Here is a 57,671-nt window from a genome sequence, read left to right as displayed (position 1 = left end):
CCGGATATCGGTGGAGACATTGCGGATCAGCACCTCACCCAGATCAAGATGATGCTCGATCCCCTCTCCGAACGGCCCCCACCCCGGCAACACATGCGGGATCGCCGGATCCGGGTGCGCGGTCCAATGGGTGTCATGGGCATGGTTCATCGTCACCACATCCGGGATCATCGGGGCCGATCCGGTAAACCCGGTGAAATCCGTCACCATGTTCAGCCCGCCATGGCTGCGGATCAGAAAACTTGCGTGGGCAATATAATGAATGCGCACCGTCTCTTCGGCCACCGCACCCAGGCTCGCGGGCACCACATACTCCAGACCCGGCGCTTCGGCCAAGGCGACGCAATGGCTCGGCGTACGCTCCTGCGCCACCGCCACCTGCGCCAAAAAAACAAAAACTGCAAAAAGCCGAATGAGCATGACCACCTCCCACACAGATAGCCTATCGCGATCTGCCGATTCACCGAAGGGTTTTCAGGCGCGCCGCCGATACGACAGGCCGTTCGCCCAAAATTGCGCCCCAACACCTTCTTCTGGCCAAAAATATCCCCGCCGGAGGCACGCGGCTTTTTCAAAAAGCCGCAAATGGGAATCCTACCCCGCTTGCGTCTTGCCGCGCCGGTCGCTGCGCAGGGCGGCATAGAGCACATGGGTGCGCCAGCGCCCGTCAATCTGCAGATAGCTCTGCGCCACACCTTCGTATTTGAACCCCGAGGTTTCCAACAATCCGCGCGAGGCGGCGTTCTCCGGCAGGCAGGCCGCCTCGATCCGGCTGAGATCCAACTGCGTAAAGGCATGGTGCACCAATGCGGTGATCGCCTCGCGCATATACCCCTGCCGCGCAAAGGGCTCCCCTGTCCAATAGCCCAGGGTGCCCGCCTGTGCGGGACCGCGCCGAATATTATCGAGCGTGATGGCCCCCAGCAGCGCATCATCCTGCCGCCGGATCAGGAAAAGCGGCAATGCCGTGCCCCCCGACACCGACCGTTGTGCCCAGTAGACCCGGTTGGTAAAGGCCTTGCGCGTCAGATGGTCCTTGGCCCAGCTGGGCTCCCAAGAGGTCAGGTAGTCCTTGCTCTGCGCCCGCAGCGCGGTCCAGGCCCGGAAATCCGAATGGATCGGCGGGCGCAGGGTCATCCGTTCCGTTTCAATGCGGAGTTTCCGAAACCCGCGCAGCATCACGCCGCCCGACGCTCCTGCAAGGCCGCGAGGCTCGGGGCATCTTCAACCGGTCCGTAAAGCGCCAGCGCCGCCGGGGCCGCAGAAGCCATGTCTTGCGCAAACTCGCGCACATCGCCCGTGGTCACCGCGTCGATCATCGCCACGGTCTCTTCCAGCGGCGGCACGCGGTCCCAGATCTGCACCAGCCGCGCCAGCCGCTCTGCCCGGTTCGACGGGCTCTCCAAGCCCATCAGCAGCCCCGCTTTCATCTGTGCCCGCGCCCGTGCGACTTCGGCCGGGGACATGTCAGAGGCCGCGCGTTTCATCTCATCAATGGTGATCTCGGCCAGCTGCGGCAGCTGCGCCGCGCTGGTGCCCGCATAGATCGTGGTCATGCCGGTATCGGCATAGGCCCCCGCCTGCGCAAAGATCGAATAACACAGCCCGCGATTTTCGCGAATTTCCTGAAACAGGCGGCTCGACATGCCGCCGCCCAGGGCGGAGGCGTAGATCTGCGCCGTATAGATGCTGTCATCCCGGTAGCCGGGGCTCTCGAAGGCCAGCGCAAAATGCGCCTGCTCCAGCGCCTTCGGCTGGCGCCGCTCGCCGCCCAAGAACCGTGCTGCGTCCGCGTCAAAGACGGGCCGCGCCTCCATGCCGCCAAAAAGCTCTTCGGCCAGCTTCACGATGGCTTCATGATCCACCGCACCCGCTGCAGAGAGGATCATCTGCTCTGGTCCATAGTGCTGCTTGATGAACCCCTGAAGGTCCGCGCGGGTGAAATTGGCGACCCGCTCTGCCGGGCCGAGGATGGTGCGGCCCATCGGATGATCCGGATAGGCCTGCTCCTGCAGCCAGTCGAAGATCACATCGTCAGGCGTATCCAGCGCCTGCCCGATCTCCTGCAGGATCACGCCGCGCTCCACCTCGATCTCTGCCTCTTCCAGCGTCGGGTTCAGCAGGATATCGGCGATCACGTCGAGCGCCAGCGGCACGTCATTCTGCAGCACCCGCGCGTAATAGGCCGTGACCTCGCGGCTGGTATAGGCGTTGATATACCCGCCCACGTCTTCGATGCTCTCGGCGATCTGCAGCGCCGTGCGCCGCTTGGTGCCCTTGAACGCCATATGCTCCAGAAAATGCGCAATGCCGTTCTGGGCGGGCGTTTCATGCCGCGCACCTGCGGTCACCCAGACGCCAATGGAGGCCGAGGCGAGGCCGGGCATTTCTTCGGTTACGATGCGGAAGCCGTTTGGCAGGCGGTGTTGGTTCAGTGTCACGCAGCTCTGTGCCCTTTGATGTGCGCGGTGAGCGCGGCCAGATCGTTCGGCACCCGGCTCACCCGTTCCGCGCGTTCATACAGGTCTGCCATACGCGGGGGCAAGGGGGGCCGTTGCGTCGATGCCTCTTCGACCGCATCGGGAAACTTCGCCGGATGCGCCGTGGCCAGCGTGATCATCGGCGTCCCGGTCACGCGCTGCTCCTCCGCTACCTTCACACCCACGGCAGAATGCGGGCAGAGCAGCTCGCCGGTTGCCTGCAGCACGGATGCGATTGTGGCCGATGTCTCGTCCTCGGAGGCGCGGCCCGAGAGGTAGTGCGATTGCAGCACCTGCATCGCGCCCTGGCTGACCTCGAAACCGCCCGCCTTCAGCTCTTCCATCAGCTGCACAATGGCTGGACCCTCACGGTCATAGGCATCGAACAGCGCGCGCTCGAAGTTGGAGGAGACCTGAATATCCATCGACGGGCTGATCGAGGGCACGGTTTCACCCTTGTGGTACCCCTGCCCCTTGAGGCAGCGGTCGAGAATGTCGTTCTGGTTGGTCGCGACCACCAGCTTGTCGATGGGCAGCCCCATGCGCTTGGCGATGTAGCCCGCGAAGATGTCGCCGAAATTGCCCGTGGGCACGGTGAAGCTGACCGGGCGGTGCGGCGCGCCGACCGAAACAGCAGAGGAGAAGTAGTACACAACCTGCGCCAGCACCCGGCCCCAGTTGATCGAATTCACACCCGCCAGTTTGACCTCATCGCGGAAGGCGAAATCGTTGAACATGTCCTTCAGCCGTGCCTGGCAGTCGTCGAAATCACCGTCCATCGCCAGCGCATGCACGTTCGATTCCGTTGGCGTGGTCATCTGCCGCCGCTGCACCTCGGAGATGCGCCCATGCGGGTAGAGGATGAAGACATCCACGTTGTCGAGACCCCGGAACGCCTCAATGGCCGCCGAGCCGGTATCGCCGGAGGTGGCGCCCACGATGGTCACCCGCTCCCCCTTGCGGCCCAGTGCGGTCTGGAACATCTGCCCAATCAGCTGCATGGCGAAGTCCTTGAAGGCCAGCGTCGGCCCGTGGAACAGCTCCAGCAGGAAATGCCCCTGATCAAGCTGCACCAATGGAGCCCGCGCCGCATGACCAAAGCCTGCATAGGCCCGGTCGATGATCCCCTCGAACTCGTCGTCCGTGAAGACATCACCCACGAAAGGCCGCATCACCCGGTAGGCAATCGCCTCATAGCTCAAGCCCTCCAGCCGCGCGATCTCGGCCCCGGTCATCTGCGGGATTGTCTCGGGCACATAAAGCCCGCCGTCACGGGCCAGCCCGGTCAGCATCGCCTCTTCGAAATTCAGAACCGGCGCGGTGCCGCGGGTCGAAATATAGCGCATAGTCTCAGCTTTTGTTGGCCGCCTTCGGACGGCGCAGGAAAATGGCGGTCATCGCCAGCCAGATGGCCGAAAGCGAGAACCATGTGATCGCATATTGCAAGTGATCGTTTGGAATGGCCGATGTGTCTACGGGCATTGGCGTCACGGGACCGCCTGATTGCGGCGCATCGCGGCGCACGACAAGCACCGGTTCGGTGCCAAGCGCCGCAGCCATGGCGGGCACGTCGCGGGCAAACCAGATGTTTTCCGCCAGATCGGGTTCCGGCGTGAAACCATCGGTTTCCTGTGGCCACTGCAGGTTCCCGGTGATGGTGACGGGCGGGCCTTCTTCAACGCTCAGATCATCCGCTGCCGAGACAGGTATAAACCCCATGTCGATCATGATCCGGCCCGCGTCCCGCATCATCGGACGAATGATCCGGTAGCCCGCGCCCACCTGTTTTTGCGACACGAGAACGCGCAGGTAATCCGTCCCCAGAACGCCGGTGACCTGCACCGGCAGGTAGGCGTCCCGGTCAACATCCAGGTCGGTCGGCAAGGCCACGGGATCCGCGGCAATGCGCTCATCTATGGTGGCGATGATGCCCTCTTTCCAGGCCAGACGCTGGACCTGCCAGGTGCCGAGGCCGATGAGGATCGCCGCCCCTCCCAGCCCGAAGATCAGAAAGAATACCAGTCGCCGCATGCGTACTTCGGACCCCAAAGGAAAAGCGCGCGAGAGCCGCGCGCTTTTTTCTCAAGACATGTAAGACCGCTTAATGCGCTCCGGGCATCTGCCCGACACCCCAGATATAAACGGCAAAGAAGAGGAACAGCCAGACCACGTCCACAAAGTGCCAATACCAGGCAGCGGCCTCGAAGCCCACGTGTTTCTCCGGCGTGAAATGTCCCTTCATCGCGCGGAACAGGCAGACCGCGAGGAAGATCGTCCCGATGATCACATGCGCCCCGTGAAACCCGGTGGCCATGAAGAAGGCCGAGAAGAACGTGTCGTTGCCGAACTCCCAGCCCTTGTAGAGCAGATAGGAGTACTCATAGGCCTGCAGGCAAGTGAAGGCGACGCCCAGCACCACTGACAGTGCCAGACCGTTGATCACGTCCTTGCGCGGCCCGCCATGCACCAGCGCGTGGTGGGCCCAGGTGACCGTGCAGCCGGACAGCAGCAGGATCAGCGTGTTGATCAGCGGCAGGTGAAAGGCATCCACATGGTAGATTTCCGGACGGACATATTCCGTGCCGACATAGGCGCTCATCGGGTAGATGGCGTCCTTGAAGAAGGCCCAGAACCACGCGGCAAAGAACATCACTTCGGACATGATGAAAAGAATGAAGCCATAGCGCAGGCCGATCCGCACCACAGGAGTGTGATCGCCGATCTTGCTCTCGGCCACGACCTCGGACCACCAGCCGAACATCACGTAAAGCACGGCAACGAAACCGGCCCAGAACAGGAAGGGTGTGATCCCCTTCATCCACAACACGGCGCCAAAGAGCATGAAGAACCCGGCGACAGCCCCCAGCAGGGGCCAGATCGAGGGGTTCAGAATGTGGTAATCGTGGTTCTTTTCATGGGCCATGACGTCGCTTGCCTTATCTTGGTCAGTTCAGACTTGTGTCTGAGGTTGGTTCCATGTCCTGCACGGCAGCATAGCCTTCGGGCAGGTCAATTTCGTAGAATGTATAGGAGAGTGTGATGGTATGTATATATTTACCGTCACGATCATCGACGATTTCCGGGTCCACATAAAAGGTGACCGGCATCTGTACTCGTTCGCCGGGCTGCAGGATCTGCTCTTCGAAACAGAAACACTGGATCTTGTTGAAAAAGCCGCCCGCCTGATAGGGGGTGACATTGTAGCTGGCGGATCCGGCAATCGGGCGGTTCGTCGGGTTGTAGGCCTCGTAGAAGGCCAGTCCGGTCTCGCCGATGCGCACTTCCATCTCACGCTCGACCGGCTTGAAGGTCCACGCCATTTCGCTGTGCAGCGAGCCGTCAAAGCGCACTTTGATCGTCTGGTCCAACACGTCATCCGGTGCCACATCGGACACGCCGGTCACACCGCCAAATCCGGTCACCCGGCAGAACCAGTCGTAGAACGGGACGGAGGCCCAGGCGAGCCCGCCCATGACAAGCACGACACTGACGGTCTGGGCAACGGTTTTTGCAGGTCCTGACAGCGCCATTACTGGGTCAACTCCTCTGCCTTGGGCAGTTCAAAGTCGCCATTGGTGACCTTGGTGAAGGTTAGAGCCAGCACCAGCACGACGAAACCGGCCAGCATCAGGCCAACGCCGATGTTCCGGCCCTTACGCCGTGTGTGCAGTTCATGCTCAGGCTTGAAGGCCATGGATCACCAGCCTCCCATACCAAAGGGGCGCAGCATGGCTTCGATCAGGATCATGCCGAAATGCGCAAAGAGGTACCACAGCGACAGGCGGAAGAACTTCTTTTCCACTCGGTATGCGTCGGCTTCGGCCTGCGTTTCATCGCGGCGCCAGATGTCGAACGCCCCCTTGAGGAACAGCGCATTCAGGACAATGGCGGCGGCAAGGTAGAGCGGCCCGCCAATGGCCGTGAACCCTGTGCCAACCGCCAGCACGACCAACGGCAGCGTATACCCCAATACATGCGCCCGTGTGGCACGGCGCCCGTGGGTGACCGTCAGCATCGGCACATCCGCATCGTCGTAGTCCGATTTCATGAAGAGCGCCAGCGCCCAGAAATGCGGCGGCGTCCACATGAAGATCAGCGCGAACATAAGCCAGGCCTCGACCGAGAAACTACCCGTGGCAATCACCCAGCCGATCACCGGCGGGAAGGCCCCGGCCGCGCCGCCAATCACGATATTCTGCGGCGTGGAGCGTTTCAGCCACATGGAATAGATGACGGCGTAGAAGAAAATGGTGAAGGCCAGCAACCCTGCGGCCAGCAGGTTCGCCGAGAGCCCCAACATCATCACCGACAGACCGGACAGCGCAAGACCCAGCGACAGCGCCTCGCCCGCTGGCACCCGGCCCGAGGGGATCGGGCGCTTGGCGGTGCGGCGCATGACGGCGTCAATATCCGCGTCCCACCACATGTTCAGCGCGCCAGAGGCCCCTGCTCCGATCGCCACAAACAGGATGGAGGAAAAGGTAATCACCGGATGAACAGACACTGGCGCCGCCAGCAACCCCACAAGGGCCGTGAACACCACCAGCGACATGACACGCGGCTTCAACAGGGCGAAGTAATCGCCCAGTTGCGTGTCGTACTCTCCGGCTGGAGTTGTATAGCTCGCATCAGCCATTCATATGCCTTCTATGCCATCAGCAGGTAGGGTGGGCTTTCAGGCCACCTGTGCCAGATCAGTTCGACGCGATCACGCGGGTTTGCGGAATACCGGCATATTCCTCTTTCGCTCCGGCCAGCCACTCCGCATAGGCCTCGTCCGAGACGACTTTCACGGTGATCGGCATATAGGCGTGGTTCAGACCGCACAGCTCTGAACACTGACCAAAGTAGACGCCTTCCTGCTCCGCCTTGAACCACAGCTCCGCCAGACGTCCGGGCACCGCATCCTGCTTTACGCCAAAGGCGGGAATGGTCCAGGCATGGATCACGTCGCCGCCTGTGACCTGCATCACGATGGTCTTGTTGACCGGCACCACGACGGAGGTATCGGTGGCCAGCAGGAACTCCTCTTCGGAGAAACCGGCCGCTTCCAGTTGCGCAATCACCTCGGGTGATTTCTGATTTGTGCCCCCCGTTGCAGGCGCACCAATCATGTAGCTGGAGAATTCGAAACCCTCGTCCACATATTCATAGTCCCAATACCACTGATATCCGGTCACCTTGATCGTGATATCCGCTTCGGGAATCTCCTGCTGCTTGAACAGGATCGGCAGGGAGAACGCACCGATGAACACCAGAATCACGATCGGAATCACCGTCCAGGCGATCTCGACCGGCGTGTTATGGGTGAAGGACGCAGGCTCCGCATTGCGCTTGGCATTGTAGCGGATGGCCACCCAGAGGATCAGTGCCGTCACGAAGAGCGTGATCGCGGTGATGATCACCAGAATCATGCCGTCCAGCCACTGCAGGTCTTCCGCCAGCTCGGTCACGGCAGGTTGAAAGCCCATTTTGCCATCCACGGGACGCCCAATGATTTCGAGATTGTCCTGTGCCTGGGCCGCTGTCGCTGCAAAACCAGCCATCAGGCCTGAGAATGTGAAAAAACGTTTCATGTGTCGTCCTGATCTTGGGATCATCTTTGGTTGGCGGGCGGGGAAAGGACTGCGCACCATCCCGTCCGTTGTAATCTGTGCTCTTACAATCATATTCTGATCGCGAGATAAAGAGTTCAGCTTGCGTCATAGAGACGCTGAATGCAGATTTACCCACCTTTGGAGGAAATCACCGATGACAGACACCCCTTTCACGCCCTTTCAGGATGCGCTCGACCGGGATGCGGCCCTTGATGTGCTGCGCACGGCGACCCGGGGCGCGGATGATGGGGAGTTGTTTCTGGAACGGCGCCGCTCCGAGGCGCTCGTCTTCGACGATGGGCGTCTGAAGACGGCCAGCTACGATGCTTCCGAGGGGTTCGGCCTGCGCGCCGTGTGCGGCGAGGTGGCCGGCTACGCTCATTCCACCGAAATTTCGGAAACCGCTCTGAAACGCGCCTCCGAGACCGCGCGCCTGGCGGTGGGCGACGGCGGCGGCACAATGGCGGACGCGCCAAACCCGACCAATATCAAGCTTTATACCGATGAAGACCCCATTGCCGGGGCCGCCTTTCCCGTCAAGATCGACACATTGCGCCAGATCGACGCCTTTGCCCGGGACCTAGACACGCGTGTCGTGCAGGTCTCCGCGACCATTGCCGCCAGCCTGCAGGAAGTCGAAATTCTGCGTCCCGACGGGCAGTCGTTGCGGGATGTCCGCCCGATGACGCGGGTGAATGTCTCGGTGATCGTCGAGGAGAACGGACGCCGGGAAAGCGGCTCCGCCGGGGGCGGTGGCCGTGTGGGCTTGGATGGCCTGATCGATCCGGCGGACTGGCAGGCCAAGACGCGCGAGGCGCTGCGGGTGGCTGTCGTGAACCTTGGCGCGGTGCCTGCCCCCGCTGGTGTCATGGATGTTGTGCTGGGCCCGGGCTGGCCCGGTATCCTGCTGCACGAGGCCATCGGCCATGGGCTGGAGGGGGATTTCAACCGCAAAGGCTCCTCCGCCTTTGCCGGTCTCATGGGTCAACGCATCGCCAGCAAGGGCGTGACCGTGCTCGACGATGGCACAATCCCGGACCGGCGCGGTTCCATCAGCATCGACGATGAAGGCACCCCCTCGGGCAAGAACACTCTGATCGACGACGGCATTCTGGTGGGCTTCATGCAGGACCGGCAAAACGCCCGGCTGATGGGCGTGGCCCCCACCGGCAACGGGCGCCGTGAAAGCTATGCCCATGCGCCCATGCCACGGATGACCAACACCTATATGCTGGGCGGGGACAGCGACCCGGGCGACATTCTCGCCGATCTCAAGGATGGCATCTACGCTGTGGGGTTTGGCGGCGGTCAGGTGGACATCACCAACGGTAAGTTCGTCTTCAGCTGTACCGAGGCTTACCGGGTGGAAAACGGCCAGGTCGGTGCGCCGGTCAAAGGGGCAACGCTGATCGGGGATGGGGCCACCGCGCTCAAGCAGATTCGCGCCATCGGGAACGACATGGCGCTTGATCCCGGCATGGGCAATTGCGGCAAGGACGGGCAATGGGTGCCGGTGGGCGTGGGCCAACCCACATTGATGATCGGTGGCCTGACGGTGGGCGGTTCGGCCTCCTGATCCGGGCCCCTCTCCCCAGAAATAGCGAGGCCAACACGGGGCATTGATTCATGCGTTGTTAACCAACTCGCCTTAAACCTGATTCTGCAACGGACGGAGACGCGGATGACTGATGACAAGGACCACAATCCTTCTTCCACTCACCCCCCACTCCCACCCACCTCGGAAGACGAACAGTTCTCCCGTCTCCGTCTGTTGCGATCCCGCCGGGTTGGCGTAACGACGTATAAACGACTGCTGACTGAACACGGCACTGCGCAGAACGCGCTGGCCGCGCTACCTGAGGTAGCGCGCGCCGCCGGCGTTGAAAAATACCAGATTTGCCCCGAAGCCGTGGTGCAGGCTGAATTGAACGCCGCCCGCAAAGCGGGCGCGCGGCTGATCATGCAGGGCACCCCGGCCTACCCCGAATTGCTTGAAGATCTGGACGACGCCCCGCCCTTTCTCTGGGTCATGGGGGATCCCGGCCTTCTAAAACGTCCGATGATTTCGCTTGTAGGCGCCCGCAACGCCTCCTCTCTTGGCACCCGCATGGCCAAGGCGCTCGCCCGCGATCTCGGTGCCGCCGGTTACGTGATCGTCTCCGGCCTTGCGCGTGGTGTCGATGCGGCAGCGCATCTCGCCGCTCTGGCCACCGGCACGGTCGCGGTGCAGGCGGGTGGGGTCGATGTGATTTATCCCACCGAAAACATGAAGCTGGCACAGGACATTGCGGCCACCGGGCTGCGGGTGTCGGAACAACCCATGGGGCTCCAGCCGATTGCTCGGCACTTCCCGAGCCGAAACCGCATCATCTCCGGCCTCAGCCGCGCGACGGTTGTTGTGGAGGCTGCTGCAAAATCGGGCAGCCTGATCACCGCACGGGACGCGCTGGATCAGGGACGCGATGTGCTCGCCGTCCCGGGAAGCCCCTTCGACGCCCGCGCCGCTGGGTGCAATCAATTGATCCGGGAAGGATCCACGCTGGTGCGCGGTGCAGATGACGTGCTGGAAGCGCTCACACCCCTGCACGGAAATGCGCCGGAACTGCCTTTGCCCGGCCCCGTTGCACCCCCCAAGAAAGACCGGCCTGCGTTGAGAGAGGTCGCAGCCCTGCACCGCATGATCCTGTCGCGCCTGAGCCCCGCCCCCGTGGCAGAGGACCAGTTGATCCGCGACCTTGCCGTAGCCCCCGCGGAGGCGGCGCCGGTTCTGCTCGACCTCGAAATGGACGGCAAAATCACGCGCCGCGCCGGTGGCCTGCTGTCTCGCGCCTGACCTGTGCCAACGCGTTTCACGACTATGTCCAGCCAGCTCCGGCGCTGCACCGAACGCAGCCGGACCGGCCGATGAATCCGTCCCTGCGCGCCGCCGTCTTACGCGCGGAAAACTGCGTGCGACAAACATGAGCAGATTGACAAACGTGCTTGCACAGCACATCTGGCTTGAGCATAGACGCAGAGAATTTCACCCAGAGGTGCCCTAGTACATGCCAGTTGTAGTTGTTGAATCGCCAGCCAAAGCCAAGACAATCAACGCATATTTGGGGAGTGACTATACCGTTCTGGCCTCTTATGGGCACGTCCGCGACCTGCCCCCGAAAGATGGCTCTGTCGACCCTGAGAACGAATTCGACATGCTGTGGGAGGTGGCCTCCGACAGCAAGAAACACGTCAAAGCCATCGCCGATGCGCTGAAAGAGGACAACGCGCTCATCCTCGCGACCGACCCTGATCGCGAGGGCGAGGCGATCAGCTGGCACCTGCAGGAGGCGCTGACCAAGCGCAAGTCGATCAAAAAGGATACCCCGGTCTCCCGGGTCGTGTTCAATCAGATCACCAAAAAGGCCGTGACCGAGGCGATGGAGAACCCGCGCCAGGTCGATATGCCTCTGGTGGAGGCCTATCTCGCCCGCCGCGCACTCGACTATCTGGTGGGCTTCAATCTCTCGCCGGTGCTCTGGCGCAAGCTGCCAGGCGCGAAATCCGCAGGCCGCGTGCAATCAGTCACCCTGCGCCTGATCGTCGAGCGCGAAATGGAGATCGAAGCCTTCCGCAACCGCGAGTATTGGTCTGTGAAGGCGCAGCTTGCCACGCCGCGCGGGCAGGAGTTCGAGGCCCGCCTCACCGTACTCGCGGGCAAAAAGCTCGACAAGTTCGACATCGAGAACCAGACCCAGGCCGAAATGGCCGTGCAGGCCATCAGCTCCCGCGACCTGACGGTGCAGTCGGTCGAGGCCAAGCCTGCCAACCGCAACCCCGCCGCCCCCTTCATGACCTCGACCCTGCAGCAGGAGGCCAGCCGCAAGTTCGGCATGGGCGCGCGCCAGACCATGTCCACCGCGCAGCGGCTCTACGAGGCAGGCTACATTACCTATATGCGGACCGACGGCATCGACATGGCGCCCGAGGCCGTGCAGGCCGCCCGGGACGCGATTGGGACGCTTTATGGCAAGGAATACGTGCCCGGCAGCCCGCGCATGTACAAAAACAAGGCCAAGAACGCGCAGGAGGCCCACGAATGCGTGCGCCCCACCGATATGATGACCAAGGCGGAGGATCTGAAGACCTCTGACGCCGATCAACGCAAGCTCTACGATCTGATCTGGAAGCGCACGCTGGCCTGCCAGATGGAAGCCGCCCGGATGGAACGCACGACAGTGGATGTGGGCAGCGCCGATGGCCAGGTCATGCTGCGCGCCACCGGTCAGGTGGTGCTCTTCGATGGTTTCCTGCGGGTCTATGAAGAAGGCCGCGACGATGTGGTGGATGAGGACGACAAGCGCCTGCCCCAGATCGACGAGGGCGACAAGATGGACAAGCGCGCCGTCACGCCGGAGCAGCATTTCACCCAGCCGCCGCCGCGCTATACCGAGGCCACGCTGGTCAAGAAGATGGAAGAGCTGGGTATCGGGCGACCCTCCACCTATGCCTCGATCGTGACCACGATTCAGGATCGTGAGTACGTTCGCAAAGACAAGAACCGCCTGATCCCCGAAGACAAAGGGCGGCTGGTCACGGCCTTTCTTGAGAATTACTTCCGTAAATACGTCGGCTACGGCTTTACCGCCGATCTGGAAAACGAGCTCGATGACGTGAGCGCCGGCGACGCGGAATGGAAAGAAGTGCTGCGGCGCTTCTGGCGCGATTTCTCCGCTGCAATCGCCGAGACCGCCGATCTGCGCATCACCGAAGTGCTGGAAAAGATCAACGAGGTGCTGGAGCCACATCTGTTTCCGCCCAACGAGGACGGGACGGACCCGCGCCTCTGCCCCAATTGCGGCGCCGGGCGGCTGTCCATGCGCACGGCGCGCTCCGGCGGGGCCTTCATCGGCTGCTCGAACTATCCCGAATGCCGCTACACCCGCGCCTTCGGTCCGCCCGGTGAAGAAGACGACAGCGGCATCCCGCCCGAAGGCAAGCTGCTGGGCGAGGACGCAGGCGACAAGATCTACGCCTTCAAGGGTCGCTTCGGCCCCTACGTGCAGCGCGGCGAGGTCACGGAGGACAACAAGAAGCCACCGCGCCAGTCGATTCCCAAAGACTGGCCGCCCGAGGGTGTGGACCTGCCGCAGGCGCTCAAGCTGCTGTCCCTGCCCCGCGAAATTGGACCGCACCCCGAGGATGGGGTGACGGTCTGGTCGAACATCGGGCGCTACGGGCCATACCTGAAGCACGCCGCCTCCACCTCGGAACGCGGCGGCACGAACGCCAATCTCGAAAGCATCGACGAGGTTTTCACCGTGGGCATGAACCGCGCGGTGCAACTCCTGGCGGAAAAGGTTGCCAGCCGCGGCGGGCGTGGTGCTGCCGCCAAAACCCTGCGGGAGTTGGGCGAACATCCCGATCAGGGCGGCCAGATCAGCATCATGGAGGGCAAATACGGGCCTTACGTGAAGTGGGAAAAGATCAACGCGACGTTGCCCAAGGACAGCGAACCGGCTGATCTGACCATCGAAGCGGCTGTTCTGTTGATCGATGAAAAGGCCGCCAAGAAGGGCACCGGCCGCCGCAAGACCGCTGCAAAAAAGAAGGCGCCCGCCAAGAAGAAAGCCGTCGCCAAAAAGGCATAAGTCTCCGCTTCTGCAGGATAGTGCACCTTTGCTCCGAAAATCGTCAAAGCGGTTTGACCAAAGTCGAACCGGCTCTATACTCGCGATTGAATGACAGGGTCGACACTCAACGAGCGATCATTGTGCATAAGAAGAGGTTCGGCTGACCGGCTGGATTAAGGGAGCGAGATGAATAATCGACATGATGCAGCGCTGTCGGCGCAGTATGAAGCTTTGCAACATGGCAAGCTGACGGCCACTGGCTTAGTTATGCTTGATGATTTTCTCTGCCCTGCCGTAGAAGCCTGCGCGCCTCATGTGAGGTGCGGGCGCAAGGCGATCCTGCCTGCCCGGTGCGATCGGGACCCTTGCGGACCACACGACACCCGTAAGCGTCGCCTCATCCGAGGCACGCATGAACAGCGCCCCAACCGGCGCATAATCCGAGCGACCTGAGGCGTGCCGACCATGGCGGATTCCCTGAACTTCCTGCTCAACGAAGACATCTCCTTTGACAGTTTCGGTCGCACGCAGCTGCCGCTGGTCGTGACCAATCCTAACCTCGAAGACAATCCGATTGTCTACGTCAATCAGGCCTTCACCCGGCAAACAGGTTACGCGCGCAGTGCGGTAATCGGGCGCAACTGCCGGTTTCTCCAGGGTGAAGACACCGAGAAAGCTGCTGTCGATCTGTTGCGGAAATCCGTTGAGGCAAAAGAGGCGGTCACGGCCGATCTGCTGAACTACCGGGCGAATGGCGAACCGTTCATGAACCGGTTGGTGATTGCGCCGATCTTTGATGAAAATGGGCAGGTCCAGTATTTGATGGGCATCCAGCAGGAACTGCGGCACGGCGACCGCAGTGATATGGCTGAACAGATCAACACCCAGCTGATGGAAGTGCAGGACCGGGTCGAGACCGACATGTCGATGATCATCAGTATGATCCGGCAGCAGTCCAATTCAACCTCCGTGCCGGCGGAATATGCCGCCCTGACCCGACGTATCGAGACGCTTCAACTTCTCTACGAAGAAATGAAGCTCTCTGACATGCAGTCGAACCGGGACAGTATCCACATGGGCAGCTATCTGTCGCGCCTCTGCTGCGCGATTGGACATGTCTACGGTCGCTCCGGCATACGGCTGAACCTGCAGCTCGATCCGCTGGACATCCCGATTGAGACCGCATCGCGCGTCGGCCTGGTGGTGGCGGAGCTTCTGACCAACGCGTTCCAGCATGCTTTCGAGCGCATTGACACCGGGCTTGTCGAGGTGCGGATGACACAGCTGAGCGCGGGCGGTTTACGCGTGACCGTATCGGACGATGGTCTGGGCATTCCGAATTACATGACATGGCCGGATACCACCACCGTCGGCGGACGCATGGTCAACGGCCTGATCGAAGGCCTCGAGGGCACCCTACAGCTCGGGCGCGGGGCCGCCGGGAGTTTCATCACAATTGATGTGCCCGCTGGCGCAACCCTGACACGATAGAAACGGGCGCGCAGAAGATGGATTTTGCATCCTTCGGCAGAGAGAGAATGATGACTGGGAATGCCCTGTCCGATGGGGTCCACGGTTGACCGAATTTGACATTACCCGCAGCGTCGAGGGGACCAAGGGACGCTACGTGCTGGTCCAGGACGGGCATGAGGCGGATCTGACATATTCTATCCTCTCCCCACAGACCGTGATCGCGGACCACACGGCGGTTCCTGACGCCTTGCGCGGATCCGGGGCGGGTCAAGCGCTTGTCGCGCGCTTTGTCGCAGATGCCCGCAGCGAAGGTTTCAAGATCGTGCCACTCTGCCCCTTCGTGAATGCACAGCGGCGGCGCCACCCGGAATGGGCCGATGTCTTCAGCGTTTAGTTCATCGCCGCAAAGACGCAGCCATCCGTGATCAGCTCCGGCGGGGTTTTGCACAACCCGCGGGCCACCTGAAAGGCGGCCAGCACCTTGGGCACGTAGTCGCGGGTTTCGGCAAAGGGCGGCACCCCTTCATGATTGCGCACCGATCCTTCGCCCGCGTTATATCCGGCCAGCACAAGCACCGGATCGCCTGCGAACTCCCCCATCAGCCAGTCGAGATATTTGACACCACCTGCGATGTTATCGGCCGCTACGAGGCTGTCCTGCACGCCAAAACGGGCCGCCGTGTCGGGCATCAGCTGCATAAGGCCTTGCGCCCCTGCAGTGCTGGTCGCGTCCACCCGTCCGGACGACTCAACCGAAATCACCGCGAGCACCAGCGCAGGCGAGACCCGCGTACCGATGGTGGATTTCAGGATCTCCACCCCGTTGGCCTGAGCGATGCTCTGCATGTGTTGCAATCGGGGGGCCGCAACCTTTCCCGACCCGGTGAGCACCTCCATGATGGTCTCCAACCGGCCCGGCTGCACGTCGAAAATGGAGGGTGACACCTTGTCCCAGAACCACCCGTATTGACCAAGCGGCTGCGCAGTACGCGGCACGTCCGGCGCCGTTTGGGGGGTATTGGGCTGTGGGAGGGGCACCGCAAGGGCGGCTTTTTGCGCCGCAGGATCAATCTGCACCTGGATGCGCTTTTGTCCGCTTTGGGGAACACCAATCCGCTTGGCCTCAAAGACCGGGAAGGGTTTTGGGGTGTCGGCCCAGGCGGAATAGATGGGAAAGGCCGCGGCAATCGCCACGCCACATAGAACGATACGCATATCGACTGCTCACACTCTGCTTTTGCCTTGTTTTTCCCACAGCATCGCAGAGAAACCTGCGTCACACCAGTGAATCCGCCCCGCGAACGCGGCGGTTTTGCCACATTCGGGCTTCACTTTAACGAATTATAAACTTCAAAAGCAAAAAAATCTCTTCGGATTCATTGGGTTACGTTTTTTCCTACAATTATTTGCTTAGAATCCTCAAAAGTCACATTTGCCGCCAAAATCATGCCCCAATCCCTTGGCTATATAGGTGCATACCAAGTCGGACGGGCCAAGCGAGAGAGACGGTTCCTGAGGACGGCAAGGTTACTAAGTGAATGTAATTGATCCTTTGGAGGGACATACCATGATTAAGTTTATCAAGAACTTCCGCAAAGACGAAGACGGTGCCGTGACGGTTGACTGGGTCGTGCTGACAGCTGCTGTTGTCGGCCTGGCGATTGCCGCATACAGCTCCATTCAGACCGGCGCGACCGACCTGACAGCTGCGACATCTTCGTTCCTGGGCACCCAGTCCGTGGGTAGCATCGGCGCACCTGCAGCACCTGCAGCACCGACAACGCCTACAACCCCGTAACAGATGTTCGGGCGCCCTTGTAGCGTAACTCAAACAAAAGGGCCGCATTCATTCACTTGAACGCGGCCCTCTTTTTACCCGGACCCACACAAGGTTCCTCAATCGAAAGCTTAACTTATGTTGTGCGCTTTTAGAAAATTCAAAACGGATGAGGCCGGGGCTGTAACTGTAGACTGGGTGGTCTTGACTGCTGCGGTGGTTGGACTTGCGGTCGCTCTTGTACTTGAACTCCGCGCTGGTTCGTCTGGCGTCACAGCCGAGACCAAGAGCTTCCTCGGAACGCAAGTTGTTGGCCAAATTGGCACCTCTTCACCATAGCATCATACTGATTAGATTGATCGGAACCGCCTCTTGCCAAAAGGGGCGGTTCTTTTTTCGAACTGGGTTCGTGGGTCTCCGAGCTTGCGCCGATTGGCTTTTTGCCGCGCTGCAAAGACGCAAGCGATAGATACGATTGTTGCGATATCCGGTAGAAAGCCGCGCGTCTGACACGCGTTAATCCCTAAATTGCCACAATGCGCAGGCAAACCCTTGGCAAAATGACCTGTTTGTTCACGGGCCATGCGAAAAACGAGGTAAGACTATGCGAATGATATTCGGATTGGTGCTTCTGGCCGGGCTCGCGCTTGCTGGCGGCGCTGTGTACATGGCCAAGAACTACATCGGGGCGTATCAGGCCGAATTGGCAAATGCCCGGCTGAACCAGGCGCAGGTTGTGCCGACCCAGACCGTTTATGTTGCGACGCGGCAGTTGGGATACGGTGAAAGACTGACCCAAGAGGACGTGCGCCCCGTGGCCTGGCCCCAGTCAGCGATCCCGGAAGGTACGTTCAGCGATATCGAAGCGCTTTTCCCCACAAATGAAGAAGAGCCACGTTTGATCGTGCGCGCGATGGAGAAAGACGAGGCCGTGCTGGCCGTGAAAGTCACCGAACCGGGCGAAGACATCGGCCTGACCACCCGGCTGGAAAGAGGCATGCGCGCCTTTGCCATCCGGGTTGACGTGGCCAGCGGCGTGTCGGGTTTTCTGCGCCCGGGCGACCGGGTTGATGTCTATTGGACCGGCCGCGTGGAATTCGGCGGCGGCAGCGAAGACGTCACCAAGTTGATTGATACCTCTGTCCAGCTGATCGCGGTCGACCAGGACGACAAGACCACAAATGGCACCCGCATCGCACGGACGGTGACCGTGGCCGTGCGCCCCGAACAGGTGGCGGCCCTTGCCCAGGCGCAATCCACCGGCACCCTGTCGCTGTCCCTTGTGGGCGTTGGCGATGATACCGAGCTTTCCGAAATCGAGGTCGATCAGGTATCGCTATTGGGTTTGAAAGAAGCAGCCCCTGCTCCCAAGGTCGAACAGAAGCGGGAATGCAGTATCCGAACGCGCCGCGGCGCCGAGGTTGTGGCGATCCCGATCCCCTGCACAAACTAAAGTAAAACCAACACACTATCCCGGCGTCGCAGAGTTCTGCGGCGCCTTTCGTTTTTGCGCTGTTGCCATTTATCCACATAAAGGCAGGTGCAGAACCCGTTGATTCTTGCAAAAAAATCAAAACCAACGCAGAGTGTGACCCATCCGGGCATCAAGACCCGGCTTCGAGGCGTGATCATAAAGGGCAGGTCACATGAAAATTGACGGAATGTTGAGAGCGGCCCTTTTGGGGCTGACACTGAGCGTGTCTTCGCTTGCGCTGACGGCACCGGTCGCAGCACAGGCCGACACATTGCGTGTGGTCACCAAGGGCACAAACAAGACACTCGCCGTGCCGATGAACCGCGCCGTGGTCGTGGAAAGCGAAATTCCCTTTGCCGAGCTCAGCATCGCCAATCCCGGTATTGCGGATATCTCCTCCCTGTCGGATCGCAGTATCTATGTGCTTGGCAAAACGCCCGGCATGACAACGCTGACGCTGCTGGACGCAGCCGGTCAGCTCATCACCAATGTCGAGGTCCGCGTCGCACCGGATGTCACCGAATTCAAGGAACGGCTGGGCCAGATCCTGCCCGGTGAACGTGTCGAAGTGCGCACCGCAAATGACGGCATTGTCTTGTCCGGGACGGTGTCGAGTTCGCAAAAGCTGCAAAAGGCCCTCGACCTCGCGCAACGATATGCCCCGGACCGGGTGTCAAACCTGATGAGTGTCGGCGGCATCCAGCAGGTGATGCTGAAAGTCCGCTTTGCCGAGATGAACCGCAGTGTGTCAAAAACACTTAGCAGCTCCTTGGTTGTCGGGGGCACCGAGGCCGCAATCGGAACCGGTAATGCCGCCGCTGCCGGGTTCGCAAACACCCTGCTGGGCGGGCCGACGTTTCCCGCTGCCACCGAAAACGCGGGCTCTGCAGCGGTGAGTTTCGGTCTGGGATCCGTCCAGATCGGCCTGTTGCTTGAAGCCCTCGAAAGCAAGGGAGCCGTGCGCACCCTGGCTGAGCCGAACCTCGTAGCGCTCTCGGGACAGGAGGCGAATTTTCTCGCCGGTGGCGAATATCCGGTGCCTATCGCGCAGGACGAAGACACGATCAGCGTCGAATTCAAACCCTTTGGGGTCGAGTTGAACTTCGTCCCCCGTGTGGTCGATGAAGACATCATCAATCTGCAGCTCTCCGCGGCGGTCTCTGCAATCGATCCGTCAAACGGGGTCAGCCTGGGCGACGGGTTCTTCCTGGATGCCTTCTCGCGGCGCGAGACCTCAACCACGGTCGAGATGCGCGATGGCGAAAGCTTTGCCATCGCCGGGCTTTTGCAGGATGACTTCACCGATCAGGCCAGCCAGCTGCCCTGGATCGGCGATGTGCCGGTGCTGGGCGCGCTCTTTCGCAGCGCCGACTACCAACGCAGCCAGACCGAGTTGGTCATCATCATCACCGCGCACCTGGTCACGCCGACCCGCGGCGAAGCGCTGGCCCTGCCCACCGACCGGATCAAGCCGCCGACCGAACAGGATCTGTTCCTCTTTGGTCGCACCACGAGAAACGCCAATGCGCCCCGTCGGGGTGCCGCCGGTGAAGTCGCCAAGCAAGATTTCAGCGGGTCCTACGGCTACGTGATGGAGTGAGGGGATGAAACGCATGACACATCGGAAAACACGTGCGGCGCTTCTGCTCGCCGGCCTTGCGACACTTGCGGCCTGCGGCGAACAAAACAGCGGCAGCGTCTGGTTCAGCGAGGCCGGTGCCCAGCTGGACAGCGGCGAGTTCGGTAACGCCACGATGCAGAACATGGTGGCCCAGGTCTGCAACCCGAACGGCAGCGCCTATAAGACCGGCAAGATCGGTGTCTCGCCCCGAGATCCGGTGGTTGTTCTTGATCCTGCAAGCTCTCCGGCAAATCCGGTCTACCGTGTGCATTGCACCGGTCGTCTGGATGGCAACTATGCGCGGGTGATCTACCGCGACTATGTCGGCAGCGCGGGTCAGGCCATCACGGTGGAAACGGCAACAGCCGAATAAGACCCCGGCACGCTTCTGGCAAATCCGCTCTCAAACTCGGCTATTGTGTCGAGATACCCAACAATTGGGCGGATTAAGCCCTAATCTCGCCCAAGTTCACTGCGACTTATCCTCCAATGGGACACGTATGTCCGGCCACAGAGCCAGGCATGGGCGGTCGCAGGGGACGTTGGGGTGACACAAAAAAGCAAGACTCCAGCAGTTTTCTGCCTCGCCCTCGAAAAAAGAGGAAGTCGAGGCAATGAGCACGATGCCGCAACCAGATACGTCACTCATCGTGGCCTGCACAGTCAGTCGCGATGTGCAGAACTTCGATCTGCTGATCGAAGATATGGAGCTGGCCCTCGGTGAGAGTTGGGGAGATCTGGGTTTTGCCGAAGCCCTCGCGTTTTTCGGACAGCCGGAGGCACAGGCGCTTGAATTTATCGCGTTGGCCATCGATGAGACGGACGAGGAAAACCTGCCGCTCATGGGCGAGATCATCACCCAGGCCAAGGCAGGCGGCATCAAAGTCATTCTGATCGCCGAAGATGTCACGCCAGCCTCGCTGCACGCGTTATTGCGCCAGGGCGCGGACGAATTTGTCCCCTACCCGCTTCCCGAGAACGAATTGGGCGAAGCCATCGAGCGGGTACGCTTGCAGGAACAGGCATTGCCCGCCGCCGCAGCACCGAGCCTGCAATCCTCTAACCAGAAAGAAGGCGCCGTGATCGTCGTGCACGGGCTCGCAGGTGGGACCGGCGCCACCACGCTGGGCGTCAACCTGGCATGGGAACTGGCAACCGCCGAAAAGGCAAACGGACCAAGTGTCTGCATGCTGGATCTCGATCTGCAATATGGCGCCGTTGCGACCTTCCTCGACCTGCCGCGGCGCGAAGTTGTCTACGACATGCTGTCCGACACCGAAGGCATGGATGACGAGATTTTCGGCCAGTCTCTGCTGACTTTTCAGGACAAGATGCAGGTTCTGACGGCGCCCATGGAAATGCTGCCGCTGGACATCATCACAGCCGAAGACGTGAACCGCGTACTGGATATGGCACGTCGGCACTTTGACTATGTGATCATCGATATGCCTTCGACCCTCGTCAGCTGGTCCGAAGCGATCCTGACAGCCGCGCATGTGTATTTCGCCACGGTCGAACTGGACATGCGCTGCGCCCAGAACACCCTGCGGTTCAAGCGCGCGTTGCAGGCGGAGGAACTGCCCGTCGAGAAACTGCGGTATGTCATGAACCGCGCCCCGAAGTTCACCGATCTCAGCGGCAAGGCCCGCGTGAAACGGATGGCTGAAAGTCTCGGCATCTCGATCGACGTGCAGATGCCCGACGGCGGCAAGCCCATCACGCAGGGTGCAGACCACGGCCTGCCGCTTGCGCAATCCGCGCCCAAGAACCCGCTGCGGCGCGAAATCGCAAAGCTGGCGGCCTCGATTCACGAGTTGAACACCAAAGATGTCAAAGCGGCCTGATCCGCCAAAGGAATAATGCATGTTCTCGAAGTACAAAAAAACATCAGCGACCCCGCCTGCTGACGCCAAGGACGAGGCGCCCGTTGCCGACATCGCAGCGACCACGCCCGCGGCCGCCACTGCCGTGATCCGCAAGGCCGCACCAACAGCTCCCGCACAGGTCACGCCGATGGATAAGGAGCGCAAGCGCAAGGAACGCATGGGGGAAATCAAGCTCGACCTGCACCGCGTGCTGCTCGACAATCTCAACCTGTCGGCCCTGGAACATGCGACCGAACAGGATCTACGTCAGGAAATCAGCGCGATCTCCAGCGAGTTTCTGGAAGAACGCAGCATCGTTCTGAACCGCGAGGATCGTCAGAACCTGACATCGGAGCTTTATGACGAGGTCACGGGGCTGGGTCCGCTCGAAACCCTGCTGAAAGATGAAACCGTGAACGATATCCTCGTGAACGGGCCGCAGCAGATTTTCGTGGAACGCTCCGGCAAGCTGGAATTGACGGACATCACCTTTAAGGATGAACGCCATCTGCTGCGGATCATTGACAAGATCGTCTCTGCCGTGGGGCGCCGTGTTGACGAATCTAACCCTTATGTGGACGCGCGTCTCAAGGATGGCTCGCGCTTCAACGCGATGGTGCCGCCGGTGGCCGTGGACGGCAGCCTCGTGTCCATCCGGAAGTTCAAAAAGGACAAGTTGGGCATCGATGATCTGGTGGAATTCGGCGCCTTCACCGAAGAGATGGCCGCATATCTGCAAGCGGCCGTGGCCACGCGCCTCAACGTGATTGTCTCCGGCGGTACCGGGTCGGGGAAAACCACGACGCTCAACGCGCTGTCTTCCTTCATCGACAACGCCGAACGCATCCTGACCATCGAGGATACCGCGGAACTGCAACTGCAACAGACCCACGTGGGCCGCATGGAAAGCCGCCCGCCGAACGTCGAAGGCAAAGGCGAGGTCTCCCCCCGCGACTGTCTAAAAAACGCCCTGCGGATGCGCCCCGACCGCATCATCGTCGGCGAGACAAGGGGCGAGGAAGTCATCGACATGCTGCAGGCCATGAACACAGGCCACGACGGTTCGATGACGACGATCCACGCCAACTCCGCCCGTGACGGCATCAGCCGTCTGGAGAACATGATCGCCATGGCGGGCATTGAAATGCCCCTGAAAGCCGTGCGCTCGCAAATCTCCTCGGCGGTGAACCTGATCGTGCAGGCGTCCCGTCTGCAGGACGGGTCCCGCCGGATGACATCGATCACCGAAATCACCGGGATGGAAGGCGAGGTCATCTCCATGCAGGAAATCTTCCGCTACCAGCGCGTCGGCTTGACACCGGAGAACAAGATCATCGGTCATTTCACCGCCACCGGTGTCCGGTCCGCCTATGCAGAGCGGTTCCGCATGTGGGGCTACGACCTGCCCCCGTCCATCTACGAACCCATCGCGGCCCAATAAGGATCAGGACAATGAGTGCAGAACCAATCATCTACGGCCTGATCTTCATCGGCGTGCTGGTGCTGGTCGAAGGCCTGTATCTGGTCACCTTCGGCAAATCGATCAGCCTGAACAGCCGCGTGAACCGCCGGCTCGAAATGCTCGACAAGGGCAATGGCCGCGAAGAGGTGCTCGAAAAGCTGCGCAAGGAAATGCAGCAGCACATGAAAAGCCGGAGCATCCCGCTCTATTCCCTGCTTGGGGAAAAGGCGCAGAAAGCCGCCATTGCTTTCACCCCGCGTCAGCTGATCATGATCATGGTGCTGCTTGCCGGTGTCGCTTTCATGGGCCTGACCGTGGGCACCGAGACCGAAGTCGGCGTGCGCGCGCTGCTGTCTGTCGGCATCGGCGTCGGGGCGGTTTATTTCTGGGTCTCCTCCAAGGCGAACAAACGCCTGGCGATGATCGAAGAGCAATTGCCTGATGCGGTGGAGCTGATGGTGCGGTCCTTGCGTGTCGGCCACCCGTTTTCCTCTGCCATCCAGATCGTGGCCAAGGAGGTTCAGGACCCGCTGGCCTCTGAATTCGGCATGATCGCGGACGAATCTGCCTATGGCCGTGACGTGGGCGACGCGCTCAAGGAGATGGCAGAACGACTGGACATGCAGGATCTGCGCTTCCTTGCCGTGGCCGTGACGATCCAGCAGACCTCCGGCGGGAACCTCGCCGAAATCCTGGCCGGTCTGGCCAAGGTGATCCGCGCCCGCTTCCGGCTCTTCCGCCGTGTCAAGGCCATCACGGCAGAGGCGAAGTGGTCGGGTAAATTCCTCTCCGCCTTCCCGATCGTGGCACTGATCGTCATCAACGTCTCCGACCCCAATTACTACGATGAGGTCCGCGACCACGCATTGTTCATCCCCGCCTGTTTCACCGTCGGCATTCTGCTCGGGCTGAACCTGCTGGTGATGCGCATTCTGACCGACATCAAGGTGTAAGGAACTGACCCGATGGAATTCTTAAGCTCTTTCAACGCCATGGTGGTCGATATGCTGGGGCCGCTGGGTCCGATCATCATCCTCGGCACCATCGGTCTGATCATGATTGCGGTGACGGTTATCCTGATCCTGAAACAGCCCGAAGACCCCATGGCCAAGCTGAAGAAATCGGTGCAATCGCCAGATGCAGCCAAGGAGCCGCAGCAGCGCCTGCGCCAGGGTGAACGCAATGAGCAGCTTCAGAAATTTGCCAGCTTTCTCGAACCGCAGGACGTGGCCACGCTCAGCAAGAAGCAGTTGCAACTGACGCAGGCGGGGTATCAAAGCAAGGACTCGGTGCGCATCTTCCACTTCGCGCAGTTTGCCCTGGCCATTCTGGGCCTGCTGGGGGCTTTTGTGTACCTGATCGTGCTGGGCGGCGGCGAAGGGTTCAGCAGCAACAAAATGATGATCTACTTCATCGTACCGGGCGCCGTCGGATATTATCTGCCCAGCTACTGGGTAACCCGCCGGGTCGAGATGCGCAAAGAGGAAATCACCCGCGGCTTTCCCGACAGCCTCGACATGATGCTGGTCTGCGTGGAGGCGGGGCAGTCGCTTGATCAATCGATTGTCCGCGTGGCACGCGAATTGCACGCCTCCTACCCCGCGCTGGCGCAGGAATTCGACATGGTCGCCTATGAGATGAAGGCCGGTAAGGATAAGGTCACGGTGCTGAACGACATGGGCGAACGCTGCGGGGTGCAGGATGTCTCCTCCTTCGTGACGGTCCTGATCCAGTCGGCAACGTTCGGGACATCCATCGCGGAGGCTCTCAGGGTCTACGCCGGCGAGATGCGGGACAAGCGGGTGATGCGCGCGGAAGAGGCCGCAAACAAGTTGCCAACCAAGATGACCCTTGCCACTATGATGCTGACCGTGCCGCCGCTCTTGATCATTCTGGTCGGGCCTTCCGTGCACGGCATCACGCAACTGGGGAGCTTAGGCGTCAACTGATGATCACAAGGGTCCGGCGCGCCGCCCAGGCCGCCGCAGTGCTTGCCACCAGCCTTGGACTTGCCGCCTGCAGCACGGGCGACACCTCCGTTCCCGAGGGCCAGATCGACGCGCCCGGCGTTGATCTGACGGCCGATGCGGTGGACGGGGTCGACGTCGGTCACCGTCTGATTGCTGCCGGTGAGTACGAGCTGGCGGTCAAATCCTTTAACCGTGCCGCCCTTGAGCGCGGCAAGATCGACGTGGAAATCCTTGCCGGGCTGGGCAGTGCCAATCTGGGGTTGGGCCGTTTGGGCCAGGCCGAAAGGCAGTTGCGCCGCGCCATTTCCATGGAAGGCGCCCAACCAGAGGACTGGAACAATCTTGGCGTTGTGCTGATGGAAGCGGGCAAAACCGTCGAAGCCGAACAGATTTTCAAACGCGCCTTTGCCCTCGACAATGGCGAAAGTGTCGCAATTCGCGACAACTTGCGCTTAGCACTCGCAAAATCGCAGAATTCTGCTACAACACCCTTACAAACCGACGACTACAAGTTGGTCCGGCGCGGCAGCACAGATTTCCTGATCCGTCCGACGCCGTAATTGAGGTAAGAGCAGTAAAAGGACGCACAACATGCGCCATCCCATCCTTCTGTCCGCCTGTCTGGCGGGTGTACTCCTTGTTGCAGGCTGCGCCGAAAAAGAAGACGAGACTGTCGAACGCGCCTTTCAGGACGTCAACGTTGTCGATGAATCCAATCTCAATGACGTGATGCTGACCGTGGCGGACCCCAACGAGGCCGTGGGGTACTTCACCCGGACCACCAAGGAAAAGCCCGACCGCATCGATCTGCAACGGGGTCTGGCCTATTCGCTGGTCCGCGCGAAACGCTTTACCGAAGCGGCACCCGCGTGGGAGAAAGTGACCACGATGGAGGGCGCCACGGCCGAAGACAGCGTGGCCCTTGCCGATACCCTGATCCGCACGGGCAACTGGGCCAAGGCCGAAGCGACGCTGGACACCCTGCCCCCCACCCATGAAACCTTCAACCGCTACAGGCTGGAGGCGATGCTGGCGGACAGCAACGAGGAATGGACCAAGTCGGACAGTTTCTATGAGATCGCGACCGGGCTGACCACAAAACCCTCGGGCGTGCTGAACAACTGGGGCTATTCCAAGCTGACCCGTGGCGACTACAAGGAAGCCGAACGGCTCTTCGGCGAGGCCATCCGCCAAGATCCGACCCTCTTCACCGCCAAGAACAACCTCGTTCTGGCCCGCGGTGCTCAGCAGGACTACAGCCTGCCGGTGATTCCCATGGACCAGACGGAGCGGGCGCAGCTGCTGCACACCATGGCCCTTTCTGCGATCAAACAGGGTGATGTCAGCGTCGGCAAGGCGCTGTTGCGGGACGCGATCGAGACGCATCCGCAGCACTTTGAACCCGCTGTGCGCGCGCTGAACGCCCTCGACACCTGATCGCAGAGCGGCATGGCGATCACGGCCTCTTCTGCCTGGTGGTTTTTGCCCTTCGTGCTGCCGCTATGTTTCTACGTGGCCTTCACCGACCTGTCGCGCATGAAGATCACCAACCAGTCGGTAATCGCGCTGGCCCTGGTGTTCGTGATCCTTGGGCCCTTTGCCATGCCCGATCTGGAAACCTACCTCTGGCGGCTCGCCCAACTGGTGATCATGCTGATCATCGGTGTCCTGCTCAACGCCATCGGGGCCATGGGCGCGGGTGACGCGAAATTCATCGCCGCCGCCGCACCCTACGTGGCTCTGCCGGACCTGCGGTTGATCATGGCGCTTCTGGCGGCCTCCCTGCTCGGCGCCTTTGTCACCCACCGCATTGCGCGCGCCACCAGCCTGCGCACGCTGGCGCCGCATTGGGCCAGCTGGGACCAGGGCAAGAAATTCCCGATGGGCCTCGCACTGGGCATGGCTCTTGCGCTCTACTTGATCCTCGGTGCCCTCAAAGGCGCCTGAATTACGCCATTTTCTTCAGTTACGGTCTGGGCAAACGGGGTGCAGGTCGCCGCGACAAAACTGCTGTTACTGAGGATCGTGCAATGAATATGCAAAACGCCAATGTCATGGTGCCGCCACCGCCGCGCACCCTGGAAGACATGCAGCTGCCCACCGTGATGATGCGGGACATCGTGCTGAAGACCATGTTCCGCAAGAACGTCGATATGGTCAGCGACCTCAGCAAGGCGATCTGCCTGCCGATCCCGGTCACGCAGGAGCTGGTGGATATGGCGCGCGACCAGCGTCTGCTGGAGGCGACCGGCACGCTCAATGCCAATAACGGTAATGAAATGGGTTATCAGCTGACCGAACAGGGCAAGGCGCGCGCGCTGGATGCGCTGGCGCAGTCGGAATACTTCGGCGCCATGCCGGTGCCGCTTGATGTCTACGCCGCTCAGGTCAAGCGCCAGTCCGTGCGCAATATGCAGATCACCCGCGATCAGCTGACCGGCGCGATGGGCCACCTCGTGCTGCCCGACATGCTGCTGGAACAGCTTGGGCCTGCGGTCTCTGCCGGTCGCTCGATCCTGATGTACGGCCCGCCCGGCAATGGTAAATCCTCGATCTCCAACGGCATCCGCGACGCACTTGGCGATCACGTGTTCGTCCCCCGCGCCATCGAATATGCAGGGCAGGTGATCACCGTCTATGACCCCATCGTGCACGCCGCCGTGCCCATGGAAGAGGACGACCCCACCGCGCTGCGCCGCGCCACCAAGTTCGATCAGCGCTATGTGAAATGCGAACGCCCCACGGTGATCACCGGCGGTGAGCTCAGCCTTGAGATGCTCGATCTGGTGTACAATCCCACGGCGCGTACCTACCAGGCGCCGTTGCAGCTGAAATCCACCGGCGGCATCTTCATCGTCGATGACCTTGGCCGTCAGGCTGAACCACCGCAAAGCCTGGTGAATCGCTGGATCGTACCGCTGGAGGAAAGCAAAGACATCCTCGCCCTGCAGTCGGGCGAGAAATTCGAGGTGCCTTTCGACACGCTGGTGATCTTCTCCACCAACTTCCACCCCAACGAGATTTTCGACCAGGCCGCCCTGCGCCGGATCTTCTTCAAGATCAAGATCGACGGGCCCAATCAGGAAAACTTCCTGAAAATCTTCGCCATGGTCGCCAAGAAACGCAATATGCCGCTGGACGAGGCGACGCTGGTGCACCTGCTGAAGGTCAAATACCCCGAGATCGACAATATCTACGCCAACTACCAGCCGATCTTCCTGATCGACCAGATGATTTCGATCTGCGACTTCGAGGGCATCCCCTACCAGATGAGTCCCGAGCTTATCGACCGGGCCTGGGCGAACATGTTTGTGAAAGACGAACACATCGTGAAGTAAGCTCCACGTCATCGGTGTCGCGTTTTGGCCAGGCAGGTGCCGCAGCGTGGCCTTTCCCCGCAAAAGCAGCGACGAACTTCTATCGAGCCGCCACACTGCGGCAACCTTCGCGTCATCGGCACCGACGCTGGCGCACAGAAACACGGTTGGACCAATACTACCCGGCGTGCTGCTCACCACTCAGGAACGCCTCCGGATCGTCCACTTCGACCAGCGCCTTGCCTTTGATCCACCAGAACCGGTTGCCCACATTTCTCAGAAAGCTGCGGTCGTGGCTGACAAGCAGACAGGACGCGCCATGGGCGATCAGTTCCTCCTCCAGCGCCTCCTGCCCCTCGATGTCCAGATGGTTCGTCGGTTCATCCAGCACGTAGAAATTGGGATGGCTCAGGCGCAGGATCAACATGGCCAGTCGCGCCTTTTGCCCGCCTGACAAGGCATCGATCTTCTTGTCCTGCATTTGCACGGTGAGCCCAGCCCCCGCCAAAACCGTGCGGGCCCGCTGGTCACCGATATCGAATTGCCCGGCCACCGCCTCCATCGGCGTTTCAAACGCATCCAGCTGGCTCAGATGCTGATCCGAATAGGCCGGCACAACGGAGGGCGCACATTTTATCTGTCCCTCCGCACCGCTCAACGCCCCCTGGATCATCTTGATCAGGCGCGTTTTGCCGGTGCCATTTGTGCCCAGCACGACGATGCGGTCGCCTCTGGTGATCCATTTCCGACCTGTCCGGTAGAGCAGCCGCCCATCCGGCGTTTCGACCGGCGCATCGTCCAACGTGATCAGCGCCTTGGCGTGGGTGCCACTGTTTGCCAGCCTGATATCGCCCGCCGATTGGTCGCGATGGGCGGGCCGGGCAGCGGCCTCCATCTTTTCGGCACGGTCGGTGAGCTGGCGGGTTTTCGTCAGCAACAGATCGGAGCCGGAATTGGTCCCGACGTTCTTGAGTTTTGCCGCCTGTCTGCGCAGCTGCTGGGCCTTGTTGAGATCATTGGTGAACCGTCTTTCGTCGGCTGCATCCGCCTCGTCCAATGCGGCACGCGCCGCTGTGAAAGGGAGTTGGAACACCCGGGAGCGCTCGGGACGCAGGAAAAGCGTGCGGTTGGTCGTATTGTCCAGAAACGCCCGGTCATGCGAGATGATCACGACCGCGACGCTATGGGGCAAGGAGGCCAGCCAGGCTTCGAGCAAGGCGATGCGGGAGAGATCAAGGTGGTTGGTCGGCTCGTCCAGCAGCAGGACATCGGGCTTTGTGATCCAGACTGCGGCCAGCATCGCGGTGCGTTGCCAGCCGCCACTGAGCGCTGCCAGCGGTTGATGCTGCAGGTCATAAGGCACCTTCAGATCATCCAGCAGCACATCCACACGCCAGCTTTCATAGTCGGTCTGGTCAGCGGGCAGCGCCGCCAGAACCAGCTCGTAGAGGGACAGCGTTTCGACCTCGGAGGGCAGGTTTTGCGTCACATACCCGATCCGCGCGCCACGTGCGCGCGTGATGTCACCGCGGGTCGGATCGAGCTCACCGGCGATGCAGCTGAACAGCGTGGATTTGCCGCGTCCGTTTGCGGCAACCACGCCTATTCTGTCGGCCTTGGAAATTGTCAGGGTCAGGTCCGCAAAAAGCGGAATGCCAAGCGTCACGCCCAGGGCGTTGATATTGATCATATTCATGGGAGTCTCGGTACAAACAAAAGGGGCCGCGGCGCGGCTATGGACAGACCGAGTAAAAGAGTGCTCTCTGGTCAGCCCTGCAAACGGTGTTTACAGGGCGACGCGGGGACCGTGCTGAAGTCGGCGGATAATACGCATGATCAGCTGGTGCCCTCCCGTTGTTGTTTGTTCCCGATGGAGTGAAGGTAGAAAACCACAGCGCATTTTGCAACGGTTTTGGGTGATGTACCGTGAGTACGGTTTTTCCCGGCTCTCAACCACGGTAGCGGCCAGGATGAACGGCTCTTTCGGTTTTCAAAGCCGGTGGCGGACAATGGCAGCGGCCGGAAATCGGCGCCCCATCGCGCAGATCGCGGCAGTCTGCGCTGCGCGTCTCAGCCCCGGTCTGAGACCGACTTCTGGTAGCGGTCCAACTCCCTGATCAAGGCCTGACCGTTTGGAACCTCCGCTCGTTTGGAAAATTCATCCCAGACCGCGCCGAACGGCATGTCCTTGAATTCTTCGGTGACCGAAAGCCGGGTCGTGAAGTTTAGCCCGTCCTCCGCCGTCTTCAACTGATCCAGCGGCATAAGCAGGGCACGCAGCAGCGCTTTCTGCATGTTGCGGGTGCCGATGACCCATGCTGCGGTCCGGCTGATCGTCGCGTCGAAAAAATCCAGACCGATATGCGTCCGACCCAGCAGGTCAGCGCTCACAAGTTCCTGCGCCATTTGCAGGATGTCATCATTCAAGAGAATGACGTGGTCGCTGTCCCATCGCATCGGGCGGGACACGTGCAGCAGGATTTCATCCACCGACAGCGATACAGCGCTCAGCTTGTCGGCGATGTTTTCGGTTGGGTGAAAGTGACCCATATCGAGGCACAGCAACGTGCCCTTGCGGCTGGCGTAGCCAAAGTAAAACTCGTGGCTGCCGACCGTACAGGCCTCGACCCCGATGCCAAAGAGCTTGCTTTCGACGGCGTCCAGCATGTGGACCTTGTCCTGTGGCGGCTCCAGCATGGCATCCAGCGATGCTTCCAGCCGCCGCCGCGCCGACATCCGGTCAACGGGCGTGTCCTTGTAGCCATCCGGCACCCAGATGTTGTTCACGCAGGGCGCGCCCAACGTCGCCCCCATCTGGGCGGCAATATCGCGGGACCGTCTGCCATGCTCGATCCAGAAGTCGCGGATACCCGCATTGGGATGGCTGAGGGTCAGGTTGTCATCGGCCTTGGCGTGGGCAAAGAAGGTCGGGTTGAAATCCAGCCCAATTCCGAGCCCGCGCGCCCAATCGACCCAGGGCGCGAAATGTGCAAACTCGATTTCGTCGCGATCCGGGGTTTTGTCCGTATCGAGATACATCGCGTGCAGGTTAAACCGATGTTTTCCCGGGATCATGGAGTAAGCGAATTCGGCATCCGCGCGCAGCTCATCAGGTGTCCGCGCACGGCCGGGATGGTTTCCCGTCGCCTGAATTCCACCGCCTGACGTGCCTGTCTGTTGCTCGAACCCGACGACGTCGTCGCCTTGCCAGCAATGCATCGAAATCGGGATCGTCTTGAGCCGGTCAAGGGCTGCCTCGGTATCAACACCCCAGTCGGCAAAGGCGGCCTTGGCTGTTTCATAGGTCATGATCTGCCCCTACCGCGTGAACGCCTGAACGTTGCCTGCGTCCACGTTGAGAATGTTGCCCGTGGACTTTGACGAGGTGTCGGCGGCGAAGAAATAGCAAGCCTCCGCTATGTCTTCCGGCAGCACCGAGCGTTTGAGCAGAGAGCGGCTGCGGTACATCTCCTCAAGCCCGGCCTTATCGGTCCCATAGGTGTCCGCCCGTTGTTCCAGCCAGTCGCCCTCCCAGATTTTCGACCCGCGCAACACTGCATCCGGGTTAACGACATTCACCCGGATGCCGGCCTCTGCCCCCTCCAGTGCCAGACAGCGGGCGAGGTGGATTTCGGAGGCTTTGGCCGTGCAATAGGCGGCCGCATTGGGCGAGGCCGCCAATCCGTTCTTGGAGGCGACAAAGACGATCGAACCCCCGATGTCCTGCAGACGCATCAGCTTGAATGCCGCGCGGCTGACGAGGAAGTAGCCGGTAGACAGGATCTCCATGTTCTGGTTCCAGAGCGCCAGCGACGTCTCTTCAACCGGCGCAGAAGAGGCGATGCCCGCATTGGACACGAGAATATCCACGCCGCCAAATTCGACAGCTGCCTCTGCAAAGGCTGCAGCCACCGCCTCTTCGCTGGTGACGTCCATTATGACGCTTCGCACGACATCTGCGCCGTACCGGTCGACCAACGTGGCCTGCGCCGCCGCCAGACCGTCTGCGCTGATATCGGCAATGACCACACAGGCCCCTTCGGCCAGATAGCGGTGCGCCGTTGCCGCGCCGATACCGCCCGCGCCACCGGTGACCAGCGCCACGCGGCCCGCAAGGGACTTCGGCTTTGGCATCCGCTGCAGTTTGGCCTCTTCCAGAAGCCAGTATTCGATATCAAAGGCTTCCTGTTCGACAAGCCCCTGGTAGGTACTGACCGCAGACGCCCCGCGCATCACGTTGATCGCATTGACGTAGAATTCGCCGGAAACGCGCGCCGTTGCCTTGTCTTTTGCAAAGGTGATCATGCCAACGCCGGGCACGAGGTAAACAACGGCATTCGGGTCGCGCATGGCGGGACTGTCACCATGTTTGCAGCGCTCATAGTAGGCGGCGTAATCCCGGCGGTAGGCATCGACCTGATCCGGCAGCCCCGCCAATACCGCATCCACGTTGTGCGCTGCTGGATCGAAGGGCACCACCAGCGGGCGGATCTTCGTACGTAGAAAGTGGTCGGGACAGGAGGTGCCCAGAGCCGCCAAGGACGCCATGTCCTTGGCATTTACGAACTCCAGGACTGCATCGCTGTCATTGAAATGGCCAACCATATGCTGGTTGCCGGAAACGAAGCCCCGGATCGCAGGCATCAACCGGGCGGCAGTGGCGCGCCGTTCCTCAGAAGGCAGGCTCTCGTGCAGAGCCCCGCCAAAGGCCGCCACACCACCGCTGCGTTCTGCCAGCCATCTGGTCGCCACGTTGATCACGTCGATGGTCTGATCGTAGCATTCCTTGGCCGTGTCGGCCCATGTGAACAACCCGTGGCTTTCGAGCACGACGCCGTCAGCCTCCGGGTTTTCGACACAGTATTTCTCAAGCCACAGGCCCAATTCGTACCCGGGCCTTTTCCAGGGCAGCCATCCAATCCGCTTGCCGAAAATCTCCTGTGTGAGCGCTTTGGAGTCTTTGGAAGCCGCAATCGCGATGATTGCATCAGCGTGCACGTGATCGACGTGTTTGCGCGGCACATAGGCGTGTAGGGGCGTATCAATAGAGGCCGCGCGCGGGTTCAGCCGGAACGTGCAATGCGGCAGATATCCGACCATCTCGTCCTCGAACGCGACCCCCCGGTAGAGCGCCTTCAGCGCCTGCAGCTTGTCCATGTAGAGCGTCGCAAAACCGTCCATCTTCATGGATCCGATGTCGCCGCCCGATCCCTTGACCCACAAGACCTCGACCTGCGCGCCGGTCAGCGGGTCGGTCTCCGTCACCTTGGCAGAGGTATTGCCGCCGCCATAGTTGGTCACGCGCTTGTCTGACCCAAGGACGTTCGAGCGATACAGCAACAGCTCCGATTCGCTCATCCCCTCTGCTGTCGCGTCATTCCAGCGACTCTCCAGGAGTTGAGTTTCCAGTGATTTCAACATGTTTCCTCCGATCAACGCGACGCGCACATGCTCTGCCTTACCCCCGAGGCTGAGCATGATAAGGGTTCTTGTCAATCATAATCACTCATGATCAATCATGCTGCAGCGCAGTATGATTGTTATTGACTGTTTTTGATTGACAGGTGGTGCGAATCTGGACACCGTATTGAACAAGGGAGACAGACATGCACGAAAAGGAAAGGCACACGATCATTCTTTCCGCAGTGGAAGAGCGGCCCGTGGTTACGGTTTCTGATCTGTGCAACATGACCGGCGCCTCGGAGGCCACGATCCGCCGGGACATCGCCACATTGCATCAGGAAAAGCTGCTGCGCCGGGTCCGGGGTGGTGCCGAAGCGCTCAGCCCGCCGCAATTCGTCGGCCTCGCCGGGCGTCCGTTTTCGGTGAACGAGACCATGCGGATCGAGGAAAAGCAGGCCATTGCCGCTGCCGCGGTCGAGCTTTGCGACGATGGGGATGCCATCATCATCAACGGCGGCACGACCACCTTCCAGATGGTGCATCCCTTGGCCGGGCGCCGCATGCAGGTCTTCACCAATTCCTTCCCGATCGCCGAACACCTGCTGAAGCATTCCAAGAACACCGTGATGCTGTCGGGCGGGACGATCTACCGCGAGCAGAACATCATCCTGTCGCCTTTTGACAACGACGTGACCCGTAATTTCTGCGCCCGGCGCATGTTCATGGGCGCGCAGGGTCTCGGCCCGCTGGGGCTGATGGAAGCCGACCCCTTGTTGATCCAGGCGGAGCAAAAGCTGATCGGCCAGGCGGACGAGCTGGTCGTCCTGGTTGACAGCACGAAGTTCGAGCAGCGCTCCAGCCTTGTTCTCTGCCCGCTCAGCCGGATCACCACCGTCATCACCGATGACCAGATTTCAGACAAAGCGGCCGCCATGCTCGACGCCGCAGAAGTGAAGCTGATCGTTGCCCAATCCGGCAGCGCTCAGAAAGTCGTCGCCTCATAGAAGGCGACCAAGAAGCGAACGTACCTTAGGGAGGAAACCAATGAAACGTCGCACCTTTACCAAGCTCACCGCGGGCCTGAGCCTGGCGGCAAGCCTGTTCGGAACATCCGCACTGGCGCAGGACAACATGCGCATCGCCCTCGTCGTCAAAGCCCTCGGCATCGGCTTTTTTGAAGCCGCGGCAGAAGGTGCCCAGGAGGCTGCCGACGAACTGGGCGGCGTCGAGGTCATCTACACCGGCCCGACGGATACCACCGCAGAGGGTCAGATCGAGGTCATCAACGCCCTCATCGCGCAGAACGTCGATGCCATCGCCGTATCGGCCAATGACACCGACGCGCTGGTCCCGGCGCTCAAGCGCGCAATGCAGCGCGGCATCACCGTGATTTCCTGGGATTCCGGCGTCGCCGAAGAGGGGCGTCAGATGCACCTGAACCCGTCCTCCAACGCGCTGATCGGCAACATGATCATCAAGCTGGCCGCAGATCACCTCCCCGAGGGCGGTGATGTCGCCGTGCTGTCGGCCACCACGACCTCCACCAACCAGAACATCTGGATCGAGGAAATGACCAAGGTGATGGGCGATTATCCCGGCATCAATGTCGTCTCCACCGTCTATGGCGATGACCTGGCCGATAAATCCTACCGCGAGGCGCAAGGTCTCATGCAGTCCTTCCCCGATCTTGATGCGATCATCGCGCCGACCTCCGTGGGGATTGTGGCCGCCGCGCAGGCCGTCGCCGATGCGGGCAAGATCGGTGAGGTCAACGTGACCGGCCTCGGCCTGCCGTCGGAAATGGCGGGCGCCATTGAAAGCGGCGCCTCCCAGTCCTTCGCGATCTGGAATCCGATTGATCTGGGCTATTCCGCGACGATGATTGCCCATGCGCTGGCCTCTGGCGCGGCCACGGCGGAGCCCGGCGCGGAAATCTCCATCGGTCGCGTCGGCACCATCACGCTGGACGACACAAACGCCGCCGCCATGGCGGACCCGTTTGTCTATGATGCGTCCAACATCGAACAGTTCAAGTCGATCTTCTAGACAGTGAACCGGCCCCCGACGCGGACTTCCCGTGCCGCGCCGGGGCCTATCCCCTGACCCCATCGAGACACCTGATGCTGAAGCAAATGGAGCCCCCCGTGCCGTCCGAGGACAGGCCCGCCACGCAGGCGGCTTTGGCACTACACGGTATCACCAAGACCTTTCCGGGTGTCAAAGCGCTGTCCGACGTGTCACTCGATCTCTATCCCGGCACAGTGACCGCGCTGATCGGTGAAAACGGCGCGGGCAAGTCCACGGTCGTCAAGATCCTGACAGGTATTTACCAGCCTGACGGCGGCACGATCCTTGTCGATGGCAAGCCCACAAGCTTTCCCGTGCCGCAGGCCGCCGCCGGGCATGGTGTCACAGCGATCCATCAGGAAACGGTGCTTTTCGACGAGCTGTCCGTCGCCGAGAACATCTTTCTGGGCCACGCCCCCCGCGGTGCCTTTGGCCTCATCGACCGCAAAGCCATGACGGCGAAGGCCCGCGCGCTGCTCGACGGCATCGGCGCGCAGATCGATCCGGAGCACAAGCTCAAGGATCTCGGCATCGCCAACAAACACCTTGTGGCGATTGCTCGCGCCCTCTCTATCGATGCGCGGGTCGTCATCATGGATGAGCCCACCGCAGCCCTATCGCACAAGGAAATCGAGGAGCTCTATGAGCTGGTCGAAGACCTCAAGGCGCAGGGCAAGGCCATTCTCTTCATCAGCCACAAGTTCGACGAGATTTTCCGGATCGCCGATCGCTACACCGTCTTTCGCGACGGACATCTGATCGGGAATGGCACCATCGCCGATGTCACCGAGGCCGATCTGGTCAAGATGATGGTCGGTCGCGACGTCAGCCAGATTTTCCCCAAGCGCACGCCCGACCCAGGTGACACGGTCCTCAAGGTCGCAGGCTACGCGCATCCGACCGAGTTTGACGACATCGGGTTTGAATTGCGCACCGGCGAGATCCTGGGATTCTACGGGCTGGTCGGAGCGGGCCGGTCGGAGTTCATGCAATCCCTCTTCGGGATCACCCGGCCTTCTGCGGGCTCTGTGGAAATCGATGGCCGCCCGGTCGATATCAAATCACCTGCGGATGCGGTCGAGAACGGCATCGTCTACGTGCCCGAAGACCGTGGACAGCAGGGCGCCATACTCGACCTGCCGATCTTTCAGAACATCACGCTGCCATCCCTGGGGCGCCTCTCGGGCAATGGCTTTCTGCGGTTGGCCGAGGAGTTCAAACTGGCGCGGGAGTATACAGAACGGCTGGACCTGCGCGCCGCCTCTCTGGACACCCACGTGGGGCATTTGTCGGGCGGTAACCAGCAAAAGGTCGTCATCGCCAAATGGCTGGCCACGCAGCCCAGGGTCATCATTCTCGACGAACCGACCAAGGGGGTCGACATCGGCTCCAAGGCCGCCGTGCACGATTTCATGGCGGAACTGGCCGCCCAGGGCCTCGCCATCATCATGGTCAGTTCGGAAATCCCCGAAGTGCTGGGCATGTCGGACCGGGTGATCGTGATGCGCGAGGGGCGCATCGCCGCCGAATTGGCGGGCCCTGATCTGCACCCCGAGACGCTTGTGCGCCACGCTGCCGGTATCTCGGGCGGGCCGTCATGATGAAACGGCTGATCACATCGCGCGAGGCGCTTCTGGTCGGGGCGATTGCCCTGCTGCTGGCACTGATCTCGTCGCGGTTTCCCGCCTTCATCGCGCCCGCCAATCTTGTCAATGTCTTCAACGACACCTCGCCACTGATCCTGCTGGCCATCGGCCAGATGATCGTCATCCTGACCAAATGCATCGACTTGAGCGTCGCGGCCAATCTGGCGCTCACGGGTATGGTTGTCTCCATGATCAACGTCGCCGTGCCGGGCCTGCCCATCCTCTTCATCCTTGTCATTGCCGTCGGGCTGGGCACGCTGCTGGGGATGGTCAACGGTATCCTTGTCTGGAAACTTGCGATCCCGCCAATTGTGGTCACCCTTGGGACGATGACCATTTTTCGCGGCATGATCTTCCTGATCTCTGACGGCAAATGGGTCAACAGTCACGAAATGAGCCCCGCCTTCAAAGCCTTTCCCCGCACCGAACTGCTCGGCCTACCGGTGCTGAGCTGGATCGCGATCACCGCGGTGATCCTCTTCACCGTCGTCATGACCCGCACGACACTGGGCCGGGCCTTCTATGCCGCCGGGGGCAACCCGCATGCCGCGACCTATGCAGGCATCAACGTTGGCAAGACACAGTTCTGGGCCTTCACGATCTCGGGCGCGCTGGCGGGTCTTGCCGGATACCTCTGGGTGTCGCGCTTTGCCGTGGCTTACGTGGACATCGCGGGCGGGTTTGAACTCGACGTGGTCGCGGCCTGCGTGATCGGCGGCGTGTCCATCATGGGCGGGATCGGCACGGTGGTGGGCGCACTGCTGGGAGCCTTGTTTCTGGGCATCATCAAGAACGCCCTGCCCGTCGTTGATATCTCGCCCTTCTGGCAATTGGCCATCTCGGGCGGGGCCATCATCGTCGCCGTGGCGCTGAACGCCCAGGCAAACCGGAAAAAGGGCCGCATCATCCTCAAACAGGCGGAGCAGGCGACATGAGCGCAACCGACCGCATGATCCCCGACCGCCTGCGCTCGCCTCTTGAGCAACGGTTGAAAAGCTGGGAGACACTGTTGCTGGCGGTGGCCATCGCCATATTCGTCGCAAACAGCTTCGCCTCACCCTACTTCCTGAACGCCTGGAACCTCAGCGACGCCACTTTCAACTTCACCGAAAAGGCGATGATCGCCTTTGCCATGGCGCTGCTCATCATTTCGGGGGAGATCGATCTCAGCGTCGCATCCATCATCGCGCTGGCCTCCACCGCGATGGGGGCCGCGGTCCAGATCGGCGTGGGAACTCCCGGGCTGTTGCTGATCGGCCTCAGCGTGGGGTTGCTCTGCGGCGCCTTCAACGGGGTGCTCGTCACACGCTTTGGTCTGCCGTCCATCGTGGTCACCATCGGCACCATGAGCCTTTTCCGCGGCATCAGTTTCATCGTCCTCGGCGATCAGTCCTACAAGGGGTACCCCGCCAGCTTCTCATGGTTTGGCCAGGGCTACGTCTGGTGGGTGATCTCCTTCGAATTCGTCCTCTTTGCGATCATCGCGCTCCTCTACGGCGTGCTGCTGCACAAGACCAATTTCGGCCGCGCCGTCTACGCCATCGGCAACAACCCCACCGGTGCCCTGTTCTCCGGCATCCGCGTGCAGCGGATCAAGTTCATCCTGTTCCTGCTGACCGGGTTGATGTCGGGTATCGCTGCAATCTGCCTGACCGCGCGCCTCGGCTCCACCCGCCCCTCCATCGCAACGGGATGGGAGTTGGAAGTGGTCACAATGGTCGTGCTCGGCGGGGTCAGCATCCTTGGCGGGTCCGGCACCATCGTCGGCGTCGTGATCGCGGCCTTTGTCATGGGGCTGGTGACCTTTGGCCTTGGGCTTCTGAACGTGCCGGGCATCGTGATGTCCATCGTCATCGGCGCGCTGTTGATCGGTGTCATCGCCCTGCCCCGCCTGTGGTCGATGGGACGGTCCCGGTGATGGAAAAATACGCCTTCAAGATGCGACTGACCCCCGGGTGTGGCGCAGAATACACCAAACGCCATGATGAGATCTGGCCAGAGCTTTCCGCCCTTCTCCGCGACGCAGGCATTTCCGACTACTCGATCCATCTGGATGAAGAAACGCATATTCTCTTCGCCGTGCTCTGGCGCGCGAAGACCCATGGGATGGATGATCTGCCGACCCACCCGGTGGTGCAGAAATGGTGGGCACATATGGCCGACATCATGGAGACGTACCCTGACAACGCCCCGATGGTCACACCCTTGAAAACCGTTTTCCACTTGCCATGAGCCCGCGCCGCATCGCCGTCATCGACATCGGCAAGACCAATGCCAAGCTTGCTCTGGTGGGCGCCACGGACTTGACGGAGATTGCGGTTGTGACCCGCCCGAACACCGTGCTGCCCGGCCCGCCCTGGCCGCATTTCGATATCGACGGGCACTGGAGCTTTCTGCTGGACGCTCTGCGCGATTTTCATGCAGCCCACGGCATCGATGCCATTTCCGTCACAACCCACGGCGCCTGTGCAGCGCTTCTGGATATTGACGGAAACCTCGCCGCCCCGATCCTTGACTACGAGCATTCGGGACCGGACAACGTGGCACTGGACTACGATGCCCTGCGGCCGCCATTTTCTGAAACCGGATCACCCAGGCTGGCGGGCGGGCTGAACATCGGCGCACAGATGCACTGGCAGTTTCAGATCGATCCGGCATTGAAGGCACGGACCCACCGGATCGTTACCTACCCGCAATACTGGGGCGCAAAGCTCACCGGGGTCGCGGCGATGGATGTGACCTCGCTGGGGTGCCACACCGACCTCTGGGACCCGCATAGCGGCACCTTTTCATCCCTCGTCGATACGCTGGACATCGCGGACAAGCTGCCGCCCGTCCACAGGCCGTCACATGTGCTGGGTCCGATCCTGCCACTGATATCGGAGCGCACCGGTTTGCCGCCCGGCACGCCAGTCCACTGCGGCATTCACGACTCAAATGCCTCGCTGCTACCTTACATCGAGGGGAACGAGGCCGCCTTCAGCGTTGTGTCGACCGGCACGTGGGTCATTGCGATGTCGATCGGGGGCAAGCCGGTCCCGCTCAATCCCGATCTTGATACGCTGATCAATGTCACGGCCCATGGAACAGCCGCCCCGTCAGCGCGGTTCATGGGCGGGCGGGAACATGATATTGCAACGGGCGGTGCCTATCCCCAGCCCTCTACCGAAGACCTCGACACGGTTTTGGGACGGCAGGTCATGCTTATGCCCGCCGTTGCGCCCGACACTGGGCCTTTCAAGGGGTATCGCTCTGAGTGGGTTGGCGCGGCACCCCCAATGGGCAGTGCCGAACGGGGCGCCGCCGTGGCACTCTACCTTGCCCTGGTGACTGCGGAATGCCTGGCCAACATCGGGCATGAGGGAGCGATCATCGTCGAGGGGCCTTTCACCGCCAACCGGATCTTTCTTGAAATGCTCGCCGTGGCGACCGCATCAGACGTGCATTGCGCATCAGGCGTGACAGGCACGAGCGCTGGCGCCGCCCTGATCGCCAGCGACGCGCAAAGAAAGGGACCGTACCCCAGCACGCTGGTAGAGCTTGACGCAAAGCGGCTTCGACCGCTGCAGGACTACGGCCATGCGTGGCGCCACAATGTGCAGCTTCGGTCGGCCCGACCCTGATCCTGACAACACCTTGACGGCCCGCGTTGGATCATTGGCCAAAGGCGGCACAGACAGGCACCTGGCAAAAACTTCCGCGATCCGATGTCCGAGACGAACAACACGCGTGCATCAGCGCCCGCATCTCAAGCCATGGCCAGCATCGCATTGAGACGGTCCGCGCCGTTCTCGATCCCCCCTTCGGCGCGCATCTTTTGCCCAAGCTCTTCAGCCGCTTCTGCGTAGGACTGCGTTTGCAAGGCATAGAGCGCATCAGCAAAACGCGCCGCAGTGAGTTTCTTGACCGGGATCGGAGCGGGCCCGCATCCGGCCTGTCGCACGCGCGCGCCCCAGAAACCCTGATCGCCAAAGAACGGGCAAACCAGCGATGGCCGCCCGGCCCGCAGCGCCTCATGAGTAGTGCCGGCACCGCCATGGTGCACGACGGCGCGGCATCTGGGGAAAAGCCAGTCATGCGGCGCGCCTTCGATCTCGTGGACAAGCTCCTGGGGGTCTCCCGGCGATAGCGTCCCCCAGCCGGTTGCCAGGATCACCCGCGTCCCGGTGCGTCGGACGGCCGACCGGATGACCTCGTTCAACCGTGCGGTGTCCACAAAAGGCATGCTGCCGAAACCGATGTAGACGGGCGGCGGACCGGCCTCCAAAAACCGGCGCAGTGTTGGCGGTGGTTCCCAGTTTTGGGTTGGGGGCAGAAACCAGTAGCCGGTGACGGCCTCGCGATCCGCCCAGTCGGCGGGCTTGGGCACAAGATGCCTGCTATGCGCGTGCAGACGCGACACGTCGAGACCCGCGGGATGAAATCCCTCCAACGGGTTCAGGCGGGGTTGCCGGGCAACCTCCGGATGCTGCGCCAGCCACCCCCGCAGCGAAAAGGTCAGGCCGGCCATTGCCAGCGTCACAATCGCGCCACTGACCAGTCTGTTTCCCGCTGAGCCGAGGGGAAACGGTGGCGCCAGAATGCTTGGAAACGCCCGCGTGGGCACGAAGGCGGGTTGGAGAAAGCTCGGGACGGCAATGGCGCCGAGGACCCGGGCGAGATATGGCGCAACAAACGCTTTGGGATGGTAGAGGATCAGGTCCGGTTGAACCTCTTGCGCGACGTGCCACATGTCGTCCAACTGCCTGTTTACCACAGCTCTCATGCTGCGCATCGCCTTGAATTTGCCATGCCAGGATGTCAGCGCGGATTGCACGTCGGGCGTGTCCATCAAATCGCGCACATTGATGGACAACGGTTTCGGAAGAAGACCGTGTGCGCTGATCAGATCGTCGAACCCGGTGCCCGTTGACAGCGTCACCCGATGGCCCCTGTCGGCCAAACCTTTGCCGAGCGCGACGTAGGGCTGCACGTCTCCCCTGGTTCCAAATGTGAGGATCAGGACATTCGCCATGGAGTGGACCTCAACTATGCTGCGCGCGGACAGGCACGCCCTTTTAGTCAACTGGGGTCGTTTTGCCCGGATTCAATTGGTGACGTAGATGCGGTTTTCTGTCCCGCTGTGCCGTCCTCCCCCGTAACCACGGTGATGATCACCTTACCCATCGAAGTGGACGCATAGGTGATCTGCTCGTCAGGCTGTAGAAACCTCCTGGAGCGCGCCTCCTCGCGAATGAAGGAGCCGACCACGGAATCGTATCCGGAGGTTCCGGTGAGAAATCCTCCGGAAAACAGATGTCGCAGGACCCCGCGGGTCATCTGGCGCCAGGTCGGTGGCATGAAAATGACGCCTTCGGGCGTGCCGCACATCAAAACCTGGTCCCTTGCGATTTTTTGCCCCTCGATCAAGGTATGGGCGCGCCCCTGATACCTAAAACGGGTCGAGGTCGCATCGGCCAGCACCTGTCCGGTCAGCTCACGGAAATCGAGGATCATTTCGCCGCCGCGCGCATCCTGACGCAGGTCTTCGTTGCGAAAGGTCACGATGCGCTCATTGTCGACGAAGCTCTCCCAGTCTCCGGGGATCACCAGCAAGCCGCCTGTCGGGAAAAAATCTGGTCCACTTTTGGCGTCGCTGAACCCCGAACCGGAATCGAAATTGTCGACGTCAATCATGCGGGACAACACGGCGCGATCCGTGAAATCACCACACAGGAACAGCCCCTTCTGGGCCGCGTCGAAGTCGTCAATCGTTGCGATATCGCGGTCGAAGATCATGCAGAGCTCCACCTCGTAATCGAGCAGCACGCCCTCCTTATGGACCACGGTCGTCACCGGTGGCGTGGGCGGGCCGAACTTGGGGAAGTTGAAGACGGACTGACTGTTGGTTTCCTCTGCGTGCTCTATGAAATTCGTGCCGGAGGCCACATGTCGGTCCCCGGAACCGGCGACCGACAGCAAGCTGCCCCACGCATAACTCTGTGTCAGATCGGCGCCATCCGCCCCCTGCGCCTGATGAAAGAGGGCGGTAAGACGGCGCGCGCCCACGTCACGCAGTGCTGCAAACAAATCCGCAGCCGGGTCTGCGCCATGCTCGGACAGATCGATTGCAGAGACCTGCGCGCCGGATAGACCGGTCACCAAAAGCGGCAGGATTTCCCCGTCCGCCCCTGCAGCGCGTGCAAATGTAAATCCCTCGGTCACCGGCAGAATACCGGGTGTCAGCGGCGCGGCCTCGGCCGAGATGGGATTGGTGCGCCCCGGATCTTCGCTGACCCCGAAGACAAGCGTCAACAGGATCAGAATGGTCAAAATCGGGATGTATAGAACAGGTCTCATAGCGAACCTCTTACGGTTTGGGACTGTTGAATGTAGGATGCGGCGCGGCCCGGTTGTTCTGCGACGCGCAGGCCATCAGAACCGGAAAATGACGCCGGTAGAGATTTCAGTCAGGGAATCGTCAAAGGAAATCGGGCTGTCTTTGGCGTCTCCCAGCAGTTGGAAATGCTCGATACCCACAAAAACGGCGGTGCGGGGTGTCAGGCTGTAGGAGGCCTGCAGTTCGATCCCCACACGCTCGAAACCCGATCCGGCATCGTAGGCGGCAAAGGCAGAAGACGCGGCTTCCTGAGCGCTGACGCCGTAAAATGCACTGGCGTAGGATCCGTCCGACCAGACGAGAAACGGCTTCGCCGACAGCCGCAACCGATCTCCGGCCATCCGGCTGAAGGCGGCGCTTATGGTGGCGCGGGTTCCTTCATGTCCCTTGCTGCTGATCCCGTGGTTGATCTCAAGGTCAACCTCGGCGGCACCGACATCGAAGGCCAGACCCGCGGAGAGCAGCGCGCCCGCCTCCACATCCCGCAGCCCGGTCAAACGGGCATCATCCTCTGCCAATCGCTCATCAAAGTCATAACCGATGGCAAAGCTTACCGACAGGTTGCGCGTCCCCGCGTTTCGGAGCGCGTAAAACCCAAGTCCACGGTCGTTCAGAAAGTAACGGTCGCGCCAGGTCAGATCGATGATCGGGAAGAGATCGGTGGTGTCCTTGTCGGAACCGGAAAACTCCGGCGCCGAGCTGACACCGAAACCGATCACACCGGACAGGTCGCGCTCGCGTTCATTTGCAGCGGCGTGCTGACCGCAGAGTACTGCGACCATAAGGGCGCAGGGAAATGGCAGCGAAGTCTTGTAAGGTCCCGCCATGGGAACATCCTCTTCTCAATGATGGAGTTATCTTGCTCTGCGTCCAAGCCTCAGACGCGCGCCCAGACAGCGCGAGACGCAGGGCATTGAGAACAGCCTGTTCTCGAAGACGGCTTGAAAATGCGTCAGCGGTCGGCGACCGCTCACGAACGGTCATTCTCTTACCGTTCGCGAACTTGCCGTTCTGACCGGCGCAATGGTTTTGTAGGGAGGGCGACAGACCCCCAACGATGAGACGAACTTGTGATGCCAAAAACCAGCCCCCGACGTGATGCCACCACAGACATGCTCTCAGGCGCCTTGCTGACGATCTTCGGGTCACACGACAGCTCGTGGCAGCAACTCGCCAAATACTGTCTCGGCTTTTCAGTGGTCGGCGGTCTCGTAATCACAAGCTTTGATCCGCTGGTGACCGCCGCGCTACCGCTTTGGCTGGCGGCCTTGCATTGGGTGTTCCACCTTCTGGTCGCTGCGTGCCTGCTGGCGGGAACGACTGCAGCGGGCGTGCTGCTGGGGGCTCGGATGCCATGGCCGCTGATCCTCGCCGTTTGCGTTTTGCCTTTCCTGCTCACGCCCTTCTCCTTGGTCGCCGAACTGCTTTTGGACAGCGAGCCGGTGACACATGACGCGAAATCCGGCCTTTGGCGGCTCTATGCTGCGGAACTTGCGTCCCTGGCGCCACCATCCCTCGGGCTTTCGGCCCTCATGGCCGTATTTGCCTATCGTGCGGCGGGCATCGCTGAGCGGTACCGCAGGATTTTGCGATCCCGACACCTCCCCGAGCCCCCGCTGCGAAGCGTTTTGCCATCTGCTCCCCATCGTCTGGGGGACGACATCCTGCACGCCGAGGCGCAGGATCACTATGTGACCATCACGACCACCCAAGGCACCGCGACCCTGAAGCTGGCCTTTGCCGATTGCGTAACCGCGCTGAAGGATTTCCACGGGGCGCAATGCCACCGGTCCCACTGGGTCCGGTTCAAACACGTCCAAAAGATCAAATCTGTAGGCAGCGCCTATGTCTGCACGCTTCACAACGGCACAAAAATCCCGGTCAGCAGACGCCGTTACAGGGATCTGAAAAGAACGCTCTAGCGCGGATACCTAAACGCCAGTGATGGCTGTCTCTCCCGGAGCCTGTCAAGCCGACACCCTGATTTACGGCCTCCCCGCGCGCGGCAACAGCTCTGTCACGCGGACCAGTTATTGTTTGGGCCAGGCCAAATTCTCTCATAGGGTCGGTGCATAGACATAAATGGATTTACAGATGACCCTTTCCGACGGCTACGGAAACACGATTTCCACAAACACTGCGGATGCGCGAGATCACTACGACCACGGAGTGCAGTTGTTCCTCGGCGCCGAGTTCGGCGCTGTCCAAGCGTTTGAGGCATCCGTCAGCGCGGATCCGGCGTTTGCCGTGGGCTATGTAGGCCTGGCACGCGCCCTCATGATGGAAGCGCGGCTTCCAGAGGCTAAAGCCGCAATTGCCCGCGCCCAGAGCCTGGCCAGCGCATCGACTGACCGAGAGCGGACACATGTTTCAGCCTTTGCCGCCTTGCTGGATGGCGACCCTCCGCTTGCCCGTACCATCGTCAAGGACCATGTCAGAGACCATCCCCGGGACGCCATGGCGGCGCAGCTCTGCACCAATGTTTTCGGATTGATCGGGTTTTCGGGGAAAGCCGGTCGAGAGGCAGAATTACTCGCCTACACCGAGACGCTGCTGCCGCACTACCAGAATGACTGGTGGATGATGTCGATGCACGCATTATCGCTGTGTGAGACAGGACAGACCGATGCGTCCCTATCGCTCATGGAGAGATCCCTGGCGATCAATCCCAGAAATGCAAACGGTGCGCATTTTCGGGCACATGCACTCTATGAGACCGGAGAAATTGCCGCCGGACGTCACTATCTGGGGGAGTGGATGGAGCAATACGACAAGAGAGCCGTTTTGCACGGGCATCTCAGCTGGCATGTCGCTCTATGGGCGCTGCATGATGGCGACGAGCAGGCAATGTGGGATGCCGTGGACGACAGCGTTCGGCCCGGAAGCTCGGACAGCATGCCAATCAATGTCCTCACCGATACCGCTGCCATTCTGTACCGCGCTGAAATCGCGGGTCTGAAGGTCGCACCGGAGCGCTGGAAGGACCTGAGCGGATACGCAGCCCGGTTCTTTCCCGAAACGGGCCAAAGCTTTGCGGATATGCATGCGGCTCTCTGCCATGCAATGGCCGGTGATGGCGAACGTCTGGCGTATATCGTGGACACGGCCAAGGGGTTTGCCGGCGACCTTGTCCGGCCCGTTGCCAAAGGTTGGGGCGAAATTGCGCGCGGGAACTGGAGCGGCGCATTGGAGCATTTGTCGCAGGTGATGGCGACGACAGAACGGCTTGGCGGAAGCCGGGCACAACGCGACTTGATTGAATTGGCATATGTCAATGTGTTGATGAAGCTTGGACTGGAGAAGGAAGCGCGCCGCACGCTGAAACTGCGCCGACCAGTGCTTTGCGATTCCACCCCAGTTTGTGGCATGCAGTGACCGGTGGCAGCCTGTTTTGGGCCGTCAGTTCTCTGCCTGTCTCGGATGATTTTGCCGTCTTTAACGGTGCTGCATGACCTGCGTCCTGTCGATGCTATGAGGCATCGCGGAGACTGGCAGACTGTGACAAAAGACGCGATCCGCTCGGCTCGTGTTGCGGGGATCTCTTTCCCGCGATCAGGAATTATCCGCGTAGGGCATTGAGGACAAAGGCCCCCGAAGCTGGCGGCGTCCCTTAAGTCAGCCCTCCATACGGTACCGCACTTTTTGCTCCGGCGATAACTGCCCTCCCCATAAACCCCCGTAAAATGGCTACGAAAGACATGGCGGGCGCTGGAACGCGCTCGTTCGTGATCGGGAGTCTCATGGCTGGAAAACCGTGGATGGCCGAGCACCTGCCTGAACGTCGCGGGAAGGCCGTCAAAGGCGCTTGCCCAAGCCATTTTCGACTTGCCTTGACCCGGGCCCCATCCGATAGAGTCTCATGTTCAAAAACCGCGCCATTCTCTTCATCCTCATCACGCTGATGATCGACGCCATCGGCATTGGCATCGTGTTTCCCATCATGCCGGATCTGATGGATCGCGTCGGCGCGGGAGATACTGGACAAGGAGCCTTCTGGGGCGGGTTTTTGATGGCCGCCTACGCGGGCGCGTTATTTTTATGTGGCCCGATCGTCGGAAGCATCTCGGATGCTGTGGGGCGCAGACCCGTGCTGATCGCGGCACTTGTCATGCTGGCGCTGGATTACGTGATCATGGCGCTGGCGGACAGTTTCTGGCTGCTGCTGCTTGGCCGCACCCTCGCGGGGCTGGCAGGCGCCACCTATATCACCGCGACGGCCTATATTGCGGATATCTCCTCGCCCCAGGAAAAGGCCGCAAACTTTGGCCTGATCGGGGCCGCCTTCGGCATCGGTTTCGTGCTCGGGCCCGCGATTGGGGGGCTTGCCGCGGAAATCAGCATTGCCGCCCCGTTCTGGATTGCCGCGGCCTTGTCGGCGGGCAACGCGCTCTTTGGATACTTCGTGCTGCCCGAAAGCCTGGCACCGCACAAGCGGCGTCCCTTCGGGCGGCGCGACCTCAACCCGTTCAAATCGATCTTCGACGCCTTTCGCCTGCCGGGTCTGGCGGTGCCCCTCACTTGCATTCTCATCTTCGAGTTCGCCAATATGGTCTATCCAACGCTTTGGGCGTTCTGGACCCGCGAAGTCTTTGACTGGCCGACGCTTTACATCGGGTTATCGCTTGCGGCCTACGGTGTTCTGCTGGCCCTCGTCCAGGGGGGATTGATGCCGATCCTGATCCGGTTGATCGGGGATTTCCGCACCCTGATGCTGGGCATGACATCGGCGCTGATCGGCATGATCGGCTTCGGCTTTACCGGTTCGGTTGCAGCCCTCGTGGTCTTCTTATTGCTGGCGGCCCTCTCGGACCTTGTGCCAGCACTGGTGACGGCGATGGCATCGAACCAGGTCGATGAAGACAGGCAGGGTGTGGTGCAGGGCGTGATCGCCTCCCTGTCATCGATGGCCGCAATCCTGTCCCCCATCGCGATGACCGGCCTCTTTCAGGCCTCTGTCGATGGAGATGGGATTTACCTGCCGGGGGCGCCGTTCCTGTTTGCCGCTCTGCTCGTGCTGGCGATGTTCCCGTTGGTGCTGCGCCTGCGCGGGCATGCGACGGTCTGACAACCTGTGCGTTGCGGCGCTTGGGGCGCGACCGGGGGTGGCACAGAGCCGGTAGCAGACGGCCTGCGTGCTAGCTTTATCTGCTTGCCCTCAAAAGCGGACGAGTTTTGTCACGCTTCATTTGCGCAGAAAGCATCCGGCGTTTCTGGAATAGGCACATCGCTCGTACCCCTAAAAACCGCGAACCCGACCTGTCGTCTCCTCATCACGGTGACACCGTCCCCGCCCGTGCAGGGCTTGTTCCATGGCGGTTTCGATGTCATCCACAGGTCCTTGGAAAAGGGGGGGGGTTACCGGCGCGCATCCAAAGCAGTGCCATCCATCGGCACTGGGCTCCAAGGATGGATGCCTCGATAGCCAAGGCTGCCGAACCAGGCCCAACATCCACTCCGGCCTTGTGGTTTGCGGTCGGATGTATCTCTTATTGGGTGCCTAAACGCGTGCCGCGCGTTTCCCCGGCGATCAAAAGGCCCCCAATATGCGTCCGTCAGGCGATGGGGCTGGTTCCCGACGCGCGATCCGCTATCTTGCCTCACATGACCGCCCTGCCCCGGAAATTCCACGACTGGTTCGCCACTAAGGGCTGGTCCATCCACCCGCACCAGCAACAGATGCTCGACCGCGCGGAGGCGCCCGCCCTGCTGCTCATCGCGCCGACCGGCGGTGGCAAGACGTTGGCCGGGTTCCTGCCCACGCTGGTCGATCTGGCTGTGGCGCCACACGATGGGTTGCACACGCTCTACATCTCACCGCTCAAGGCCCTGGCTGCTGATATCAAACGCAATCTGACGACGCCGGTTACAGAAATGGACCTGCCCATCCGTGTCGAAGACCGTACCGGCGACACGCCCGCCTCCGCCAAGAAACGCCAGCGTGCCGATCCGCCGCATATCCTGCTGACCACGCCGGAAAGCCTCGCCCTGCTCACCTCCTATGAAGACGCCTCGCGCATGTTCAAGGGCCTCAAGCGGGTGGTGGTGGATGAAATCCATGCGCTGGCAGAATCCAAACGCGGCGATCAACTGATGCTGGCGTTGGGACGCCTGCAACGGCTCTGCCCCGATCTGCGACGCGTCGGTCTTTCCGCCACGGTTGAGGACCCCGCTGCCATCGCGCACCAGCTTGCACGCCATCCAGACCCGTGCGAAATTCTGCTGGCGGACCCCGGGCCTGCCCCCGATATCTCCATGCTGACCACAGACGAAGCCCCCCCGTGGTCAGGCGGTGGCGCCGCCTATGCCATCCCGGCGGTGCTCGACCAGATCCGCCAGCACAAGACCACGCTGATCTTTCACAACACCCGCGCCCAGGCAGAGATTTTCTTTCACAACCTATGGCTGGCCAATGAGGACAGCTTGGCCGTCGGCATCCACCACGGCTCCCTCGACCGGCAGCAGCGCGAGCGCGTCGAGGGTGCCATGGTGCGCGGTGAGCTACGTGCGATTGTCTGCACCGGCAGTCTTGATCTTGGCATTGACTGGGGCGATGTGGATCTGGTGATCCAGATCGGCGCGCCCAAGAACGTCAAACGTCTGGTGCAGCGGATCGGACGCGCGAACCACCGCTACAACGCGCCGTCCAAGGCGCTGCTGGTACCTGCAAACCGCTTCGAGGTGGTGGAATGTGTGGCAGCGCTCGAGGCGGTGCGCGCAGGTGCGCTCGACGGTGACCCGCGTGGCCCCGGCCCCCGCGACGTCCTGTGCCAGCACATTCTGATTACTGCCGCGGCCGGACCCTTTGACGCCACCGATCTCTATGAAGAGGTCATCACGGTCGGGGCCTATGCGGCGCTCACGCGGGCCGCATTCGATGCCTGTCTCGATTTCTGTGCCACCGGCGGCTATGCCCTGCGTGCCTATGACCAATGGCAGAGGTTGCTGCAGCGTCCGGACGGTCGGTGGCAACTGCGCGACCCCCGCGCAACCCAGAAAATCCGCATGAACATCGGCACCATTCAGGATACCGACACCCTGAAAGTCAGGCTGAAACGCAGTCGCGGCGGCAAGCCTCTGGGCGAGATCGAAGAGGGGTTTGCCGCCTCTCTGACCCCTGGCGACACCTTCCTGATCGGGGGCCAGATCGTGCGTTATGAAGGTCTGCGCGAAATGACCGTGGAAGTGAGCCGCAACGCCGCCAAAAAGCCCAAGGTCGCCACCTTCATGGGCACCAAGTTCGCCACCTCCACCCAGCTCAGCGCCCGTATCATCGATATGTTCCAGCAGGAGAGCTGGCCGGAACTGCCCGCCCACACGGCAGATTGGCTGGCGCTTCAGCGCGAGGTCAGCCAACTGCCCAGACCCGGGCGCCTGCTGATCGAAAGCTTCCCCCATGACGGGCGGGAACAGACCGTGATCTATGGGTTTGCCGGGCGCAACGGGCAGCAGACGCTGGGCCTTTTGCTCACCAAGCGGATGGAGGAGATGGGGCTGAACCCGATGGGTTTTGTGGCGACCGACTATGCCACGCTGATCTGGGGGCTGAACGCGATCGACACCCCTGCCCCGCTTTTCGATCTCGATGCCCTGCAGGACGGGTTGGAGACTTGGCTCGCAGGCAACGCCGTAATGAAACGCACCTTTCGGGCCAGCGCAACCATTGCGGGGCTGATCCAGCGCAATACGCCATCGGCGCGCAAATCCGGACGGCAGGCGACGTTCAGTTCCGACATCCTCTACGACACTCTGCAGAAGTACGACCCCGGCCATTTGCTGCTGGACATCACGCGCGAAGAGGCTCTGCGCGGTTTGGTGGATTTCGGGCGCATCGAGGAGATGTCGCGCCGTGTCGCAGGCCGGATTGATCACCTGAAACTGACGCGGGTGACCCCGCTGGCGGCCCCGATGTTCCTGGAGATGGGGCGCGTGCCGGTGAAGGGTGCCGCCGAGGAGAAGCTGCTGGCCGAAGAAGCCGCGCGTCTGATGGACACTGCCGGGATTGCGGATATCACCCCACAACCGTCAAACAGGCCGCGTTGGCGCGTGGGCTATTGAACCCCTTGCAACCTTCGTGGGATTGCGCAATGAACAAATCATGAACTGCCACGATTTCAGTTTTGCCTCCGCGTCGCTCAAGGCCCTTGGGTCGGGCGCCCTTTGGTGGCCGGACGAAGCGCTCTTGTGCATCTCGGATTTGCATCTGGGCAAGTCGGAGCGGGTGGCGCGGCGCAGCGGGCAATCCCTGCCGCCCTATGAGACCCATGACACGCTGACCCGGCTGGCCGCTGATCTGGCACACAGCAATGCGCGCATTGTGGTTTGTCTGGGCGACAGCTTTGATGATCTGACGGCGGCGGCTGCGCTGCCCGACGACATCCGGCTCTGGATCACACGGTTGCAGGCGGGTCGTCGCTGGATCTGGATCGAGGGCAATCATGATCCGGGCCCTCTTGAATTTGGCGGCGAACATCTGCAGGAGTTGACCGTCGGTCCTCTGACCTTTCGCCATATTGCAGCGCCCGACGCCCAGGGAGAGGTTTCCGGCCATTATCATCCCAAGGCCGACCTGCAGGCGCGGGGAAGACGTATCTCACGCCCTGCATTCCTGTGCGATTCCAATCGGTTGATCTTGCCAGCCTACGGCACCTATACCGGGGGGCTCCGCAGTCACAGTGACGTGCTGGGCCGGTTGATGCAGCCAAAAGCGCTTGCCATCCTGACCGGTCCTGTGCCCACCTGCATCCCGATGCCACGCTGAGAGGTGCAGATGGACCCCGCTCACAAAGACCGCATTCAGCGGAGTTTTGACGCCCAGTCGATGATGGCGACGCTGGGGGCAAAGATCACGCGGATCACCGCAGGCGAGGTCGACATCACCGCGCCGATCCTGCCCGGCGCGCGGCAGCAGCAGGGGTTTGGCCACGCCGGGCTGACCTTTGCCATTGGCGACAGCGCGGCAGGTTACGCGGCGCTCAGCATGATGCCCCTGGACAGCGAGGTGGTGACGGCGGAGATCAAGATCAACCTGCTTGCCCCCGCCATCGGAGACCACCTGCGCGCCACCGGCACGGTGATCAAGCCGGGCAGACGTCTGGTCGTCGTCAGCAGTAAGGTGCATGCCCTGCAGGACGGTCAGGAAACGCTGGTTGCCATCCTGCAAGGCACCATGGTGCCGGTGCCGCTCTGACCGTCAGGCGGTCAGGCCTTCGGGCTCGGGCAGATCATTGGCGCGGCAGCAGGCCGTCACCGTGTTGGCCAGCAGGCAGGCGATGGTCATCGGACCCACACCGCCGGGCACCGGCGTGATCGCCCCGGCCACAGCCGCACAGCTGTCATAGTCCACATCTCCGACAAGGCGGGTCTTGCCCTCGCCCTTCTCCGGCGCGTCCAGACGGTTGATGCCCACGTCGATCACGGTGGCTCCGGGCTTGATCCAGTCGCCCGGCACCATTTCGGGGCGGCCAACCGCCGCCACGATAATATCGGCGCGGCGCACCACATCGGGCAGGTCTTTGGTGCGGCTATGCGCAATGGTCACCGTGCAGCTGTCGCCCAGCAGCAGCTGCGCCATGGGTTTGCCCACGATGTTCGAGCGGCCAATGACCACAGCGTCCATGCCAGACAGGGACCCATGGTGGTCCCGCAGCATCATCAGGCAGCCCAGCGGGGTGCAGGGCACCATGGACTTCTGACCGGTGCCCAGCAGGCCGACGTTGGAGATATGGAAACCGTCCACATCCTTTTCAGGCGCAATGGAATTGATGACCAGATCTTCGTCCAGATGTTTGGGCAACGGCAGTTGCACCAGAATGCCGTGGATTTCGGGATCGTTGTTCAGATCGTCGATCACCTTGAGCAGGTCCGCTTCGGATGTCGAGGCATCGAGCTTGTGCTCGACCGACTTCATGCCGACCTCGACGGTCTGCTTGCCTTTGGAGCGCACGTAGACCTGGCTCGCCGGGTCCTCGCCCACCAGGACAACCGCCAGCCCGGGCGTGATCCCGTGATCGTCCTTGAGCCTGGTCACATGGTCCGCGACCTGGCCGCGCACGGTGGCGGCGAATGCTTTTCCGTCGATGATCTTGGCTGGCATTTCTATCTTCCTGTTATCTTTCAAAAGTGACCTTGTGGGTCCAGTCCTCGCCGTCGCTGATCACCAGTTCCTCGAAGTGCATCAGCTGCAGCAAATCGTAAAAAGTCGCCACATATTGCAGTTCTTCCTGCTGGAAGAAACCGCCCTGCCGGACGGCAACCGTCAGCTGCGCCATGATCGCACGCGCCCGGTAGAGCGTGGAAAACACCTCGTCATCCAGTGCGATCAGGATGAGCGTATCGGCGTCTTCTCCTTTGGCGAAAAAGACGAACCGCGGGCTTTCGGGCGATTCCAACTGCGCCGAGGTCAGAACGTTCACGAAATCGATGCGCACCGGTTTGCCCGCGCCGCCGCCATCCCGGACCACGCGGTCGAACGTCTCTTCGGAGGTGACATCGGGGTAGTAGTACCCGACATAGCGGTCCTGCGCGGCGACAGTTCCGGCAACGAAAAGCGCGCAAAGCAAGGCAATCCATCTGGTCATCATCATCTCCCTGAATGTCATGACACAGAGCTTGCGGGCATCATGTGCCGGGGGCAACAGATTTCGCCGCCCCCGCGTCATTCATCAGCCGGTCGTGATCAGAACAGACCTTCGACATCGCCATCGGCATTGAGCTTGATGTTCTCGGCCGAGGGCACACGTGGCAGGCCCGGCATGGTCATGATCTCACCGCAGATGGCCACGACGAACCCGGCGCCCGCGCTCAGGCGGACTTCCCGCACAGGGATGTTAAAGCCGGTAGGCGCGCCGCGCTCGTTGGGGTCAGTGGTGAAGCTGTACTGCGTTTTCGCCATGCAAACCGGCAGGTTGCCATAGCCCTGATCTTCCCAATCCTTGAGCTGGTTGAGGATCTTTTGATCCATCACCGCAGCATCGGCACGGTAGATCTTGGTGGCGATGGTGTTGATCTTGTCGGCCAGAGCCATCTCGTCCGGGTAAATCGGCGCGAAATCCGCCTCATCCTTCTCGATGGTTTCCACGACCTTGGTGGCCAGATCGGCGGAGCCTTCGGAGCCCAGCTCCCAGTGGCGCGACAGCACCGCTTCGGCGCCCTGCCCGGCCACGTAATCCTTCACGGCCTGCACTTCGGCATCGGTGTCAGTCACGAAGTGGTTGATCGCCACGACCACCGGCACGCCAAAGGATTTTACGTTCTCGATGTGGCGGCCAAGGTTCGCACAGCCGTTTTTCACCGCGTCCACATTCTCAGCGCCCAAGTCCGCCTTGGCCACGCCGCCGTTCATCTTCATCGCGCGCACGGTGGCCACGACGACCACACAGGATGGCGCGAGCCCCGCCTTGCGGCACTTGATGTTGAGGAACTTCTCGGCCCCCAGGTCCGCGCCAAAGCCCGCTTCGGTCACCACGTAGTCGGCCAGTTTCAGCGCGGTTGTTGTGGCGATCACGGAGTTACAGCCGTGTGCGATGTTGGCGAAGGGTCCGCCGTGCACGAAAGCCGGGTTGTTCTCCAGCGTCTGCACCAGGTTCGGCTGCATCGCGTCTTTCAGCAGCACGGTCATCGCGCCATCAGCCTTGATATCGCGGGCGTAGACGGGCGAGCGGTCGCGGCGGTAGGCCACGATCATGTCGCCCAGACGTTTCTGCAGATCGCTCAGGTCCTTGGACAGGCAGAGGATCGCCATGACCTCGGAGGCCACGGTGATGTCAAACCCGGCCTCGCGCGGGAACCCGTTCGCCACGCCGCCCAAAGAGGTCGTGATCTGCCGCAGCGCGCGGTCATTCATGTCGACAACGCGACGCCAGACAACGCGGCGGGTGTCGATCTCAAGGCTGTTGCCCCAATAGATGTGGTTGTCGATCATCGCCGAGAGCAGCGAGTGCGCCGAGGTGATCGCATGGAAGTCGCCTGTGAAGTGCAGGTTCATCTCTTCCATCGGCACGACCTGCGCGTATCCACCGCCCGCAGCGCCGCCCTTCATACCGAAGTTCGGGCCAAGCGAGGCTTCACGGATGCAGACAGCCGCTTTCTTGCCGATGTGGTTCAGACCATCGCCCAGACCGACAGTTGTCGTGGTCTTGCCCTCACCCGCCGGTGTCGGGTTGATCGCGGTCACGAGGATCAGCTTGCCGTTTTCATTCCCCTGTACCGAGTTGATGAAAGACTGCGAGACCTTCGCCTTGTCGTGGCCGTAGGGCAGCAGATCGTCGCTGGAAATCCCCAGCTTTGCGCCGATCTCCTGAATTGGTTTTTTCGACGCGGCGCGTGCGATTTCGATGTCGGATTTATAGGCCATGGAAGAATCCCCCTGAATGCGCCGCGCACGGCAGTTTTGCTGCGTCATGCTTACGAGCGCGCCGAAGCTGGCAGAAGGGCAATTCCGACATTTCCACCACTATCCGCGGCGGCAAGCGCACCAATCGTTTCTTTTCGGAAACGAATGTTACGTTCGGGCGTCTGCGAGATGGGCCCAGACCGGCTGGTCCGGAATATGCAGGGTGACGGTGTCGCCAACAGCGACAGCTCCCTCGCGTTCGACCCATGCAGTCACGCCACGGCGGTTTTTCGCGGCGGGTTTGAACGCCGCGCCAAACCCGGGGTGGTCCTTTTCGATCTCGCGCCCCGGCAACACACAAGGCCGGTTTTCCATGTCGATGGTGATGCTCGCCCCGCTGGGCATTTGCAGGCGCGAAGACGGCGGCACATGGGTGAAATCCGGGATGCCTTCGATCACCATGGAGGCGCCGACCCATGCAGGATCAATCAGCTCCAGCCCCATGTCGCGGGCGGTTGCGGCCAGTTCTTCGGCGGAGAGCACGGAGAGCTGGCGCACATTGCGGATTTCGGTGCCCTTGGGATATTGCGCCTTGGTACGGACGCAGGAGGGGCGGGTCAGCCCGCCGTGACATTCCCCGTCGATGCCGTGAAACGTCAATTCAGCACTGTTCAAAGGCTCCGCCTGCAGCAGTGTCTCGCTGTCGATGACCCGGCCAAGCCAAGTGATCTTTCCCGTGAACCCGGTGGGCAAAAGTGCAGGCATTCGATGTCCTTCCGACAAGTGGTGCGGCCAAGGGATCAGAGCCTTAGGCAAAAGAAAAGGCCCCGCCGCAGCGGAGCCCATGAAACTTTGTGATCGGATCATTGCGACCCGTGATCAGGTCGAAGGCTCCGGTTCCAACCCGCCATCGGAGGGCGGTGTTTTCTTCGCCTTGGCCTTGGCTTTCGGAATGGCCGTGACGCTGGGTGCAGAACCGCCATCCGGCTTGTCTTCCTCATCCGCAGGCGGCACCGGCGGCTCGCCGTTCATCACGCGCTTGATCTCATCACCGGTCAGCGTTTCATATTCCAGCAGACCCTGGGCGAGACGTTCGAATTCCGTCTCGTTTTCCTTGATGATCTTGAGCGCCCAGTCATAGCCATCCTGGATGAACTTCTGAACCTCTTCCTCGATCAACTCCTTGGTATTGGCGGAGAC

General features: G+C 61.3%; 52 protein-coding genes (2 of these 52 only partly in view). 30 read left to right on the top strand and 22 right to left on the bottom strand.

The window, feature by feature from the left end; all coding sequences use genetic code 11:
* From ISX84_RS01845 to coxB, 10 genes are all read right to left on the bottom strand, one after another.
* A protein-coding gene (locus ISX84_RS01845; RefSeq protein WP_195818616.1) for an MBL fold metallo-hydrolase crosses the window boundary here: on the bottom strand, positions 1–420 show its 5' portion. 393 nt of this gene lie to the left of the window's left edge; the window shows 420 of its 813 coding nt (coding positions 1–420); the start codon lies at positions 418–420; its stop codon lies beyond the left edge, outside the window.
* A 174-nt stretch (positions 421–594) separates the two neighbouring features.
* On the bottom strand, positions 595–1,179 hold the full coding sequence (locus ISX84_RS01840) for a GNAT family N-acetyltransferase (protein ID WP_195818615.1): 585 nt from the start codon (positions 1,177–1,179) through the stop codon (positions 595–597).
* A complete protein-coding gene (locus ISX84_RS01835; protein WP_195818614.1) occupies positions 1,179–2,441 on the bottom strand; it encodes a M16 family metallopeptidase in 1,263 nt (420 codons plus the stop codon). The genes ISX84_RS01840 and ISX84_RS01835 overlap by 1 nt, the downstream gene beginning before the upstream one ends.
* Positions 2,438–3,826, bottom strand: a complete 1,389-nt coding sequence (gene thrC / locus ISX84_RS01830) for a threonine synthase (RefSeq protein ID WP_195818613.1) — start codon at positions 3,824–3,826, stop codon at positions 2,438–2,440. Before thrC ends, ISX84_RS01835 begins: the two co-directional genes overlap by 4 nt.
* A gap of 4 nt (positions 3,827–3,830) precedes the next feature.
* Positions 3,831–4,511 (bottom strand): SURF1 family protein, encoded by a 681-nt coding sequence (locus ISX84_RS01825; protein ID WP_195818612.1) that lies wholly within the window; start codon positions 4,509–4,511, stop codon positions 3,831–3,833.
* Positions 4,512–4,581: 70 nt separating this feature from the next.
* A complete protein-coding gene (locus ISX84_RS01820) occupies positions 4,582–5,403 on the bottom strand; it encodes a cytochrome c oxidase subunit 3 (protein ID WP_195818611.1) in 822 nt (273 codons plus the stop codon).
* Between the two features lie 22 nt (positions 5,404–5,425).
* Positions 5,426–6,010 carry a cytochrome c oxidase assembly protein gene (locus tag ISX84_RS01815; protein ID WP_195818610.1) on the bottom strand — a complete coding sequence of 195 codons (585 nt, stop codon included), beginning with the start codon at positions 6,008–6,010 and terminating at the stop codon, positions 5,426–5,428.
* Entirely contained in the window at positions 6,010–6,174 is a 165-nt protein-coding gene (locus tag ISX84_RS01810; RefSeq protein ID WP_195818609.1) for a cytochrome C oxidase assembly protein, read from the bottom strand. The genes ISX84_RS01815 and ISX84_RS01810 overlap by 1 nt, the downstream gene beginning before the upstream one ends.
* 3 nt (positions 6,175–6,177) lie before the next feature.
* A complete protein-coding gene (cyoE, locus tag ISX84_RS01805) occupies positions 6,178–7,116 on the bottom strand; it encodes a heme o synthase (RefSeq protein WP_195818608.1) in 939 nt (312 codons plus the stop codon).
* A 58-nt stretch (positions 7,117–7,174) separates the two neighbouring features.
* Positions 7,175–8,056 (bottom strand): cytochrome c oxidase subunit II, encoded by an 882-nt coding sequence (coxB, locus tag ISX84_RS01800; RefSeq protein WP_195818607.1) that lies wholly within the window; start codon positions 8,054–8,056, stop codon positions 7,175–7,177.
* A gap of 175 nt (positions 8,057–8,231) precedes the next feature.
* Between coxB and tldD the strand changes: the two genes are divergently transcribed.
* The 5 genes from tldD (at position 8,232) to ISX84_RS01775 (ending at position 15,553) form a co-directional block, all read left to right on the top strand.
* Entirely contained in the window at positions 8,232–9,653 is a 1,422-nt protein-coding gene (tldD, locus tag ISX84_RS01795; protein WP_195818606.1) for a metalloprotease TldD, read from the top strand.
* A 105-nt stretch (positions 9,654–9,758) separates the two neighbouring features.
* Positions 9,759–10,910: a DNA-processing protein DprA gene (dprA, locus tag ISX84_RS01790; protein ID WP_195818605.1), complete on the top strand. Its 1,152-nt coding sequence runs from the start codon at positions 9,759–9,761 to the stop codon at positions 10,908–10,910.
* Between the two features lie 211 nt (positions 10,911–11,121).
* A complete protein-coding gene (topA, locus tag ISX84_RS01785; protein ID WP_195818604.1) occupies positions 11,122–13,704 on the top strand; it encodes a type I DNA topoisomerase in 2,583 nt (860 codons plus the stop codon).
* 447 nt (positions 13,705–14,151) lie between these two features.
* Positions 14,152–15,177: a PAS domain-containing protein gene (locus tag ISX84_RS01780; RefSeq protein WP_195818603.1), complete on the top strand. Its 1,026-nt coding sequence runs from the start codon at positions 14,152–14,154 to the stop codon at positions 15,175–15,177.
* Between the two features lie 85 nt (positions 15,178–15,262).
* Positions 15,263–15,553, top strand: coding sequence for a GNAT family N-acetyltransferase (locus tag ISX84_RS01775; protein ID WP_195818602.1), 291 nt, complete (start codon positions 15,263–15,265; stop codon positions 15,551–15,553).
* On the opposite strand, the gene ISX84_RS01770 is transcribed toward ISX84_RS01775, so the two are convergent.
* The gene (locus ISX84_RS01770; protein WP_195818601.1) at positions 15,550–16,374 is read right to left on the bottom strand and encodes a lytic transglycosylase domain-containing protein; all 825 of its coding nucleotides are present in this window, start codon (positions 16,372–16,374) and stop codon (positions 15,550–15,552) included. The two genes, ISX84_RS01775 and ISX84_RS01770, sit on opposite strands and share 4 nt — an antisense overlap.
* 352 nt (positions 16,375–16,726) lie before the next feature.
* On the opposite strand from ISX84_RS01770, the gene ISX84_RS01765 reads away from it, so the two are divergent.
* From ISX84_RS01765 to ISX84_RS01710, 12 genes are all read left to right on the top strand, one after another.
* Positions 16,727–16,957, top strand: a complete 231-nt coding sequence (locus ISX84_RS01765; protein WP_195818600.1) for a Flp family type IVb pilin — start codon at positions 16,727–16,729, stop codon at positions 16,955–16,957.
* Between the two features lie 583 nt (positions 16,958–17,540).
* Entirely contained in the window at positions 17,541–18,389 is an 849-nt protein-coding gene (cpaB, locus tag ISX84_RS01760) for a Flp pilus assembly protein CpaB (protein ID WP_195818599.1), read from the top strand.
* A gap of 193 nt (positions 18,390–18,582) precedes the next feature.
* Positions 18,583–20,010: a type II and III secretion system protein family protein gene (locus tag ISX84_RS01755; RefSeq protein WP_195818598.1), complete on the top strand. Its 1,428-nt coding sequence runs from the start codon at positions 18,583–18,585 to the stop codon at positions 20,008–20,010.
* A 13-nt stretch (positions 20,011–20,023) separates the two neighbouring features.
* Entirely contained in the window at positions 20,024–20,404 is a 381-nt protein-coding gene (locus ISX84_RS01750; protein WP_229884037.1) for a hypothetical protein, read from the top strand.
* Positions 20,405–20,645: 241 nt separating this feature from the next.
* Positions 20,646–21,875 (top strand): AAA family ATPase, encoded by a 1,230-nt coding sequence (locus ISX84_RS01745; RefSeq protein WP_229884036.1) that lies wholly within the window; start codon positions 20,646–20,648, stop codon positions 21,873–21,875.
* A 19-nt stretch (positions 21,876–21,894) separates the two neighbouring features.
* Complete coding sequence (locus tag ISX84_RS01740; RefSeq protein ID WP_195818596.1) at positions 21,895–23,337, top strand: CpaF family protein; 1,443 nt, start codon at positions 21,895–21,897, stop codon at positions 23,335–23,337.
* Positions 23,338–23,348: 11 nt separating this feature from the next.
* A complete protein-coding gene (locus ISX84_RS01735) occupies positions 23,349–24,311 on the top strand; it encodes a type II secretion system F family protein (protein WP_195818595.1) in 963 nt (320 codons plus the stop codon).
* 12 nt (positions 24,312–24,323) lie between these two features.
* Entirely contained in the window at positions 24,324–25,307 is a 984-nt protein-coding gene (locus ISX84_RS01730; RefSeq protein ID WP_195818594.1) for a type II secretion system F family protein, read from the top strand.
* Complete coding sequence (locus ISX84_RS01725; protein ID WP_195818593.1) at positions 25,307–25,888, top strand: tetratricopeptide repeat protein; 582 nt, start codon at positions 25,307–25,309, stop codon at positions 25,886–25,888. Before ISX84_RS01730 ends, ISX84_RS01725 begins: the two co-directional genes overlap by 1 nt.
* 31 nt (positions 25,889–25,919) lie before the next feature.
* Entirely contained in the window at positions 25,920–26,765 is an 846-nt protein-coding gene (locus tag ISX84_RS01720; RefSeq protein ID WP_195818592.1) for a tetratricopeptide repeat protein, read from the top strand.
* A gap of 12 nt (positions 26,766–26,777) precedes the next feature.
* Positions 26,778–27,275 carry a prepilin peptidase gene (locus ISX84_RS01715; RefSeq protein ID WP_195818591.1) on the top strand — a complete coding sequence of 166 codons (498 nt, stop codon included), beginning with the start codon at positions 26,778–26,780 and terminating at the stop codon, positions 27,273–27,275.
* Positions 27,276–27,358: 83 nt separating this feature from the next.
* Complete coding sequence (locus tag ISX84_RS01710) at positions 27,359–28,666, top strand: ATPase (RefSeq protein ID WP_195818590.1); 1,308 nt, start codon at positions 27,359–27,361, stop codon at positions 28,664–28,666.
* A gap of 157 nt (positions 28,667–28,823) precedes the next feature.
* Here ISX84_RS01710 and ISX84_RS01705 read toward each other — a convergent pair whose 3' ends face one another.
* The 3 genes from ISX84_RS01705 to ISX84_RS01695 all read right to left on the bottom strand — a co-directional run bounded on the left by ISX84_RS01705 (position 28,824) and on the right by ISX84_RS01695 (position 34,066).
* Entirely contained in the window at positions 28,824–30,341 is a 1,518-nt protein-coding gene (locus ISX84_RS01705) for an ABC-F family ATP-binding cassette domain-containing protein (RefSeq protein WP_195818589.1), read from the bottom strand.
* A gap of 374 nt (positions 30,342–30,715) precedes the next feature.
* The gene (locus tag ISX84_RS01700; RefSeq protein ID WP_195818588.1) at positions 30,716–31,954 is read right to left on the bottom strand and encodes an L-rhamnose isomerase; all 1,239 of its coding nucleotides are present in this window, start codon (positions 31,952–31,954) and stop codon (positions 30,716–30,718) included.
* A 9-nt stretch (positions 31,955–31,963) separates the two neighbouring features.
* Positions 31,964–34,066, bottom strand: coding sequence for a bifunctional rhamnulose-1-phosphate aldolase/short-chain dehydrogenase (locus ISX84_RS01695; RefSeq protein WP_195819337.1), 2,103 nt, complete (start codon positions 34,064–34,066; stop codon positions 31,964–31,966).
* A gap of 185 nt (positions 34,067–34,251) precedes the next feature.
* Here ISX84_RS01695 and ISX84_RS01690 point away from each other — a divergent pair, with 185 nt between their 5' ends.
* From ISX84_RS01690 to ISX84_RS01660, 7 genes are all read left to right on the top strand, one after another.
* Positions 34,252–35,052 (top strand): DeoR/GlpR family DNA-binding transcription regulator, encoded by an 801-nt coding sequence (locus ISX84_RS01690; RefSeq protein ID WP_195818587.1) that lies wholly within the window; start codon positions 34,252–34,254, stop codon positions 35,050–35,052.
* Between the two features lie 40 nt (positions 35,053–35,092).
* Positions 35,093–36,094 carry a rhamnose ABC transporter substrate-binding protein gene (rhaS, locus tag ISX84_RS01685; protein WP_195818586.1) on the top strand — a complete coding sequence of 334 codons (1,002 nt, stop codon included), beginning with the start codon at positions 35,093–35,095 and terminating at the stop codon, positions 36,092–36,094.
* A gap of 86 nt (positions 36,095–36,180) precedes the next feature.
* On the top strand, positions 36,181–37,716 hold the full coding sequence (locus tag ISX84_RS01680; RefSeq protein ID WP_442800612.1) for a sugar ABC transporter ATP-binding protein: 1,536 nt from the start codon (positions 36,181–36,183) through the stop codon (positions 37,714–37,716).
* On the top strand, positions 37,716–38,696 hold the full coding sequence (locus ISX84_RS01675) for an ABC transporter permease (protein WP_195818584.1): 981 nt from the start codon (positions 37,716–37,718) through the stop codon (positions 38,694–38,696). The genes ISX84_RS01680 and ISX84_RS01675 overlap by 1 nt, the downstream gene beginning before the upstream one ends.
* Positions 38,693–39,679, top strand: a complete 987-nt coding sequence (locus ISX84_RS01670) for an ABC transporter permease (RefSeq protein ID WP_195818583.1) — start codon at positions 38,693–38,695, stop codon at positions 39,677–39,679. The genes ISX84_RS01675 and ISX84_RS01670 overlap by 4 nt, the downstream gene beginning before the upstream one ends.
* A complete protein-coding gene (gene rhaM / locus ISX84_RS01665; protein WP_195818582.1) occupies positions 39,679–39,993 on the top strand; it encodes an L-rhamnose mutarotase in 315 nt (104 codons plus the stop codon). Before ISX84_RS01670 ends, rhaM begins: the two co-directional genes overlap by 1 nt.
* The gene (locus tag ISX84_RS01660) at positions 39,990–41,384 is read left to right on the top strand and encodes an FGGY-family carbohydrate kinase (RefSeq protein ID WP_195818581.1); all 1,395 of its coding nucleotides are present in this window, start codon (positions 39,990–39,992) and stop codon (positions 41,382–41,384) included. The genes rhaM and ISX84_RS01660 overlap by 4 nt, the downstream gene beginning before the upstream one ends.
* A gap of 125 nt (positions 41,385–41,509) precedes the next feature.
* On the opposite strand, the gene ISX84_RS01655 is transcribed toward ISX84_RS01660, so the two are convergent.
* The 3 genes from ISX84_RS01655 to ISX84_RS01645 all read right to left on the bottom strand — a co-directional run bounded on the left by ISX84_RS01655 (position 41,510) and on the right by ISX84_RS01645 (position 44,967).
* A complete protein-coding gene (locus ISX84_RS01655) occupies positions 41,510–42,775 on the bottom strand; it encodes a glycosyltransferase (RefSeq protein ID WP_195818580.1) in 1,266 nt (421 codons plus the stop codon).
* A gap of 47 nt (positions 42,776–42,822) precedes the next feature.
* Entirely contained in the window at positions 42,823–44,100 is a 1,278-nt protein-coding gene (locus tag ISX84_RS01650) for a fumarylacetoacetate hydrolase family protein (protein WP_195818579.1), read from the bottom strand.
* A 75-nt stretch (positions 44,101–44,175) separates the two neighbouring features.
* Positions 44,176–44,967 carry a MipA/OmpV family protein gene (locus tag ISX84_RS01645; protein ID WP_195818578.1) on the bottom strand — a complete coding sequence of 264 codons (792 nt, stop codon included), beginning with the start codon at positions 44,965–44,967 and terminating at the stop codon, positions 44,176–44,178.
* 246 nt (positions 44,968–45,213) lie between these two features.
* On the opposite strand from ISX84_RS01645, the gene ISX84_RS01640 reads away from it, so the two are divergent.
* The 6 genes from ISX84_RS01640 (at position 45,214) to ISX84_RS01615 (ending at position 53,327) form a co-directional block, all read left to right on the top strand.
* Positions 45,214–46,062 carry a LytTR family DNA-binding domain-containing protein gene (locus tag ISX84_RS01640; RefSeq protein ID WP_195818577.1) on the top strand — a complete coding sequence of 283 codons (849 nt, stop codon included), beginning with the start codon at positions 45,214–45,216 and terminating at the stop codon, positions 46,060–46,062.
* A gap of 172 nt (positions 46,063–46,234) precedes the next feature.
* Positions 46,235–47,515, top strand: a complete 1,281-nt coding sequence (locus tag ISX84_RS01635; RefSeq protein WP_195818576.1) for a tetratricopeptide repeat protein — start codon at positions 46,235–46,237, stop codon at positions 47,513–47,515.
* Between the two features lie 484 nt (positions 47,516–47,999).
* Positions 48,000–49,205, top strand: coding sequence for an MFS transporter (locus ISX84_RS01630; RefSeq protein ID WP_195818575.1), 1,206 nt, complete (start codon positions 48,000–48,002; stop codon positions 49,203–49,205).
* Between the two features lie 536 nt (positions 49,206–49,741).
* Complete coding sequence (locus tag ISX84_RS01625; protein ID WP_195818574.1) at positions 49,742–52,195, top strand: ligase-associated DNA damage response DEXH box helicase; 2,454 nt, start codon at positions 49,742–49,744, stop codon at positions 52,193–52,195.
* Between the two features lie 40 nt (positions 52,196–52,235).
* Positions 52,236–52,898, top strand: a complete 663-nt coding sequence (pdeM, locus tag ISX84_RS01620) for a ligase-associated DNA damage response endonuclease PdeM (protein WP_195818573.1) — start codon at positions 52,236–52,238, stop codon at positions 52,896–52,898.
* A 9-nt stretch (positions 52,899–52,907) separates the two neighbouring features.
* A complete protein-coding gene (locus tag ISX84_RS01615; RefSeq protein ID WP_195818572.1) occupies positions 52,908–53,327 on the top strand; it encodes a PaaI family thioesterase in 420 nt (139 codons plus the stop codon).
* A gap of 3 nt (positions 53,328–53,330) precedes the next feature.
* Here ISX84_RS01615 and folD read toward each other — a convergent pair whose 3' ends face one another.
* The 5 genes from folD to ftsH form a co-directional block, all read right to left on the bottom strand.
* The gene (gene folD / locus ISX84_RS01610) at positions 53,331–54,233 is read right to left on the bottom strand and encodes a bifunctional methylenetetrahydrofolate dehydrogenase/methenyltetrahydrofolate cyclohydrolase FolD (protein WP_195818571.1); all 903 of its coding nucleotides are present in this window, start codon (positions 54,231–54,233) and stop codon (positions 53,331–53,333) included.
* A gap of 13 nt (positions 54,234–54,246) precedes the next feature.
* On the bottom strand, positions 54,247–54,717 hold the full coding sequence (locus ISX84_RS01605) for a hypothetical protein (RefSeq protein WP_195818570.1): 471 nt from the start codon (positions 54,715–54,717) through the stop codon (positions 54,247–54,249).
* A 98-nt stretch (positions 54,718–54,815) separates the two neighbouring features.
* On the bottom strand, positions 54,816–56,492 hold the full coding sequence (locus tag ISX84_RS01600; protein WP_195818569.1) for a formate--tetrahydrofolate ligase: 1,677 nt from the start codon (positions 56,490–56,492) through the stop codon (positions 54,816–54,818).
* A 147-nt stretch (positions 56,493–56,639) separates the two neighbouring features.
* On the bottom strand, positions 56,640–57,236 hold the full coding sequence (locus ISX84_RS01595) for an MOSC domain-containing protein (RefSeq protein ID WP_195818568.1): 597 nt from the start codon (positions 57,234–57,236) through the stop codon (positions 56,640–56,642).
* Between the two features lie 114 nt (positions 57,237–57,350).
* Positions 57,351–57,671, bottom strand: partial view of an ATP-dependent zinc metalloprotease FtsH gene (gene ftsH, locus ISX84_RS01590; RefSeq protein WP_195818567.1) — the end only. The gene runs 1,605 nt beyond the window's last position; 321 of the gene's 1,926 nt are visible here — the last part of the coding sequence; the start codon falls outside the window, past its right edge; its stop codon occupies positions 57,351–57,353.

The organism is Roseobacter sp. MH60115, assembly GCF_015644665.1.
Lineage (GTDB): Bacteria > Pseudomonadota > Alphaproteobacteria > Rhodobacterales > Rhodobacteraceae > Roseobacter.
The sequence above is the reverse complement of the archived record's forward strand: the minus strand, read 5'-3'. Positions and strand labels throughout refer to the sequence as shown.

Excerpts from the sequence above, each read along its gene's own strand:
- ISX84_RS01750 (WP_229884037.1), top strand. The coding sequence starts at position 20,024 with ATGACACATCGGAAAACACGTGCGGCGCTTCTGCTCGCCGGCCTTGCG.
- ISX84_RS01705 (WP_195818589.1), bottom strand. The coding sequence starts at position 30,341 with ATGAATATGATCAATATCAACGCCCTGGGCGTGACGCTTGGCATTCCG.
- ISX84_RS01660 (WP_195818581.1), top strand. The coding sequence starts at position 39,990 with ATGAGCCCGCGCCGCATCGCCGTCATCGACATCGGCAAGACCAATGCC.
- folD (WP_195818571.1), bottom strand. The coding sequence starts at position 54,233 with ATGCCAGCCAAGATCATCGACGGAAAAGCATTCGCCGCCACCGTGCGC.
- ISX84_RS01715 (WP_195818591.1), top strand. The coding sequence starts at position 26,778 with ATGGCGATCACGGCCTCTTCTGCCTGGTGGTTTTTGCCCTTCGTGCTG.
- ISX84_RS01695 (WP_195819337.1), bottom strand. The coding sequence starts at position 34,066 with ATGTTGAAATCACTGGAAACTCAACTCCTGGAGAGTCGCTGGAATGAC.
- ISX84_RS01700 (WP_195818588.1), bottom strand. The coding sequence starts at position 31,954 with ATGACCTATGAAACAGCCAAGGCCGCCTTTGCCGACTGGGGTGTTGAT.
- ISX84_RS01640 (WP_195818577.1), top strand. The coding sequence starts at position 45,214 with ATGCCAAAAACCAGCCCCCGACGTGATGCCACCACAGACATGCTCTCA.
- ISX84_RS01735 (WP_195818595.1), top strand. The coding sequence starts at position 23,349 with ATGAGTGCAGAACCAATCATCTACGGCCTGATCTTCATCGGCGTGCTG.
- ISX84_RS01675 (WP_195818584.1), top strand. The coding sequence starts at position 37,716 with ATGAAACGGCTGATCACATCGCGCGAGGCGCTTCTGGTCGGGGCGATT.
- ISX84_RS01625 (WP_195818574.1), top strand. The coding sequence starts at position 49,742 with ATGACCGCCCTGCCCCGGAAATTCCACGACTGGTTCGCCACTAAGGGC.
- ISX84_RS01730 (WP_195818594.1), top strand. The coding sequence starts at position 24,324 with ATGGAATTCTTAAGCTCTTTCAACGCCATGGTGGTCGATATGCTGGGG.
- ISX84_RS01645 (WP_195818578.1), bottom strand. The coding sequence starts at position 44,967 with ATGGCGGGACCTTACAAGACTTCGCTGCCATTTCCCTGCGCCCTTATG.
- ISX84_RS01595 (WP_195818568.1), bottom strand. The coding sequence starts at position 57,236 with ATGCCTGCACTTTTGCCCACCGGGTTCACGGGAAAGATCACTTGGCTT.
- ISX84_RS01635 (WP_195818576.1), top strand. The coding sequence starts at position 46,235 with ATGACCCTTTCCGACGGCTACGGAAACACGATTTCCACAAACACTGCG.
- ISX84_RS01690 (WP_195818587.1), top strand. The coding sequence starts at position 34,252 with ATGCACGAAAAGGAAAGGCACACGATCATTCTTTCCGCAGTGGAAGAG.
- ISX84_RS01670 (WP_195818583.1), top strand. The coding sequence starts at position 38,693 with ATGAGCGCAACCGACCGCATGATCCCCGACCGCCTGCGCTCGCCTCTT.
- thrC (WP_195818613.1), bottom strand. The coding sequence starts at position 3,826 with ATGCGCTATATTTCGACCCGCGGCACCGCGCCGGTTCTGAATTTCGAA.
- ISX84_RS01650 (WP_195818579.1), bottom strand. The coding sequence starts at position 44,100 with ATGAGACCTGTTCTATACATCCCGATTTTGACCATTCTGATCCTGTTG.
- ISX84_RS01615 (WP_195818572.1), top strand. The coding sequence starts at position 52,908 with ATGGACCCCGCTCACAAAGACCGCATTCAGCGGAGTTTTGACGCCCAG.
- ISX84_RS01655 (WP_195818580.1), bottom strand. The coding sequence starts at position 42,775 with ATGGCGAATGTCCTGATCCTCACATTTGGAACCAGGGGAGACGTGCAG.
- ISX84_RS01825 (WP_195818612.1), bottom strand. The coding sequence starts at position 4,511 with ATGCGGCGACTGGTATTCTTTCTGATCTTCGGGCTGGGAGGGGCGGCG.
- ISX84_RS01755 (WP_195818598.1), top strand. The coding sequence starts at position 18,583 with ATGAAAATTGACGGAATGTTGAGAGCGGCCCTTTTGGGGCTGACACTG.
- ISX84_RS01740 (WP_195818596.1), top strand. The coding sequence starts at position 21,895 with ATGTTCTCGAAGTACAAAAAAACATCAGCGACCCCGCCTGCTGACGCC.
- rhaS (WP_195818586.1), top strand. The coding sequence starts at position 35,093 with ATGAAACGTCGCACCTTTACCAAGCTCACCGCGGGCCTGAGCCTGGCG.
- cyoE (WP_195818608.1), bottom strand. The coding sequence starts at position 7,116 with ATGGCTGATGCGAGCTATACAACTCCAGCCGGAGAGTACGACACGCAA.
- ISX84_RS01770 (WP_195818601.1), bottom strand. The coding sequence starts at position 16,374 with ATGCGTATCGTTCTATGTGGCGTGGCGATTGCCGCGGCCTTTCCCATC.
- ISX84_RS01810 (WP_195818609.1), bottom strand. The coding sequence starts at position 6,174 with ATGGCCTTCAAGCCTGAGCATGAACTGCACACACGGCGTAAGGGCCGG.
- ISX84_RS01780 (WP_195818603.1), top strand. The coding sequence starts at position 14,152 with ATGGCGGATTCCCTGAACTTCCTGCTCAACGAAGACATCTCCTTTGAC.
- topA (WP_195818604.1), top strand. The coding sequence starts at position 11,122 with ATGCCAGTTGTAGTTGTTGAATCGCCAGCCAAAGCCAAGACAATCAAC.
- ISX84_RS01720 (WP_195818592.1), top strand. The coding sequence starts at position 25,920 with ATGCGCCATCCCATCCTTCTGTCCGCCTGTCTGGCGGGTGTACTCCTT.
- pdeM (WP_195818573.1), top strand. The coding sequence starts at position 52,236 with ATGAACTGCCACGATTTCAGTTTTGCCTCCGCGTCGCTCAAGGCCCTT.
- rhaM (WP_195818582.1), top strand. The coding sequence starts at position 39,679 with ATGGAAAAATACGCCTTCAAGATGCGACTGACCCCCGGGTGTGGCGCA.
- tldD (WP_195818606.1), top strand. The coding sequence starts at position 8,232 with ATGACAGACACCCCTTTCACGCCCTTTCAGGATGCGCTCGACCGGGAT.
- ISX84_RS01840 (WP_195818615.1), bottom strand. The coding sequence starts at position 1,179 with ATGCTGCGCGGGTTTCGGAAACTCCGCATTGAAACGGAACGGATGACC.
- ISX84_RS01725 (WP_195818593.1), top strand. The coding sequence starts at position 25,307 with ATGATCACAAGGGTCCGGCGCGCCGCCCAGGCCGCCGCAGTGCTTGCC.
- ISX84_RS01600 (WP_195818569.1), bottom strand. The coding sequence starts at position 56,492 with ATGGCCTATAAATCCGACATCGAAATCGCACGCGCCGCGTCGAAAAAA.
- ISX84_RS01630 (WP_195818575.1), top strand. The coding sequence starts at position 48,000 with ATGTTCAAAAACCGCGCCATTCTCTTCATCCTCATCACGCTGATGATC.
- ISX84_RS01765 (WP_195818600.1), top strand. The coding sequence starts at position 16,727 with ATGATTAAGTTTATCAAGAACTTCCGCAAAGACGAAGACGGTGCCGTG.
- ISX84_RS01710 (WP_195818590.1), top strand. The coding sequence starts at position 27,359 with ATGAATATGCAAAACGCCAATGTCATGGTGCCGCCACCGCCGCGCACC.
- ISX84_RS01605 (WP_195818570.1), bottom strand. The coding sequence starts at position 54,717 with ATGACCAGATGGATTGCCTTGCTTTGCGCGCTTTTCGTTGCCGGAACT.
- ISX84_RS01815 (WP_195818610.1), bottom strand. The coding sequence starts at position 6,010 with ATGGCGCTGTCAGGACCTGCAAAAACCGTTGCCCAGACCGTCAGTGTC.
- ISX84_RS01680 (WP_442800612.1), top strand. The coding sequence starts at position 36,181 with ATGGAGCCCCCCGTGCCGTCCGAGGACAGGCCCGCCACGCAGGCGGCT.
- ISX84_RS01820 (WP_195818611.1), bottom strand. The coding sequence starts at position 5,403 with ATGGCCCATGAAAAGAACCACGATTACCACATTCTGAACCCCTCGATC.
- dprA (WP_195818605.1), top strand. The coding sequence starts at position 9,759 with ATGACTGATGACAAGGACCACAATCCTTCTTCCACTCACCCCCCACTC.
- coxB (WP_195818607.1), bottom strand. The coding sequence starts at position 8,056 with ATGAAACGTTTTTTCACATTCTCAGGCCTGATGGCTGGTTTTGCAGCG.
- cpaB (WP_195818599.1), top strand. The coding sequence starts at position 17,541 with ATGCGAATGATATTCGGATTGGTGCTTCTGGCCGGGCTCGCGCTTGCT.
- ISX84_RS01745 (WP_229884036.1), top strand. The coding sequence starts at position 20,646 with ATGAGCACGATGCCGCAACCAGATACGTCACTCATCGTGGCCTGCACA.